Origin of the sequence: Siphonobacter sp. BAB-5405, assembly GCF_002872335.1 — a bacterium.
In the GTDB taxonomy this organism is placed as follows: Bacteria; Bacteroidota; Bacteroidia; order Cytophagales; family Spirosomataceae; genus Siphonobacter.
The window spans coordinates 1-57671 of record NZ_NJAG01000011.1 but is presented as its reverse complement, the minus strand read 5'-3'; the positions used below and the strand labels follow the sequence as shown (position 1 = coordinate 57671).

General features: G+C 50.3%; 35 protein-coding genes (1 of these 35 running past the window's edge). 9 read left to right on the top strand and 26 right to left on the bottom strand.

Annotation, left to right across the window (positions count from 1 at the left end):
- From BWI97_RS10375 to BWI97_RS10365, 3 genes are all read left to right on the top strand, one after another.
- Positions 1-3018, top strand: partial view of an efflux RND transporter permease subunit gene (locus BWI97_RS10375; RefSeq protein WP_102200966.1) — the 3' portion only. It extends 93 nt beyond the left edge of the window; only the last 3018 of its 3111 coding nucleotides appear in the window; its start codon lies beyond the left edge, outside the window; the stop codon is at positions 3016-3018.
- Positions 3019-3218: 200 nt separating this feature from the next.
- Positions 3219-4295, top strand: coding sequence for a M4 family metallopeptidase (locus BWI97_RS10370; RefSeq protein ID WP_102200965.1), 1077 nt, complete (start codon positions 3219-3221; stop codon positions 4293-4295).
- 10 nt (positions 4296-4305) lie between these two features.
- A complete protein-coding gene (locus tag BWI97_RS10365) occupies positions 4306-4605 on the top strand; it encodes a protealysin inhibitor emfourin (protein ID WP_094809562.1) in 300 nt (99 codons plus the stop codon).
- Positions 4606-4687: 82 nt separating this feature from the next.
- Here the strand turns inward: BWI97_RS10365 and BWI97_RS10360 are convergent, their stop codons facing one another.
- From BWI97_RS10360 to BWI97_RS10310, 12 genes are all read right to left on the bottom strand, one after another.
- Positions 4688-4972, bottom strand: coding sequence for a chaperone modulator CbpM (locus tag BWI97_RS10360; protein WP_102200964.1), 285 nt, complete (start codon positions 4970-4972; stop codon positions 4688-4690).
- Between the two features lies 1 nt (position 4973).
- On the bottom strand, positions 4974-5891 hold the full coding sequence (locus BWI97_RS10355) for a DnaJ C-terminal domain-containing protein (RefSeq protein WP_102200963.1): 918 nt from the start codon (positions 5889-5891) through the stop codon (positions 4974-4976).
- Between the two features lie 226 nt (positions 5892-6117).
- Positions 6118-8583, bottom strand: a complete 2466-nt coding sequence (locus BWI97_RS10350; RefSeq protein ID WP_102200962.1) for an ABC transporter permease — start codon at positions 8581-8583, stop codon at positions 6118-6120.
- Between the two features lie 56 nt (positions 8584-8639).
- A complete protein-coding gene (locus BWI97_RS10345) occupies positions 8640-11024 on the bottom strand; it encodes an ABC transporter permease (protein WP_102200961.1) in 2385 nt (794 codons plus the stop codon).
- A 42-nt stretch (positions 11025-11066) separates the two neighbouring features.
- Positions 11067-13466 (bottom strand): ABC transporter permease, encoded by a 2400-nt coding sequence (locus tag BWI97_RS10340; RefSeq protein ID WP_102200960.1) that lies wholly within the window; start codon positions 13464-13466, stop codon positions 11067-11069.
- A gap of 170 nt (positions 13467-13636) precedes the next feature.
- Complete coding sequence (locus BWI97_RS10335) at positions 13637-16012, bottom strand: ABC transporter permease (protein WP_102200959.1); 2376 nt, start codon at positions 16010-16012, stop codon at positions 13637-13639.
- A gap of 197 nt (positions 16013-16209) precedes the next feature.
- A complete protein-coding gene (locus BWI97_RS10330) occupies positions 16210-18585 on the bottom strand; it encodes an ABC transporter permease (protein ID WP_102200958.1) in 2376 nt (791 codons plus the stop codon).
- 93 nt (positions 18586-18678) lie between these two features.
- Positions 18679-21108, bottom strand: a complete 2430-nt coding sequence (locus BWI97_RS10325) for an ABC transporter permease (RefSeq protein ID WP_102200957.1) — start codon at positions 21106-21108, stop codon at positions 18679-18681.
- A gap of 222 nt (positions 21109-21330) precedes the next feature.
- Positions 21331-23733, bottom strand: coding sequence for an ABC transporter permease (locus tag BWI97_RS10320; protein WP_102200956.1), 2403 nt, complete (start codon positions 23731-23733; stop codon positions 21331-21333).
- Positions 23734-23838: 105 nt separating this feature from the next.
- Positions 23839-26232, bottom strand: coding sequence for an ABC transporter permease (locus BWI97_RS10315; protein ID WP_102200955.1), 2394 nt, complete (start codon positions 26230-26232; stop codon positions 23839-23841).
- A gap of 249 nt (positions 26233-26481) precedes the next feature.
- A complete protein-coding gene (locus BWI97_RS27655; protein ID WP_158242733.1) occupies positions 26482-26646 on the bottom strand; it encodes a hypothetical protein in 165 nt (54 codons plus the stop codon).
- Positions 26647-26666: 20 nt separating this feature from the next.
- Positions 26667-29066, bottom strand: coding sequence for an ABC transporter permease (locus BWI97_RS10310; RefSeq protein WP_102200954.1), 2400 nt, complete (start codon positions 29064-29066; stop codon positions 26667-26669).
- A 157-nt stretch (positions 29067-29223) separates the two neighbouring features.
- Here BWI97_RS10310 and BWI97_RS28900 point away from each other — a divergent pair, with 157 nt between their 5' ends.
- The gene (locus tag BWI97_RS28900) at positions 29224-29358 is read left to right on the top strand and encodes a hypothetical protein (protein WP_255402848.1); all 135 of its coding nucleotides are present in this window, start codon (positions 29224-29226) and stop codon (positions 29356-29358) included.
- Positions 29359-29569: 211 nt separating this feature from the next.
- Here BWI97_RS28900 and BWI97_RS10305 read toward each other — a convergent pair whose 3' ends face one another.
- Positions 29570-31981 (bottom strand): ABC transporter permease, encoded by a 2412-nt coding sequence (locus BWI97_RS10305; protein ID WP_102200953.1) that lies wholly within the window; start codon positions 31979-31981, stop codon positions 29570-29572.
- A gap of 265 nt (positions 31982-32246) precedes the next feature.
- On the opposite strand from BWI97_RS10305, the gene BWI97_RS10300 reads away from it, so the two are divergent.
- Positions 32247-33833 (top strand): Na+/H+ antiporter, encoded by a 1587-nt coding sequence (locus tag BWI97_RS10300; protein ID WP_369826557.1) that lies wholly within the window; start codon positions 32247-32249, stop codon positions 33831-33833.
- A gap of 79 nt (positions 33834-33912) precedes the next feature.
- Here BWI97_RS10300 and BWI97_RS10295 read toward each other — a convergent pair whose 3' ends face one another.
- Complete coding sequence (locus tag BWI97_RS10295; RefSeq protein WP_102200951.1) at positions 33913-34461, bottom strand: hypothetical protein; 549 nt, start codon at positions 34459-34461, stop codon at positions 33913-33915.
- Between the two features lie 541 nt (positions 34462-35002).
- Here BWI97_RS10295 and BWI97_RS10290 point away from each other — a divergent pair.
- On the top strand, positions 35003-36697 hold the full coding sequence (locus BWI97_RS10290; RefSeq protein ID WP_102200950.1) for a GMC oxidoreductase: 1695 nt from the start codon (positions 35003-35005) through the stop codon (positions 36695-36697).
- A gap of 39 nt (positions 36698-36736) precedes the next feature.
- On the top strand, positions 36737-37084 hold the full coding sequence (locus tag BWI97_RS10285; RefSeq protein WP_102200949.1) for a VOC family protein: 348 nt from the start codon (positions 36737-36739) through the stop codon (positions 37082-37084).
- Between the two features lie 54 nt (positions 37085-37138).
- Here BWI97_RS10285 and BWI97_RS10280 read toward each other — a convergent pair whose 3' ends face one another.
- The 7 genes from BWI97_RS10280 to BWI97_RS10250 all read right to left on the bottom strand — a co-directional run bounded on the left by BWI97_RS10280 (position 37139) and on the right by BWI97_RS10250 (position 47941).
- A complete protein-coding gene (locus BWI97_RS10280) occupies positions 37139-38257 on the bottom strand; it encodes a S41 family peptidase (RefSeq protein ID WP_102200948.1) in 1119 nt (372 codons plus the stop codon).
- 507 nt (positions 38258-38764) lie between these two features.
- Positions 38765-39331, bottom strand: a complete 567-nt coding sequence (locus tag BWI97_RS10275; protein ID WP_102200947.1) for a hypothetical protein — start codon at positions 39329-39331, stop codon at positions 38765-38767.
- Between the two features lie 40 nt (positions 39332-39371).
- On the bottom strand, positions 39372-41765 hold the full coding sequence (locus tag BWI97_RS10270; protein ID WP_102200946.1) for an ABC transporter permease: 2394 nt from the start codon (positions 41763-41765) through the stop codon (positions 39372-39374).
- Positions 41766-41792: 27 nt separating this feature from the next.
- Entirely contained in the window at positions 41793-44225 is a 2433-nt protein-coding gene (locus BWI97_RS10265) for an ABC transporter permease (protein WP_102200945.1), read from the bottom strand.
- A gap of 161 nt (positions 44226-44386) precedes the next feature.
- The gene (locus BWI97_RS10260) at positions 44387-45265 is read right to left on the bottom strand and encodes a glycosyltransferase (protein ID WP_102200944.1); all 879 of its coding nucleotides are present in this window, start codon (positions 45263-45265) and stop codon (positions 44387-44389) included.
- A 33-nt stretch (positions 45266-45298) separates the two neighbouring features.
- Positions 45299-46342 carry a formylglycine-generating enzyme family protein gene (locus tag BWI97_RS10255; protein WP_102200943.1) on the bottom strand — a complete coding sequence of 348 codons (1044 nt, stop codon included), beginning with the start codon at positions 46340-46342 and terminating at the stop codon, positions 45299-45301.
- Between the two features lie 60 nt (positions 46343-46402).
- Positions 46403-47941, bottom strand: coding sequence for a sulfatase (locus BWI97_RS10250; RefSeq protein WP_102200942.1), 1539 nt, complete (start codon positions 47939-47941; stop codon positions 46403-46405).
- A gap of 195 nt (positions 47942-48136) precedes the next feature.
- Here BWI97_RS10250 and BWI97_RS10245 point away from each other — a divergent pair, with 195 nt between their 5' ends.
- Positions 48137-49000 (top strand): DUF4240 domain-containing protein, encoded by an 864-nt coding sequence (locus tag BWI97_RS10245; RefSeq protein WP_102200941.1) that lies wholly within the window; start codon positions 48137-48139, stop codon positions 48998-49000.
- A gap of 152 nt (positions 49001-49152) precedes the next feature.
- Here the strand turns inward: BWI97_RS10245 and BWI97_RS10240 are convergent, their stop codons facing one another.
- The 3 genes from BWI97_RS10240 to BWI97_RS10230 all read right to left on the bottom strand — a co-directional run bounded on the left by BWI97_RS10240 (position 49153) and on the right by BWI97_RS10230 (position 51568).
- Positions 49153-49734, bottom strand: a complete 582-nt coding sequence (locus BWI97_RS10240; RefSeq protein WP_102200940.1) for a peptidylprolyl isomerase — start codon at positions 49732-49734, stop codon at positions 49153-49155.
- A 52-nt stretch (positions 49735-49786) separates the two neighbouring features.
- A complete protein-coding gene (locus BWI97_RS10235; protein WP_102200939.1) occupies positions 49787-50644 on the bottom strand; it encodes a dienelactone hydrolase family protein in 858 nt (285 codons plus the stop codon).
- Between the two features lie 459 nt (positions 50645-51103).
- The gene (locus tag BWI97_RS10230) at positions 51104-51568 is read right to left on the bottom strand and encodes a DinB family protein (protein ID WP_233207804.1); all 465 of its coding nucleotides are present in this window, start codon (positions 51566-51568) and stop codon (positions 51104-51106) included.
- Between the two features lie 1015 nt (positions 51569-52583).
- Here BWI97_RS10230 and BWI97_RS10225 point away from each other — a divergent pair.
- Positions 52584-56228: a cellulose binding domain-containing protein gene (locus BWI97_RS10225; RefSeq protein ID WP_102200937.1), complete on the top strand. Its 3645-nt coding sequence runs from the start codon at positions 52584-52586 to the stop codon at positions 56226-56228.
- Positions 56229-56622: 394 nt separating this feature from the next.
- Here the strand turns inward: BWI97_RS10225 and BWI97_RS27650 are convergent, their stop codons facing one another.
- Positions 56623-56778, bottom strand: a complete 156-nt coding sequence (locus tag BWI97_RS27650; protein WP_158242731.1) for a hypothetical protein — start codon at positions 56776-56778, stop codon at positions 56623-56625.
- Positions 56779-57164: 386 nt separating this feature from the next.
- The coding region (locus BWI97_RS10215) for a T9SS type A sorting domain-containing protein (RefSeq protein WP_146010906.1) at positions 57165-57671 on the bottom strand (507 nt) is incomplete at its 5' end.

The following is a 57671-nucleotide window of genomic DNA, read 5'->3' as shown; positions in this document are numbered from 1 at the left end:
ATCAGCTACATGAACACGCCCATAGAAGCCTTTCCAGACGTCACCAACACCCGGGTTCGAATCATTACCCAGTGGTCCGGTCGGAGTGCGGAGGAGGTAGAGAAATTTATTACGTTGCCCATCACCCGGGAAATGAATACGATCCCGAAGAAAACCGAAGTACGCTCGGTTTCGCTGTTTGGGCTGTCTGTGGTAACCGTACTGTTTGACGAAAAGGTTGATGACTTTTACGCCCAGCAATACGCTTCCAATCGGATCAATAACGTTACGATGCCCGAGGGTGCTGAAGCGGAAATTGAACCGCCCGCCGGTGCGACGGGGGAGATTTTCCGGTATGTACTCAAGGGTGATTTGCCCATTCGGGAATTGTCCGCTCTCCAGGAGTGGGTGGTTGAACGGGAGCTGGTAGGGGTACCCGGCGTGGCTCAGGTGGTCAGCTTTGGCGGGGAAGAAAAAATCTACGAAATACAGGTAGACCCGGTCGAACTGGCCAACTACAACCTGACATCCCTGGATGTCTTTGAAGCCGTTTCCAAAAGTAACATCAACGTCGGTGGCGATGTCATTACCAAGGGCAGCCAGGCTTATGCGGTACGCGGTGTGGGTTTACTGGAAAGTACGGCTGACATCGAAAACATCCTGATTGAGAACGTCAACGGTACCCCCGTAACCGTCGGGAACGTCGCCAAGGTAAACATCACGGCGAAACCCCGGCTGGGTCAGGTCGGTTTGCAGGACGAAGATGACCTGGTGGAAGGCATTGTGATTATGCTGCGGGGTGAAAATCCGAGTGCCGTCATTGATAACCTGAAGCTGAAAATCGAGGATCTCAATAACCGGATTCTTCCCAAGGGCGTAAAAATCGAACCGTTCCACGACCGTTCCGAACTGGTCACCACGACGGTGGATACGGTAACACACAACCTCGTGGAGGGGATTGTACTGATATCGGTATTCGTCTTTATCTTCCTGGTTAACTGGCGAACGACAGTAATCGTCGCTTCCGTGATTCCGCTGGCCTTCCTGTTTGCGATCATCATGCTACGCGTGCAGGGCGTTCCTGCCAACCTGATTTCCATCGGTGCCGTCGATTTCGGCTTGCTGCTGGAAGGGACGATGGTAATGGTGGAGACGGTCTTCGTGGGGCTTGACCGGCGGGCTCATGAACTAGGCATGGAGCGGTTTAATAAAATCTCGAAACTCGGGATCATTAAGCAGAGTGCCCGCACGGTCGCCAAATCCATCTTCTTTGCCCAGATTATCCTGATCGTGGCCCTGTTGCCCATCTTTACCTTCCAGAAAGTAGAAGGCAAGATGTTTACGCCGCTGGCCTTCACGCTCGGTTACGCCCTCATTGGCTCGGCCGTGCTGAGTCTGACGTACGTACCCGCCATGTGTAAGGTGCTGTTACGCAAAAACATCAAGGACCCTGAAAACCCGATTACCGATTTTTTCCGGAATGGTATTTACAAACTCTTCGTGGGAGCGTTCCGGATGCCGAAGGCGACCATCGCCGTATTCATCGGATTGTTCGCCGTTTGTATGCTCAGCTTCGGGCGACTAGGCTCGGAGTTTATTCCCAAGCTGAACGAAGGAGCCTTGTACATTCGGGCTACGTTGCCTAATAGCGTCAGTCTCCAAGAATCAGTAAAGCTGACGAAAGAGATGAAGGCGAAGTTTCGATCGTTTGAAGAAGTTCGTTTCGTACTCACTCAGACCGGCCGACCCAATGATGGTACCGATCCGACCGGATTCTTCAACGTGGAATTTCACGTTCAGCTCTATCCGAAAGAAGAGTGGAAGCGGAAGATTTCGAAAGATGAACTGCTGGAAGAAATGGAAAAATCACTCAGCGTCTATCCCGGAACCATCTTCAGCTTCAGTCAGCCGATTATGGATAACGTGGAGGAATACGTAGCGGGGGTGAAAAGCTCCCTGGTTGTCAAGGTATTCGGTGATGATTTATTCCAGCTCGAAAAAACCGCCGATCAGATTGCCGATGCCATTAAAGATGTGCCCGGCGTGCAGGATCTAAACGTATTCCGGAACATTGGCTCGCCCGAACTCCGGATTAAACTGGACGAAAAACGCATGGGTCGCTACGGCGTCAGTATGGACGATGCCCAGTCGGTCATCGAAATGGCGATTGGCGGGAAAGAGGCCTCGCATTTTTACGAAAACGAACGGTTGTTCGACATTCGGGTTCGGTACGCGGAACCCTTCCGGCAGTCCGAAAAAGAGATCGCCAATATTCTGGTACCCGCCAGCGGTACGTCAAAAGTACCCCTGTACGAAATCGCGGATATTTCCTTTCATACCGGTCCGGCCTTTATTTACCGGGAAGGAAGCAGCCGCTACATTGGCATTGGCTTCTCCGTGCGGGGCCGCGATTTGGGAAGTACTATCGCCGATGCTCAGCAACGGGTACAAGAGCAGGTACAGTTGCCGGATTCGTACCGGATGTCCTGGGCGGGCGAGTTTGAAAGTCAGCAGCGAGCGACGAGCCGACTGGCCGTCATCGTACCGATTTCCCTGCTGATGATTTTCTTCCTGCTGTACATCAATTTCGGTAACCTGAAGGATACGCTGATTTCGCTGGTAACGATTCCCTTTGCATTCGTCGGCGGATTTCTCTCGCTGTTCATTACCAATACGATCTTCGGTATCTCGGCCGGAATTGGTTTCATTATCCTATTTGGCGTCGGTACCATTGATGGGATCATTCTGATCGGGGTTATGAAGGATTTATTGCGGAAAGGATACCCGCTCAAGAAAGCCATCAAGGAAGGGGTTTTCTCCCGGATTCGGCCCGTCTTCATGATTGCCGTGATGGGATCGGCGGGTTTGTTACCCGCAGCCATGTCCACCGGCATGGGCTCCGAAATCCAGAAACCCTTGGCAATTATGATTGTGGGTGGACTGGTGATCTGTATGATCCTGTCGCTAATTGTCCTGCCGCAGGTCTTTTACCTGGCGTATCGGCCCGGCTTACGCAAACGCGGCTTACCCGATGAGTAAAAAATAGTCTCTTTATAGACGTAATTATTCTCCGGTCAGCGGGGTACTTCAACAATCCAACGAAAGTATCCCGCTGACCTTTTTGTGGCTTGTTTTTCCCGGATCAACGCTTCGTCCGGTCCGGTTTTTTAGGTATCTTGAAGCATCTCTTTGATGGATCATTTCCTGTGTTTCGACCAAAAAACCAGAACCTCGCTCGTATGTGTACCTGCTCGCATCGTCACTCCATTCATTGCATTGTACCGCCGTATATGACGGATCAACTGGTGCAATCGTCCAATCCAGAAGTACGGGCCAGAGCCCTGGCTACGGTGAAAATTTCTTCGGCTTTACGGGCAGAACGACAGTTTTCACAGGCCTTTCCCAGTTTGCGGGCCCACAGTTTTGCGGCCGAGCAGGGGAAGGATCGCGTGATTTACGATGCTCGTCAGACGGACCGACTGAAAAACGTCATCGTACGGCGGGAAGGGCAGGAGGCCGGAAATGATGTAGCCGTCAATGAAGCCTACGATTACTCGGGCGATACCTACGATTTTTACGAAAGCATTTTTCAGCGGAATTCCCTGGATGACCGGGGTATGACGCTGATCTCCGCCGTGCACGTAGCCGAGCCGGATTACCGGGGCGGCTTTGTGCCCATGAACAATGCCTTCTGGAACGGAGAGCTGATGGCCTATGGCGATGGGGACGGCATCATCTTTAACCGCTTTACCCAGTCGCTTGATGTGGTTGGGCATGAGCTGACGCACGGCGTTCAGTCATTCACCAGTAACCTGACCTATTACGGACAGCCGGGTGCTCTGAATGAGCACTTTTCGGATGTATTCGGCATTCTGATCCGACAGTGGAAGAAACAGGAGGAGGCTAAAACGGCGAACTGGACCATTGGTTCGGAAGTGCTGGTGCCCGCCGCGACGCGTCACGGCATCCGGGATATGCTCAATCCCGGTAAAGCCTACGTCGATGATCCGGATTTGGGTACCGATCCGCAGCCTGGTCACATGAATGACTTGTACACCGGACCGTACGATAACAATGGGGTACACATCAACTCCGGCATTCCAAACCGGGTGTTTGCTTTGGTAGCTACCGAACTAGGCGGAAATGCCTGGGACGTGGCGGGCCGCATCTGGTACGATACCATGCTGCAACTGACGTCCTCGGGTCAGTTCAAAGACTGTGCGAAATTGACCGTACAAATTGCGGGCAGTCAGTTCGGCGAAGCGGAAAAGAAGGTGGTTAGCAACGCCTGGAAAACGGTTGGACTGACTATATAAAGACCCGGTTATGAAAGTACAATTGCAACAATCGGGCGGTTTTATGGGGGCTTTGAAAGAATGTAGCCTGGACACGGATCAGCTGGAAGCCGACGAAGTGCAGGCTATCCAGGAATCCGTAACGAACACGAACTGGACGGAGGCTGAACCCAATCCTTCCGCCATGCGGGATGGCTACCAGTACCACGTGCGGGTGGAAGATCAGGAGCAAACCTATACTGCGGCGTATACCGATCAGACCTTACCGGAATCATTGAAGCCGCTGGTGGGTGTGTTGAAGAAGTACCTTAAGCCCAAATCGTTACGGTAGAAATCCTGAAAGGTAATGACTCGCCTGTTTACAGAAAAGGGTTGCTCAAACGAGCAACCCTTTTGAATGGCGGATGAACCAGCTATCGCGGAAACTGACTTCTAAGCAAGGCTATTTCGTGTTGCAATTGCTCGACTTGTTGGACCAGCTGCGTAATCACGTCAATACCTTCCAGGTTGATATTCAGGTCGTAATGGAGTCGGATGAACCGTTCCAGAGCCGGTAAGCGGTCTTCGTGAATATACTGCGACTCCTGAATACGGGTGATTTCGATGAGTCCGTAATCCTGTAACGAATCGACGAACGAAATTTCGATGTTATAATGCGTACAGCAATCGCTGATGGCAATCCATTCACTTCTTTCCATCTTATGATTGAGCTAATTCCTGAAACAATTCCTTTTGTCGATCCGTCAGATTGGTGGGGATTTTAATCGACCAGCTCAGGATCAAATCGCCAAATTCTCCGTCTTTCTTATAGACCGGGAAACCTTTGCCGCGTAACCGCACTTTCGTACCGTTCTGCGTTTCGGGTTTGATGGGCACTTTCACTTTTCCCGTCAGCGTATCAATGGTTACGTCACCGCCCAGCACCGCCGTATACAAGTCCAGATCCAGCGTGGCGTAGAGGTCATTTCCCTGACGTTTAAAGGTCGGATCTTCAGCAATCTTGAAGGTAATGTACAAATCACCATCTGGCCCGCCATTCTGGCCGGGGGCACCGTACCCTTTCAGCTTGATGACCTGTTCGTTGGCCACGCCCGCCGGAATGGTGATTCGAATATTTTTACCGTTGACCGTCAGGGTTTGTTTGTGCGTTTCGTACGCATCGCGTAGGTTCAGTTGTAGTTCAGCGTTGTAATCCTGGCCCCGGTATTGCTGCGTTCGACGGCCGCCGCTGCGTTCACCACCGAACATGGACTGGAAAAATTCCGAGAAATTATCACCCGTAAAGCCGCTGAAATCACCGCCGTCACCACTAAACCAGCTACCGGCATCGCCACCGTACGAGCCACCGCCCTGGGCCCGGCGGGCCTGTTCGTAGGCCTCGTACTGGTCCGCCTGTTGCCAGTTCTCGCCGTACTGATCGTACTTTTTACGTTTTTCCGGGTCGCTGAGTACTTCGTTGGCTTCGTTAATCTGCTGAAACTTAAGCGTAGCTTCGGCGTTGTTGGGATTTACATCCGGGTGGTATTTCCGGGCCAACTTCCGATACGCTTTTTTTATATCTTCATCGGACGCTGATTTAGTCAGGCCCAGGATTTGGTAATAATCAATGAAGGCCATGGAGGTTTTCCTGCTAGGGTTATAAAGTGTGGTACGATTCGAGACTGAATGGTCCTGTTAATCCGGAGAAAAATACATGCCAATCGGCTAAAATGTCAGAAAAGTACCCAAGGATACAATTAAAAACTGCCATTTTGTATCAGGATACAAAGCTTGAAACCACTCAGACTCACGGGGCCCATAGGCAATAAGTCTGAGTGGTTTCAAGCTTTGTACTGGAAATGGACTACTCGGTTTTCAGGGCTTTCACCGGGTCCGCATTCGCCGCCCGGATCGCCTGCGTACTCACCGTTAGCAAGGCCACCAGCAGAGCCAGTATACCCGCCGTTGCAAACAGCCACCAGCTTAGCTCCGTACGGTAAGCAAAGCCATTCAGCCATTCCCGCAGAAAATACCACGCCGCCGGAGCCGCCAGCAGGAAAGCCAGTCCGACCAGAATCAGAAATTCTTTGGAGAGTAACGCCACCAGTTGGGAAACCGAAGCTCCCAATACTTTCCGGATACCGATTTCTTTGGTACGTCGCTCGGCAGTAAAGGTGACTAACCCAAACAGGCCCAGACAACTGATAAAAATGGCCACTCCCGTAGCTAAATTGGTAAGCTTTACCAGATTCCGCTCTTTGTCATAGAGCCTGGCAATTTCATCGTCGAAGAAGGCATACGAGAAATCCTCGCCACGGTACGTTTCATTCCAGAGCTGTTTGATCTGAGCCAGCGTAGCATCGAACGCCTGAGCACTGCCCGTCTGTAATCGCACGTTGAATTGGTATAGGCTACTAGGGCTGTTGGTCATCAAGGCTGTGGGCTGAATGGATTCGTGCAATGAACGACCGTGAAAATCCTGTACAACCCCCACCACCGGAATCTGGGCACCATTCCCGTATTGCAGGAATTGGCCAATGGCTTCCGCGGGTTGTCTGAAACCCATCTGTCGGGCCAGGGTTTCGTTGATAACCAGTTCGTTCGTGGTATCGCTTTCGGCGAAATTTCTCCCCGCCAACAGATGAAACCCGAAGAGATTCAGGTATTGCGTATCGCCGTCCTTGCGGTACACATTAATCGATACTTTCTGTTTGTTGCGAACGGCGTTCATCATGGATGAACTGTACCCTGAAGAAATCGGCGACTGATTCGCCAGACTGACCTGTTTAACGCCCGAAAGTTTTCGGATACGATCGGCCAGCGTCATGCGTTGATTCTGATCACCGGTCCAGAAATATTTACTCGGTACCTGAAAAGTAACGATGGCCTCCCGGTTAAAACCCAGGTCTTTCTGAATCATGTACTGCAATTGCCGACTGACGAATAAAGCTCCAATAATGAACAGTTGGGCAATCACAAACTGCGAAATGATGAGTACCCGACGAAGCCCAATTTTCCCGGCCTGCACAGAAAGGTTCGAACCGCGGAGCGTAAGAACAGGCGAAAAACGGGAGATCAGCCAGCCCGGATAAATGCCAGAAAGCAGAGACGTAAGCAGTGCCATTACCAGCAGGAACAGCCAGAAAGTAGGCTGGCTTAAGTCAAGCTCCACGCCCGACGGTATCAGTTCACTCAGGTAGATCAGACCCAACTCAGCCAGAGCCACCGAGAGCAGAACGGCTACGACGGTTACCAGCAGCGTCTCGCCGAGCAACTGCGAAATAAGATGACTGCGGCGGCTGCCCAGGGTTTTGCGAATACCGATTTCCTTGCCACGTTGACTGGCCTGGGCCGTAGACAGATTCACAAAATTGATGGACGCCAGCAGCAGCAGAAACACACCCACGGCAGCCAGGCCATACAGGGTAGGCTTGTGGGCTACCCGAATGCCATTGGCGTAGGTTTGATTAAAATGAACGTCGGACAGAGGCTGTAAATTAAACCAGCGTTTCCACTCGATGGATAAATCTCCGGAGTGGCTGTCGGCCAGTTTTGTAATCTTTTGAGCCAGTTGATCAGGGTTGGTACCGGGCTTGATTTTTACCAGGCATTGGGACGAACCATTGGTGTTCGTCCAGGCATCAAAACCGTAGTTTTCGCGACGTTTTTTGCTGGCCGTAAGGGTACTCAGCGATAAGTAGGCCGGATATGAGAAGTCACTTCGCTCAACGGCATTTTTGACAAGGCCCGATACCGTCAGTTCCAGCGTATCCCGGTAGGAAACAGCCCGTAGGGTACGACCCAGTAAGGCCGCCGATGCCGCTCCGAAATAACGTTCAGCCAGGCGTTGCGTCAGGACGATCTGATTAGGTTTGGCGAGCGAAGTCTGAGGCGAGCCTGCAATCCATTCAGTCGGTAGAATCTTAAAGAATTGAGCATCCGTAAAGATGAGCTCGGAAGACGATTCCTTCGTTGCTGGAAAGAGTACGGGAGTTTGCCGCGAACGTGGTACTTCGATCTGCTCAAAACTTTCCAGGTGAACGTGTGCTACGGTTTCCAAACCCGTTACCTCCCGACGAATGCTTTCGGGGATAGGAGCTGAAACGCCAGCATTATGCCCCGGATCGTCGCCAAATTTGAATTCTGTCACGAGCCGGTAAATCCGATCGGCATCGGGCGGGTGCCGATCAAAGCTAAATTCAAAATTAACTAATAGGAAAATGACAATACAGGCCGAAATCCCTACCGCCAGACCCAGGATATTGATACTGGTCGTCAGTCGGTTTCGCCAGAGCGTGCGGAGAGCAATTTTAAGGTAATTTTTGAACATGATATAAAGGTTGGAAAGGGGGCTCTTAGACCCCCTGATCAATAAATCTGAACGAGTTACTCATTTTTTAAACTCTTCACCGGGTCGGCATTGGCTGCCCGAACAGCCTGCGTAGAAACGGTCAGAATGGCTACGGTCAGAGCAATCAGTCCGCCGATTCCAAACGTAAGCCCGCTGATGTGGGCCTTGTAAGCAAAGTCTTCCAGCCAGCGATTGAGGGCATACCAGGCCAGGGGGGAGGCAATAGCGAACGCAATGAGAATCAGGGCGACGAAATCTTTGGAAATGAGGCTGGTAATATGGAACACGCTGGCTCCCAATACTTTTCTAATCCCGATTTCTTTCGTTCGAACTTCTACAGTGTACGTAGCTAACCCAAAAAGACCCAGGCAGGAAATAAGAATAGCGATCATGGCGAACAGGTTGAAAAGTGTTCCGGTCCGCCGTTCCAGCTCGTGTAGCCGCTGAAAGCTCTCTTCGACAAAATGATACTCAAAGGGCTGGTTTGGATACAGGCGTTTCCACACTTTCTCCGTTTCCGCCAGGGCTCGCGAGGTACTCGCCAGGGAGGCTTTCACGTAAAACGTACGCTGCCAGGAGTGATCGTAGAACAAAATGGCCGGAGCGATGGCTTCGTGAAAATTGCGGAAATGAAAATCTTTCGCAATTCCAATAATTTGCCCGGTTCTCCCCCGAAACGTAATGGCTTGTCCGAGATAGGGCGGCTTCAACCCCAGGGTTTTGATCGCTTTTTCGTTGAGAATAACGTGAGCCGTATCCATGCGTACGGCATGACTGAACCAACGGCCTTCTACCAGTTTGAGGTTGAAGATAGGCTGGAACTCAGGTTCAACCGACAACGCCGAAACGGTAGGGTTGAAGTCTTCCGCCTTGCCTTTCCACTCCAGATTACCCGCCATACTGTTGGGGTTGTTTTCAAGCGGAAGACTGGTCGCGGTTACGCCCTCAAGGACAGTCAGGGAACGAAGCTGGGTTTTGAACGCTTCCCGCTCCGTACGGTTTCTGACCTCATCGGAAGGGAGTTCGAAGCTGAAAATTCCTTCCCGGGCATACCCCGGATCGTGCGTCTGGATGAAACGGAGTTGTTTGAAAATACCCAGCGTGCCAATGATCAGGGTAATGGAAATGGTAAACTGCAGAATCACCAGTGCTTTTCGGAAGTGCGTTGTTTTCGTTCCCAGGAGCTGGTTGCCTTTCAGAACCTGCATGGGCTGAAAGGAAGAAAGCAGCAGGGCCGGATAAAGGCCCGATAGAAAAATGGTCACCAGCCCTGTTCCCAGCAGGATGCCCGCTACACCGGGATCGCTGAGGGTAAACACAAACTGTTTTCTCGTAAAGTCATTAAAAAAGGGTAACAGCAGTTCGACCAAAGCCAGTGTGAGGCACAGGGCTAGAAGCGTGAAAACCAGCGATTCCGTCAGAAACTGCCCAAATAAGCGGCCCCGTTCGGCTCCAATCAGCTTCTTGATGCCCACTTCCTTGGACCGGGTACTTGCTCGGGCGGTGGACAGGTTTACGTAGTTGATGCAGGCAATGATGAGAATCAGTAAGCCAACGATACCCAGAATCTGCGTGGTACGTTCATTGCCGATGGCTAACTCATCCCGCTGAAACCCTTTGGCAAAGTGGATGTCGGTCAGTGGCAAAAGGCTGGCAATAGTGTGCGTGTCTTTTTTGTAGGTACGAAAGAGGTTTGTCAGTTTCGCTCCGATGGCTTTGGTACTGGATCCAGGCACCAGTTGCAGGAACAGTTGATAATTAAAGTTTCCCCACTGGCGATCGTTGGCGGCGTCTTCCGGATTTTTCAGGAGTGCCGCAATGGGCAACATCAGATCGAACTGAAAGCTGGACTGGGCCGGATTATCCCTGACGATGGCTTTGACAACATAGTCCGTGGAATCGAGGCGAATGGTCTGACCAATAGCCGCAGCAGCATCCCCGAAAAACGTTTTTGCTTTGGACTGGGTCAGAACAATGCTGTTGTAGTCCTTGAAAACAACTTTGGGACTACCCATGACGAAGGCGTAATCGAAAACCTCAAACCAGGTTGAATCAATATACGCGACGTTCGACTCTTTGAAAAGCTCATCGTTTACCCGAAATACGAGGGGGCTCCAGGGCTTCTGAAAACGGGTTATTTTTTCAATTTCCGGAATTTGCTTCTGGGCGAAATCCCCCATGATCAGGGGTGAGTTGGACCACGTCCATGTATCCTGCGGACTGATTTTAAGCGTATTGGTAACCCGATAGATCTGACTCGCCCGTTGATGATAGGTATCAAAACGCAGTTCATTCTGCACCCACAACAAAAGCAGAATCGAAGCGGTCATCCCGAGGGCCAGGCCCCCGATATTGAGTCCCGAATACATTTTGTTTCGCCACAAATTGCGGAAGGTGATTTTGATATGGTTTTTCAGCATAAGGATAAGGGATTAGCAAAAGCAAACAGGAATACGGAGCATTTATTCACTTTTCAGACTCTTCACCGGGTCCGCATTCGCCGCCCGGATGGCCTGGCTGCTGACGGTGACAAACGCAATCACCAGAGCGATGAACCCCGACACAGCAAACGCTACCCAGCCCATTTGAATACGAATGGCGTAGGCCTGCAACCAGTCCTGCATGAAATACCAGGCCAGCGGAAACGCGATGACATTGGCAATCAGTACCAGTCTTAAAAATTCTTTCGACAAGAGTATCGTAATGCTGGATAAGCTGGCCCCCAGGACTTTACGGATGCCAATTTCCTTGCGGCGGGTTTCCACGGCAAAGGTAGCCAGCCCAAACAGGCCAAGGCAGGCAATCAGAATGGCCAGACCGGTAAAGGCCGTCAGCATCGTGCCCAGTTTACTTTCGGCTTTGTACAGAGCGTCGTAGGCTTCGTCGAGGAAGTAGTACTCGAAGGGATATTCCGTCTCGTATTTTTTGAATACCGATTCCACGGCGGCCAGTCGGGTGGTTACGTTGCCGCCAGCGGCCAGCTTCAGGTACAGGCAGCCGCCGTAGGTCATCAGTTCTCGTGTTGTATCGGCTACTACCGAAATGCCCAGTCCGCCCTGTGGGTGCTTGCTGGAAAAAAGGTTGAAATCTTTGACGACTCCCACCACTTCGGCAGGCTGGATGCCCAGCTTGATTTTTTCGCCAATCGGGCTTTCCGAAAATCCGAACTCTTTCACCGCTGATTCATTCAGAATCAATGAAGGAGGATTGGCCGAATAAGGCCGGGAGGGCTTGATTTTCCAGGGTACATTCATGGTCTGGAAAAAGGAATTATCCACGGCCGTAATCTGGAAAGAAATCTCCTTTTTGGTAATCGGCGACTCCGTAAAGAACATGCTCACGCCACCCTTGAACAGCGGCCAGCTCGCCGCCGCTACGTTCTGAATCCCCGCCTGTTGCCGGAGTTCCTGCTTGAATGCGGCGTAATGAGGAATCATCGTCTGAGGAACGGTAATTACCACAATCCCGTCGCGATCCAGTCCGATATTCTGATGCCGGAGAAAATCAAGCTGGTTCTTGACAATCAGACTGCACACAATCAAACCAATGGAAACCGAAAACTGAAAGATGGTCAGGACGCGGCGAATGTTGATCCCATTTGCTTTTGAAAAACGTCCTTTCAATACTTCGGCCGGAGCAAACCGGGAGAGCAGCAGAGCCGGATAACTGCCCGCCAACAGCGTACAGGCCACCAGCAGACCCGCCAGTAAGCCAATAAAGAGCGGCGTACTCAGGAAGGTATCGCTGATGTGAAGATCCAGCCACTGAAAAAAGAAAGGCCGTAAGGCTTCAACCAGCAACAGACTCAGCCCAAAGGAAATCAGGGTAATCAATACGGATTCGGTATAAAACTGAGCGGCCAGATTACTCCGTAAGCCACCAAGTACTTTCCGTACGCCTACTTCTTTGGCTCGCTGGGTAGCCCGGGCCGTAGTCAGGTTCATGTAGTTGATCAGGGCCAGTAGCAAAATACCCAGGGCAATGCCTGTAAACAACCCGTGGTACTGCTGGGAATGATCCACCATGATGCCGTGCAGATGAAGATCGGTGAAAGGTTCTAAAATAAACTCTTCCGTTTTTTCACCCTTTTTAACGGGATGATCTTTCAGGTGCAACTGACGAATCAGCCGTTCTACTTTCGATCGGTGTTCGGCTTTCGTCAGCAGAAAATACGTCTGAAAAGCCCCGCCGCCAACGTGACTGTATTCCAGTTGCTGGCGTAATCCACCGTCGTAAGAAACCAGATTTTTTTGCGTGGCGAAGGAAATGAGTGCGGAGAAGGAAAGCGTACTGTGCGAAGGCAGGCTTTCCAGCACGCCGGTTACTTCCAGCGGTAGTTTGTTATCGTAGACCAGCGTTTTACCCAGTGGATTAGCCGCTCCAAAGTACTTCCGGGCTAATTCCGGGGAAAGCACAATCGTATTGGGCCTGGTCAGGGCCGTGGCCGCATTTCCTTTTTGTAGGGGGTACGTAAAGACAGTCAGAAAGGAAGGGTCGGCAAAGAGAAGCTGATCCTCGAAAGAGTGGAAGTTCGTGGCCGTTTTCAGGACCGTTCGCATGGAAGGTCGCGTACGAACCGTTGCTTCCACCAGATCCGGTCGGGCCGCCTGCGTACGCGGTCCCAGTTGCACCGACAGGGACTGGGTCTGAATGTGCGTTTCACCGTAAGGCATCCGGTCCATCGTCTGGAAAATCCGATCACCGTTCTGATGAAACGTATCGTAACTGTATTCATGAACGACGTACAGCAGAATCAGAATACTGACGGCCAGCCCAGTGGCGAGTCCGCCAATGTTGAGCAGACTATATAGGGGATTCCGTCGGAGATTACGCAGGGCTATTTGCAAATAGTTCTTCAGCATAGGTTCTGGGATCAAGGGTAGTGAAACAGTACCTAGAAAGTCATGCCTTAGGGATCGATAAGTGAATAAGTATATGATTATCAGGAGTTTGTGTAAATAAAGATGTCCATTTACGAACAGTCAACTGTTCGTAAATGGACATGAGTACCGGTTTCGGAATCGATAATGGACTACTCGCTTTTCAAACTCCGTACCGGATTCATCAGAGCGGCATTAATCGCCTGGTAACTGACCGTGGCCAGCGTAATCAGCAGGGCTCCGATGCCAGCGGCGGCGAACACCCACCAGCTTAACTCGGAATGGTATTCATAACGAGCCAGCCAGTTATTCATGAAGAAATAGGCAATGGGTACGGAGAGGCCGAATGAAATCAAAACTAGCCAGACAAAGTCTTTTGAAAGCATACCCCAGAGATTGAATACCGAGGCCCCGAGTACTTTCCGAACGCCAATTTCCTTAATCCGCTGCTCCGCGACGAACGAGGCCAGGCCGAATAAGCCCAGGCAGGAAATGAAGATGGCCAAACAGGCAAAGAACGTGGCTAGTTTTCCAACCCTTTCTTCGGAAGCAAATTTCCGGGCGTACTCTTCGCTCGAAAACTTATAATCGAAGGGAGCATTCCGATCGTGCTTTTTGTAGATTTCTTCGATCTGGCTCAGGGCCTGGGTCGTACTGACCGTTGGGCTAATTTTAATGGTAATGATGCCCGCCCAGCCGGGATTAAAGGTAAAAATGGTTGGCATCGCGGCGTGATACGGCGAAGTCATCATGACGTTTTTGATAATCCCGACTACAGTATAGTCTTTGCCGTTCCATTTGATGGTTTCACCAACCAGGTTTTTCTTGCCTACGTAAGCCGCCGCCGCTTCATTGAGCAGAAGGGCGGAGGAGTCCGTAGCGAAGGCATCCGAGAAATCACGGCCCGCAGAAAACTGCAAACCCATCGTTTTTCCATACCCTGAGCTGACGGCTACGACGCCAAACAAGGCCTGTTTATTGGGGTCCTTGCCCTTCCAGTCAAACCCAATCTGGTTGGAATACAAATCCGTGATGGGGCTGGATGATTTAGTAACGCTGGCTACGACCCCGCTGCCCAGTAATTCGGTACGGAAGGGTTCGTAGTTTTTGCGAATATCTTCGGTATTCATGGTCAGGGTAATAAGCCCGTCCCGCGAGAAGCCAATGGGTCGATTTTTGGCAAACTGAATCTGCCGGAACACGATGATCGTTCCGATGATGAGCGTTACCGAAACGGTAAACTGAATGACGACCAGCACTTTACGGGGTAGCGAAGCGTAGCGTCCCACTCGAAACGTACCCTTGAGTACCTTGACGGGCTCAAAGGAGGATAAATAAAAGGCCGGATAACTTCCCGCAATGAAACCCGTGAAGAAGGTAAAACTTAGCCCAATGAGCCAAAAGATCGGATTGTTCCAGGGGATCGATAAATGCTTGCTGGCCAGATCGTTAAAAAGGGGTAGCGAACTCTCCACCAGAAAAATAGACAGAATAAAGGCCAGTAGGGCGACCAGCAGGGATTCGCTCAGAAACTGACCAATCAGTTGCGGACGTAGGGAGCCAATGGCTTTCCGGATGCCCACTTCTTTAGCTCGTTTTTCACTGCGGGCGGTACTCAGGTTCATGAAATTGATACAGGCCAGCAGGAGTACAAACGCCCCGATGATCCCAAACAGCCAGACAAACTCAATACGGCCCCCCTTGATGACACCATCCTTAAATTCGGAGTACAGGTGCCACTTCGCCATGGGGTGCAGGAAGATTTCCGGCTTGGCGGCATCCTTGGGATTGTGACGTAACTTGATGTACTTGATTTTAGCCGATACCTGATCGAAATCGGCATTGGGCTGTAGCATGGCGTAGGTTTGGAAGGAATTATTATCCCATTGCTCTTCGCCCCGTTTTACCCAGGGCTCTACGGTCAAGTACAGTTCCCAGGGCAGTAAATAGGAAACATCGGCCAGTTCCGTATTGGCGGGCAGGTCTTCGTAAACGCCGGTTACTTTTACTTCCGTCTGATTATCGCACTTGACGATTTTATTGATCGGATCTTCCGCTCCAAACAACGCTTTCGCTACGGATTCGTTGAGGAGAATCGAATGCGGATCCCGCAGTCCCTGCAAGGACCCTTTCACCATGTGCAAGGAAAACATCGTCGGGGCATCGGCTCCGATGTAATTTCCTTTTTTCGTGAACTTGTTGTCTTTGTAAGCCAGAATGTGATCGAAGGTCCAGGAGCTGGGAACCACATATTTGAAGTCGGGATACTTGGCTCGCAGTTCCAGGTGCAGGGGTACCGGCACGGCGGTCTGCGTTCCCTTGCGGCCATCCCAGGTCTGGTGCTGCATCACCTGAGCAATGCGATCGTAATTTTTGTGGTAACGGTCGAACGTCAGTTCATCCCAGATCCAAAGCCCAATCAACAGCGTAACCGCCATGCCCGTAGCCAGTCCGACGATGTTGATGAGCGAGTAGGCCTTATTCTTCAGTAAGGCACGAATAGCGACTTTAAAGTAGTTACGAAGCATAGGATAGGGAGCAGGAATGAAGAAGAAAATCCGGTTATTCCTACCAAGGATGATAAAGTCGCCTTTGGCGTTGCATACCCTTTCAAATACTGTATCCTTTTTGGGATCGTATAACTAATTACTCTGATTTTAGGCTTGGTTGTTGCCGCCTGAGAGGGCTGACGGAGTATAAACCATCCCGTCAGCCTTGACGTACTTCATTCCGATTTCAGACTCTTTACCGGATTAATCAAAGCCGCCGATAAGGCCTGATAACTTACTGTCAGTACGGTAATCACCAGAGCCCCCAGACCCGCGGCGAAGAAAATCCAACCGGAGATGGTCGTCCGATATTCATAGTGATCCAGCCAATTGTTCATGAAATAATACGCAAGCGGCACGGAAAGAAGGCAGGAAAGCAAAACCAGTGTTACGAATTCTTTCGACAAGAGTTGCCACAGATTTAGCACGGAGGCCCCGAGTACTTTCCGAATGCCGATTTCCTTGGTTCGCTGTTCGGCTACGTAGGAAGCCAGTCCAAATAAACCCAGGCAGGAAATGAAAATGGTGAGTCCGGCGAAGAAGGAAGTAAGCTGACTAATGCGATCTTCCGTGGCAAACTTCCGGGCGTATTCTTCGCTGACAAATCGATAATCGAACGGACTTTCTGGATTATATTTTCGAAATACCTGCTCGATGGCGGCCAGCGACGTACGCATGGGTAGCTTCGGATTAATCCGGATGTTGATGTAATTGACCCAGCCGTAATCCAGCGTATACAGGGTGGGGCGGGCGGTACTAAAGGGCGAATCCATCACCATATCCTTGATGACGCCGATGATTTGATAGGTTTTTCCACCCTTTTGAAGCATTTCTCCGACGGGATGCTGAAAGCCGATTTGTTGAACGGCCGCCTCGTTGATCACTAGTCCGAGCGTATCCGTCGAATGGCTTCGGGAGAAATTACGGCCCTGTACAAACTGCCAGCCCACGGTAGAGCCAAAATCGTGGGTAACGGCAATGTAGGCAAACAGCGGTTTCGTATTAGGGTCTTTACCTTTCCAGGTAAAATCAAAATTGACGGACTGTACCCGCGTGGGTGCACTGGAAGATTCGGACATCTCCAAAACGGCTCCGGTCTGCAACAGGTCATTCCGGATGGCGTCGTAGTGTCCGTACAGATCCGGCGTATTCATGGGCACGGCAATCAGTCCTTCCCGCGTATACCCCACGGGCCGCTCTTTGGCAAATTCAATTTGCCGGTACACGATGATGGTGCCAATAATCAGCGTAATGGATATGGTGAACTGTACCATCACCAAGGCCTTACGGGGCAAGGCCGAAAAACGTCCGGCCTGAAAGGTACCTTTGAGCACTTTGACCGGTTGGAAGGAAGATAAATAGAAGGCCGGATAACTACCCGCCAACAAAGCCGTAATCAGGCAAAAGCCGAGCGTAGTGGACCAGAAAACGGGATTGTTCCAGAGAATGGATACATGCTTATTCGCCAGTGCATTAAACCAGGGGAGAGCCAGTTCAACCAGCCCCAGACTCAGTACTAAAGCAATGAAAACCACCAGGAATGATTCGCTGAGAAACTGGCTGATCAGCTGCGTACGTACCGAGCCGATGGCTTTTCGAATGCCCACTTCCTTGGCTCGTTTCTCGCTGCGGGCTGTACTCAGGTTCATAAAATTGATACAGGCCAGTAGTAGGATGAAGAAGCCAATCAATCCAAACAGCCAGACGTACTGAATGCTGCCACCCGTGTTGACGCCGTTCTTGAATTCTTCGTACAAGTGCCATTTTGCCATCGGATGCAGAAAAACTTCCGGGCGAGAAGTTTGCCGGGTTTTTACGGCCAACAGGGGTTTGAGTTTAGCCGAAACCTGATCCAGCTGAGCCTGGGGGCTGAGTTGTACAAACACCTGGAAGGAGTATTCCTGCCAGTCAGTTAGATTTCGTTTCACCCATTCTTCGCTGGAAACGTATAAATCCCAGGGTAAAAGGAAGGTCAGGTTATGGAAGGAAGTATTGGAAGGCAGATCTTCGTAGACCCCGCTCACCTGTACCGATAGTTGGTTATCAATCTTAATCACCTGTTCCATCGGATCCCTGGTACCGAAAAGGGCCTTGGCGAGCGATGCAGAAAGCAGGATGGAAGAAGGGTTCTCCAATCCCTTCCGGCTGCCCGCCAGCATGCGTAGACTCAGCAAGTCCGGGGCATTGGGCTCCATAAAACTACCGTCGGACTTCAGTTTTTTCGTCCCCGATGAAAGGACGTGATCATCATTCCAGGAAGAAAGAACCACGTGTTTGAAGTCCGATCCGTAGGTGTTACGCAGCTCCGCCGCCACGGGAATCGATACGGCAGGCCAGGTCTCTTTCTGTTGTTGAAGGGTCTGGTGCTGCATGACCTGAGCAATGCGGTCGTACTGCTCGAAGGAGCGATTAAACGAAAGTTCGTCCCAGACCCAAAGTCCAATCAACAGCGTTACCGCCATACCAATGGCCAGTCCCAGGATATTGACTACGGAGTATAATTTGTGCTTGAACAGATTTCGTAAAGCGACTTTGATGTAGTTGCGTAGCATAGCTTGTTGATTGCGGTGGAGCGAACCCACCCGTCTGTCAAACGTGAACGAACCTCTTCTTTAGGAACCGTAGAACGGAACAAAACCGCCCTGCTATTCGGATTTCAAACTCTTTACCGGATTAACCAAAGCGGCTTTTATACTCTGGACACTCACCGTAAGCAGAGCAATGCTCAGAGCTAATACACCCGCCATAACAAAGACCCACCATTCCAGCGAAATACGGTAGGCAAACTGCTGCAACCATTCGTGCGTAACGTACCCGGCCAGCGGAATCGCCAGTATAAAGGCCAGGCCTACCAGTTGGAGGAACTCTTTGGAAAGCAGGGCAAGGATACTGCCTACCGAAGCTCCAAGTACTTTCCGTACGCCAATCTCTTTGGTACGTTGTTGCGTGGTAAACGTAACCAGACCAAACAGACCGAGACAGGCCACAAAAATGGTCAGCCCCGCAAAGACGCTCAGGAGCGTCCCCGTTTTTTGTTCGATTTGATAAGTGTTCGAGAAACGATCATTTAAAAACGAATAGCTGAAGGGTACATCAACGTGGTACTGGCTCCAAACCTGCTGCATGGTTCGCAGTAACCCGGCCACATCGCCCGCTTTGGCTTTGACGATCAGGGTACCACCCGATTGGGCCTGAACCATTACCAGAGGCGTGATGAGTTCGTGCAGGGACCGGAAGTGAAAATCTTTTACTACGCCAATGACGTGGTAGGTGGTACGGTGGCCGTTGTTGCTATGGGTGGCTAAGGTTCTGCCCAGTACATTCCCGGTCCAGCCCATCGAGCGAACGGCCGTTTCGTTGAGAAGAATACCCGTAGAATCGGTAGCAAACCGAGGGGAAAAATTGCGTCCGGCGGCGATCCGGATGTTTAACGTGGGAATGTAGGCTTCATCTACGTCGTAACGAAGGGTTTTGACGAGTAGACTGGGATTCGTCTCCGGCGAAAGGAAAAAATTATTGTTACTACTTGGCCCAGCGGGTAAATATACCGAGGCACTTACCGACTGTACCCTGGAATCCTGTAGTAACCGTTGTCGAAACGCGGCCTCGTTCGGACCTAAGGCCCAGGTTTCGGGCAGTACAATCACCTGCTCTTTGTTATACCCCAGCTCCTTATGCTGAATGTAGGAAAGCTGGCGATAGACTACGGTCGTAGCGATGATTAAGGCAATGGAAACGAAAAACTGAAACACGACCAGACTACTCCGGAAATGAATACTGCCCTTCGAAGTTTTGATCTGGAACCCGCCACCTTTCAGTACTGCCATCGGCTGGAAAGAAGACAGAAAGAAAGCGGGATAACTCCCTGCCGCTACACCCACCAGTAAACCCAGCACCAGTAAACCCACGAACAGCAGCGGATGCGTGAAGAAGGGGAAACTCAGGTGTTTGCCGGCTAGTTCGTTGAAAGCGGGTAGAGTCAGATCAACCAGTAAAAGTGAAAGAAACAGGGCCAGTCCCGTGAGCAGAATGGATTCGAACAGAAACTGTTTCATGAGTTCAGACTGCCCCGAACCCAGTACTTTCCGAATGCCCACCTCGCGGCCCCGACGGGAAGCTCCCGCCGACGAGAGGTTCATGAAATTGATGCAGGCTACCAGTAACATGAGTCCGGCAATGATACTGGAAATGTACACCGTCTGAAGATTACCGGGGGCGGAGAGATCGTACGCAAAATCGGAACGAAGGTGTATGTCCGTTAACGGCTGTAGAAAGAGCCCAAGGGCATTTCCTTTGTTGCGGAATGTTTCGTAGGGCATGCCAAAAGCCTGTTCCAGTTGCGGGCCCATGTACCGGGAAACGATCGGCGGTAATTTCCGCTCCAGTTGGGTTACATCCGTGCCGGGCGTTAGGAGGAGGTAGGTGAAAAATTCGGAAGTTAGCCAGGTCGTAGACTGAGCTTCCGCAAGCCCCGACATGGAGGCCAGTATATCGACGTGGAAATGCGAATTCGTGGGCATATCCTGCATAACGCCCGTTACCTGATACGAAGATTTCCAGGCTTTAATTTCCAGTATCTTACCTATGGGATCGGCTTCGCCGAAGTAGTTGCGGGCTACCGTTTCAGAAATAACCAGGGAGGAAGGTTTAATCAGGGCCGTTTTTGAATCGCCTTTGAGCAGCGGTAGCGTAAAGACCCGGAAAATGTTGGAATCGGCGAAGGCCATCACACTTTCCCGTAAGGACTTGGTTCCGTAGGAGATCAGCGGCGAACCCGCCAGACGAAGACGCGTAGCTTCGGCTACTTCCGGAAAGCTGGACTGAAGCGTACGGGCTACTGGAGGCATAACATGAGCCTCGTTGATACTGCCGCCTTCCGTTTTCCCTTTGAAAACTACCCGCACGATCCGGTCGGCACGCTCGTGAAAGCGGTCATAACTCCATTCATCTACCACGTATAGCATGATTAGTATACAGGTAGCCAGACCTAGAGCCAGTCCGGTAACATTGATAAGGGTGAAGGTCCGGTTCCGCAACAGGTTCCGCCAGGCAACCAAAAAGTAGTTTCTAAGCATAAGACAGGACGCTTTCAGTAGATCCGGTTACGTTCAATAGTTGTGCCGTTGGAAACTGTGTTTAAGTAACTGTCTGGTATAGAATGGAATGCAATAGTAAGAGTGTTCGTTTTTGAACAGAGTATAGTTCGGAAACGAACAATGGAGTAAAGATTCAAAAGGAAAGGATGGCTTCGGAACGGGTCGAACACGAATCCTAACCCGTTCCAAAAAGGAGCTAGCTTACTCTGATTTCAACGACTTGACCGGATTCGTGGTCGCGGCTCGGTAGGATTGCCAGCTTACCGTGCATAGAGTAACCAGTAGCGTGAGTAGCATGGCCCCAGCGTACGTTTGCCAGCCCAAGTGAATTTTGTAGGTGTAACCTTCCAGCCAGTTCGTCATGATCCAGCCACCCAGTGGGGCCGCTACGACAAACGCCAGCAGGATGAGTCGTCCGAATTCGGTACCGAAGAGCGTCAGAATTTGGCCGACGCTGGCACCGAGTACCTTGCGTACCCCGATTTCCTTGGTTTTCTGAGCGGCCATAAAGCTGACCAGTCCGTACAAACCCAGACAGCCGATGAAGATGGCAATGAAGGAAAAGACGCGAACCAGTTGCAGCATCAGCTGTTCGGTTTCGTAGGCTTTGGCAATGCGTTGGTCCAGGAACGATTGCTTGTAGAGGTAGTCCGGAAAGGTTTCGTTCCAAACGCCTTCAATGCCGCCCAGGGTTTGGGGCAAATGAGAGCTGCGGACCTTCAGACCGACGTACTGATACGCCTTCGGAAACGGGAAAATGGTGACGGGTTCAATCCGGTTTTGTAAGGAAAGGTTATTCCAGTTTTTCACTACGCCCACAATCGGAGCCTTGAAGCCCCAGAGTTCCAGCGATCGCCCGACGATCTCCTGCGGCAGCCGACCAAGCTTCTCGGCGTAAGCTTCGTTGACGAGAAAGCCCCGAATGGAATCGCTTTCGGGCAAATTTGTACCAGCCACGAGTTTAAGTCCGTACGTTTGTAAGTATTGAGCATCGCCGCCTTTGGTATTGACGTCCCAGATTTCTTCCTTCTGTCGATTGTCAAAATGATGGTTGGAGCGATTGTTGTTCCCGCTCGTTGGTGGAGTGGAACTAAAGCTCAGCTGCTCTACGCCGCTTACCTGCAAGAGGCGATTGCGTAGCGTTTGCAGGTTGATCTGATCGGTCGTGGGAAGGTTGACCAGTACAATCGAAGTGGGATCGTAGCCAATGTCTTTTCCCCGGAAAAAATCCATTTGTTGCGTAACCACCAGCGTTCCAATGAGTAGCAGTTGGGTCAGCGTAAACTGAACTACCACCAATCCTCGGCGAATGGACATGCCGCCCACTTGTTGCGTACTGATTTTTCCCTTTAAGGCCGCGACGGGCTGAAAACCCGCCAGAATGAGTCCCGGATACGAACCCGCTAATAGCGTTACGACGATCAGTAATACAGCCAGAAAAATCAGCAGTAGGGGATCGGAAAAAAGATCGAACGTACCGAGCAGATTCAGGTCCGAAGCCTGATGTACCCATTGACTCAGCACCGGAGCCAGCAATTCTACGAGCAATACGGCAAAGGCAATGGCGGTCAGGGTAATGAGTCCGGTCTCGGCGATGAATTGCCAGAATAACTGCCCGTTCGTTCCACCCATCACTTTGCGGACGCCTACTTCTTTGGAGCGTTTGAGGGCCTGGGCCGTCGCCAGATTCACGAAATTGATACAGGCCGTCAGTAACAAAAAGAGGCCAACCGAAGCCAATGCGTACAGTTGCGTGACGGTAAGCTGCTCGTTGTATTCCGCTGAAAAGTGAAAGTCAGTCAGGGAAATAAGCGGATGCCGAATTTCCTTGTAATCGTCCGGATGATACTTTTTCACGAAACCCTTGAGTGCCTGCTCAACGCTGGCTGGCGAAGTGCCTTTGCGTAGTAACACCAGACAGTGGGTACGTGAACTGACGCCACCCCAGTCGTCGAGTTTATACGCCACGTTGTTTTTATAACCCGGTAGCGTAGCCCAGGAAATAAACAATTCCTGCCGCTGATCCGTATTCTCGGGAATGTCGGCCAGGATACCGCTGACTTTCAGATCCAGGTCATTATTGATCCGCAGACGTAGACCTATCGGGTTCGCCAGGCCAAAGTATTTTTCCGCCATTCGCCGCGTCATCACCACGGTATTGGGCTGATCCAACGCGTGCTTCGGGTTTCCTGCCAGCCATTGGTAATCCAGAATGTCGAAGTACGAAGGCTCGGCGTAGGTGAGCGTTTCTTCTTCCTCGAATTTCTTAAAAGGCCGGGAGTTGGGGACACTGACCAAGGTATTGTACTGGAGGTAGGTCATCGCAACTTTTTCCAAAAAGGAATAGTCATTTCGCAGGGCCTGCCCGAGGGGGAGCGGTACGCCCGACTGATACTCCGTGCTTTCTCCGCTAAATTCCGTTACCACCCGGTACGTGCGATCTTTCTTCGTATGGTAGGTATCAAAGCTGAACTGAAACTTCAGGACCTGAAAAATCAGCACGGTACAGGTAAGGCCCAGACCCAGTCCCAGGATATTCAGCAAGGCGTATCCCTTGTAGCGAAGCAACGTTCGGTAGGCGACGAGGAAATAATTCTTTAGCATCTTTGGATAGATAAGGATGAAGCAATGATCGCTTTGCTGAAGCTTTTCTAACAATTACTAAGGAGACAAAGAGTTCGGTACAAGCGTAGATCAGGCATTCCCTCACTATTCCGACTTTAACGAACGTACCGGATTCGCCGTAGCGGCTCGGATCGCCTGCGTACTGACGGTCAGCAGGGCGATGAGTAGTGCCATCAGTCCGGCTCCGGCAAAGACCCACCAGTGCATTTCGATGCGGTAGGCAAAGTCTTCGAGCCAGCGGTGCATGGCGTACCAGGCCAGCGGAAAAGCAACCAGAGCTGCAACGCCGACCAGTAGCAGAAAATCTTTCGAGAGCATGCCGACGATATTCGGTACGCTGGCTCCCAGTACTTTCCGAATGCCGATTTCCTTGGTACGCTGTTCGGCGGTGAAGGTAACCAGCCCAAACAAGCCTAAACAGGCAATGAAAATGGTGAGGATCGTAAACGTGAGTAAGAGTTGGCCCTGCTTTTGCTCGCTTTCGTACTGGTGAGCGAAGTTCTGATCAAGAAAACTATATTCGAAATCACTGGCTGGATCGAATTGTCGATACACTGTTTGGATATAGGCCAGAGCCGCTTCCGTTTGTTCGGGACGAATGCGTACGTATAAGTTATCCTGCTGCGTACCCAAAGCCCGTTGAATCACCAGCGGCTCAATCGTATGCTGGAGGGAGTAGGTGTGGAAATCTTTGACGACGCCAATCACCTGAAAATGGAGTCGGGGACTCTCCGTATCCTCCGTATTGGCTTCCACGATTTTACCGATGGGATCTTTCCAGCCCAGTTTCTTCACCAGTGTTTCATTCACCAGTACCGCTTGGGTTACATCGGTTTCCCGGTTTTTATCAAAGTTTCGACCCGCGACGAGTGGAGTTTCCATCGTTGTCAGAAAATCTTCATCCGCGTCGAGCCGCTGCATCATCATGCTGGCATCCGAAACTTTTCCGTTGGTTTCAAAGTGGTATCCCCGCGAGCCGATATTGTTATTGCCAATGGGGTTGCCAACCGCAGCCGCAGCCGTAATGAGTGGACTTTTCAACAGTTGTTCCTTGAAGGCGGAAATGTGCTTGCGTACCTCCATCTTATCAATGTGAAAGGACAGGGTCTGCTCGCGGTTGAAACCCAGATCTTTCGTTGCGGTATAGTGCATTTGCTGGTAGATGACGGCCGAACCGACCAGCATACTAATTGTAATCACAAACTGGAACGTAACCAGCGACTGCCGGAATCGTTTGTTAGTGGCTGAACTCCCTAACTGGCCTTTCAACGCCGGAATAGTCCGGAAACCCGAGAGGAATAAGGCTGGGTACGTACCGCTGAGCAGACCCGTCAACAGACAAAAGAACACCAGAAAGCCTAGGCTGGGCAGGACGCCAAATTGCCAGAGGGAAAGCTCTTTTCCCGAAAACGTATTGAAAAAGGGCAGTAGCAATTCCGTTAGCAGAATACCCAGAATTGCCGCGAACAAGCTCAGTAGCAGGGACTCAGCCAGAAACAAGCTTACCAATTGGTTACGCTCCGAGCCAATGGCTTTCCGTACCCCCACCTCGCGTACCCGCAGCGAGGAACGGGCCGTACTTAAGTTCATGTAATTGATGGCCGCAATGAGCAGGACCAGTACGGCTACGATACTGAAGACCAGGACGTAGGTAGCGTCCCCATTCGCACTCATTTCAAAACTCAGATGCGAATGTAAATGAATGTCCACCAGCGGTTGAAGATTAAGCTGGTAATTGACTTTCCCCATTTCCTGGAGTAAATGATCCGGGAAGAAACGTTGGATTTTTTTTTCGAAAGCTACGGCATCCGTATTCGGGCGAAGCAGTACGTAGGTGTACAGGTTAAAGTTTTGCCAGCCGTCGGTAAAGTTAGCGGGCATGGAACGCAGGGCACTGAATTGCAGGTGGGAGTTCGTGGGAAGATCCTGCAGAACGCCCGTGATGACGTTGCCCAGATTATTCTCCAGGTATACCGTTTGGTTCAGGGCTTTTGCTGGACTACCGAAAAGTTTCGTCGCCAGCTGTTCCGTGATGACCAATGAGTTGGGCTTGCTTAAGGCCGTCTTCGGATCGCCGTACAAAAAAGGAAATTGAAAGACCTGGAATACGTTTCCATCCGTGAATATCATGTCATTGACTCTCAATTGAGTCTTGCCCCATTGGATCAAACCACCTCCTTCGGGAGCGAAGCGTACGGCCTGCTCGATTTCGGGATAATCTTTCTTCAGCGTCGGTGCATAGGGAGCGGAAGTTAGGGCGGTCTTAAACTGACCCGTCTCCCAGTTGGCCTCGTGTGTTACGCGATAAATCCGATCCGAATTTTCGTGAAAACGATCATAGCTCAGCTCATCCGCTACGTACAACCCAATCATCCAGAAAGCGGCCAACCCTACGGCCAGACCGAGCAGATTAATCACCGAAAAAACCTTGTTTTTCAGTAGATTACGAAAGGCGATTTTAAAATGATTTTTTAACATCGGTCGCAAGGGTTGCAGGTATGGGTTAACGTGTGCTGGAAAGCTGCGTAGTTCGTTTCGTTTACTCGGTAATGGCGTACTAGAATGACTGGTAAGTGAAAGTTAATCTACCGGTTAGAAAAGTCGTGCCGATGAAAGGTAAGAAGGGTTAAGGTGTTGGTATTCAGTAATTAATATAAAAACAAGTGTTCGGAAGCGTACAATGTGTCGTACGCTTCCGAACAGCTTTCTTTAGTGCTTTTGATTGAATTATTCCGATTTCAGCGATTGAACCGGATTCATCAACGCCGCCCGGATGGCCTGATAGCTAACGGTGAGTAGGGTTACCGGTAGGGTAGCCAGAGCCGCCCCGGCAAAAATCCAGCCCGAACCGAATCCGCAGGAAGTTCCAGCAACCCGAATCCTTGACAACAAACAACCCAAAACTTTAAACCCTACTCGCTTTTTAAACTCTTGGCCGGATTGGCCAGAGCGGCCCGGAAGGATTGCCAGCCCACAGTCAGGGCGGCAATAGCGGTGGTGAGCAGAATGGCCAGAGCAAACGTCTCCCAGCCGATCGAAATCCGGTACGTGTATTCTTTCAGCCACTGCGACATCAGCCACCAACCCAGGGGTGCCGCGATGGCAAAGGCTACGAGAATCAGGCGGGCAAATTCTCTTCCAAACAGTCCCAAGATTTGAATCAAACTGGCACCGAGTACTTTCCGAACGCCGATCTCCTTGGTTTTCTGAGCCGCCAGGAAACTGACCAGTCCGTACAGGCCCAGGCAGCCGATGAAAATGGCGATGAACGAAAAGATCCGTATGGTTTGCAGCATCAGGGATTCACTCTTGTACATTTTCGCAATACGCTCGTCCATGAATGATTGCTCGTAGAGGTGATTGGGATAGGTATCATTCCAAACGCTCTCCACGCCCGCCAAAGTGCCGGGCAAATCACGCGTGCTGACGCGGACGGCCCCGAATTTTTGAAAATCCCGGGCGGAGAATATCGCAATCGGACTGATTTCTTCCCGCAGGGACAAATTATTAAAGTCTTTGATCACGCCTACGATGGGAGCCGATACGCCCCAGACATCTAAATTCTGGCCAAGTACATCCTGAATTTTTAATCCTAATTTCTTAACGTAGGCTTCGTTGACCAGGTATTCCCGAGCCGTATCACTTTCGATAATGTTCCGACCGGCCAGTAATTTCAGGCCAAATGTGTTGGCATAGGTATAGTCAGCTGGCTTGATTACCAGACTCCAGGGTTCAACCTCCGTGTGGGAACCAAACCGATGGTTGGTGGAGAAATTAGTGGTAGACGTAGGCGGAGCCGCAAAAAAGGATACGGCTTCGACGCCGGGTACCTGTCCAAGCCGATGCCGGAAGGTTTGAAGATTGGTCTGTTCGGGTGTCGGGTTGGGAATGACAATGATCGCCGAAGGGTCGTAACCAATGTCCTGGTTGCGGTAAAAACCCATTTGCTGGGTAATCACGATCGTACTGATAATCAATACCTGAGTGATAATGAATTGGACGATCACCAGACTGCGGCGTACGGATAAACCACCGACCTGCTGCGTATTGATTTTGCCCTTCAGAGCGGCTACGGGTTGAAAACCCGACAGGATCATACCCGGATAAAAGCCCGCCAGAAGTGTCACCACTAGTAATAAACCCAGTAAAAAAGCCCACAGGAGTGGTTCCTGAAAGAAGGAAAACGTACCCGTAAAATTGATACTCGTCTGATTTTTGATGGCTGCGTTCGCCAGGGGAATCAGTACTTCGCTGAGGCCCACGGCTACCACGATGGCGATGAACGTAATAAGTCCAGTTTCAGTGAGGAACTGACCAAAAAGCTGGGCTTTCGTACCGCCGATGACCTTGCGTACGCCTACTTCTTTCGAACGTTTAAGAGCCTGAGCCGTCGCCAGATTCACGAAATTGATGCAGGCCGTCAGCAGTAGAAACAAACCGATCGCCGCCAGTACGTAAAACATCGTATCCTTTGCTCCGCCGTAATTCGAATCAAAATGCAGTCTTTTCAAAGGTACCAGCGGGTAGGAGCCCTCTTTCGCATCCTCGCCCAGGTATTTTTGACGAAATGCGGGCATCAGCTTATTCAAACGTTCAATGTCAGCCTCCTTTTTAAAAAGGATCAGACAGTTCGTGCTGGAATTGGTCCAACCCCAGTTATCTACCTCAATACCGTCCCATTGCTTGGGCATGGAGGCCCAGGAAATGAATACTTCCAGGCGGCGGTCCGTATTCTCGGGAATATCCGCTACGATGCCCGTTACCTTTAAATCCATGGTATTTTCCAGACGAATTATCTTCCCAACCGCCTGCTCCGTGCCAAAGTATTTTTCGGCCATTTTTCGGGTAAGTACGACGGTGTTGGGGGCCGTCAGTTCCTTTGGTGAGCCCGCCAGCCACTGATAATCCAGAATATGGAAATAATCGGGTTCAACAAAACCGATGGTTTTTTCTTCTTTGAATTTTTTCTGAACCGTACCCTTGCTGTCCGGAATGGTGATGAGGCGATTGCCTACGGCCATGAGAACCGACACGCGTTCCAGAAAGGCAAAATCGTTTCGCAGAGCCTTGGCGACGGGGGCGGGGACGCCGGACGAATGACTCACCCCATTTTCGTCCTTATTTTCCGTAGTCACCTGCACAATCCGATCTGCGTTCGCGTGATAGCGATCGAAGCTGGTCTGGAATTTAATCACCTGAAAAATCAGGATGCTACAGGCAATGCCCAACGTTAGGCCCAATACATTAAGCAGCGTATAGCCTTTGTATCGAAGCAGGGTGCGATAGGCGACCAGGAAGTAGTTACGTAGCATGGGATGGATGGTTTGTCCGTTGATGGTTGGAAAGAGTTCGTATTGGTTTCTTCAAAAACTCCTAACGAGTGAAGCGGCTGACAACTCAATAATGATGGATTAATGTATTTCGCTTTGAACAGACCGAATTTGTTCCCGTAAGCACGCCTGACATTCCATGGGGGCCATCCCATGGCAGCAACCGCCCGCTCTGGGCCACCGCATTGCGGCTGTCGTAGGTCGTTCAGTGGCCGTTATGGAATGGCTTACGGGCGGGAGAAGTTTGCTTCTTCTGACAGAAGTTGTTAGTTAATAGTCGGAGGTTGTTAAAATACAGCCTAAAATTTGCATGGGCGACATAAACCCGGGCCCCGTCCTATCGCGATAAGCCGCCTACCATTCAATGGTGGCTCCCTCAGCAATGCGGTGGCTCTGAGCAAGAGGAAGTGAGTGGCGTTCGCGATATGGACTAAAAAATCAGCCACCTCTACAGGATGAAAAACAGTCCTATTGCTAATCATCCTCTACTCACTCTTCAAACTCTTCGCCGGGTTAGCCGTAGCGGCCCGGAAGGATTGCCAGCCAACGGTCAGGGTAGCAATGAAGGCCGTGGTGAAAATGGCTACCAGGAAGGTCGTCCAGCCAATACTGATGCGGTAAGTATAATCTTCCAGCCAGCCCGACATCACCCACCAGCCCAGCGGAGCGGCTACGACGAAGGCCAGTACCACCAGTTTGGCGAACTCTTTTCCAAACAAAGCCAGAATCTGGGCTACGCTGGCACCGAGTACTTTCCGAACGCCGATTTCCTTGGTTTTTTGAGCCGCCATGAAGCTGACCAGTCCGTACAGACCCAGGCAACCAATGATGATGGCGATGAAGGAAAAGACGCGAATCAGATTCAGAATCAGGTTTTCGGTTTGATACGACTGAGCAATACGTTGATCCAGGAAGGTCTGATCGTACAGGTGATCGGGATACACTTCATTCCAAAGCTGTTCGATCCCGGCCAGCGTCTGGGGGAGGTGAGCCGTACTGACTTTTAACGCTCCCGTGTAGTAGAGGTTATGATCGGAGAACAAGACCACGGGTTGAATCTGATTGTGAAAAGAAAGGTTATTCCAGTCTTTCACTACCCCAGCGATGGGAGCAGTCCGGCCCCAAACGGTCATATTACGCCCGACGACATCGGCGGGTTTCAGATTTCCACCCAGCCGTTTTACGTACGTTTCATTCACCATAAACGCACGCGTGGTATCACTTTCGGGAATGTTTTTACCGGCTACTAGCTTCAGACCAAAGGTTTGCAGGTAATGTGAGTCAATGGGTTTCGTATTAACGGACCATTTCTCGTCTTCCTGCCGGGTATCGAACCGGTGGTTGGTATTGTTGTTGGAATTGCTGGTGGGAGCCTGGGACACAAACGAAACTTTCTCTACGCCGGGTATCTGCATAAACCGATGGCGAAGGGACTCGGTGACTTTGTCCGGCGTAGGTAAATTCACCATGACAATCGCGGTAGGATCATAGCCAATGTCTTTTCCCCGGAAAAAATCCATTTGCTGGGTGATCACGATGGTTCCGATGATGAGCAGTTGCGTCAACACAAACTGTACCATCACCAGACCCCGGCGTACGGATAAGCCGCCCACCTGTTGCGTACTGATTTTGCCTTTCAACGCTGCTACGGGCTGGAAACCCGCCAGTACCAGTCCAGGGTACGAACCCGAAAAGAAGGTAACCACTACGACCAGTACCAACAGGAACAAGAGCATGGGCAAGTCGGTAAACAGCTGAAGGTTGCCGAAGAGATTGAGCCCCGCCGTTTCATACACCCAGTGGTTGACGCTGGGTAAAACCAGCTCGGTCAGCAGTACGGCCATAATAACGGAGCACAAGGTAATGAGTCCGGTTTCGGAAAGAAACTGAGCAAAAAGCTGTCCTTTCGTACCCCCGATGACTTTGCGTACGCCTACTTCTTTGGAACGTTTAAGGGCCTGAGCCGTTGCCAGATTCACGAAATTGATGCAGGCCGTCAGTACCAAAAACAAGCCAATGATCGCCAGGGCGTACAACTGACTTTTACTGATCTGAGCATCGAAATCGAAGGCAAAGTGAGCGTCCTGAACGGAAATGAAGGGATGAAACCACTCGTTGCCATCTTTGGGGTGATACTTGTTAATAAACTTCCGCATGGGCTGCTCCAACGTTTTGGGATCGACACCCGGACGCATCAAAACAAAACAATGCGTACTGGAATTGACACCGCCCCAATTATCGAGTCCTGCCCCTCCCGCATTTTTATAGTTTTTGAGCGTTTCCCAGGAAATAAACATTTCCTGACGTACGTCCGTATTTTCCGGAATATCCGCTAAAAGACCGCTTACTTTTAAATCCAGTTCATTGTCAACTTTGAGGCGTTTCCCAATCGGGTCTTCCGTACCAAAAAATTTGGTCGCCAGCTTTTTCGTAAGTACGACGCTGTTGGGTTGGGTCAGCGACAGGCGTGCGTTGCCGTTGAGCCATTGGTAATCCATGATGCTGAAAAACTCGGGTTCTACGTAGGCAATAGAATGGTCTTCCTTAAATTTCTTGAGCGGACGTCCCTTGGCATCGGGTACGGAAACCAGGATGTCATGCTGATCGAAGATCATGGCCGTACGCTCGAAGAAAGACAGGTCATTTCGAAGGGCTTTCGCCATGGGCGTAGGAACGCCACTCGAACGGCCTACCCCATCGGAATGCCACTCGGTCATTACCCGATAAATGCGGTCTTTCTGGGTGTGATACGCATCGAAACTGGTTTGAAACTTAAGGACCTGAAAGATCAGAATACCACAGGTAAGGCCCAGGGTAAGGCCAATAACATTGAGTAGCGTATAGCCTTTATAACGCAGGAGGGTCCGGTAAGCGACGAGGAAGTAATTACGTAGCATAGCAAATCAGCGATCGGTTGGTAAGGCTGGTCTAAAGTTGTGCCGTTACGAAAGGCAAAGAGGTAAGTATTTGAAAATCAATAGTTGTAAAAAATAAAATTGTCCGAAAGCGAACGATCTCTGTTCGCTTTCGGACAATTTTACAAAATTGGACCAAAGTCATCGCTTTTCAATCAGCCTTCTCAGGCTAGACTACGCTTTATTTTTCCCCGACTGCGTGTGCGTAAAAACCGGGCTTCCTTTTATTTTAGCACGGACCTATCCCTTGCGTAACACTTCCATGTTTGACGTTTTCCCCTATTATCTGGCTCTCATTGTTGCGATTGTCTTGCTCATTATGCTGGCCCAGCGAATTCGGGTAGCCTATCCCATTGTACTGGTGTTGGCGGGACTGGCCTTCAGTTTTCTGCCGGGATTGCCCTCCATCCAGATCGATCCGGAACTGATTTTCATCATTTTCCTGCCGCCGCTCCTGTACGAAGCCGCCTGGAATACCTCCTGGAAAGAACTATGGCGGTGGCGACGGATCATTACCAGCTTCGCCTTTCTGATTGTCTTTGTCTCGGCTTTTTCGGTGGCTCTGGTCGCCGCCCATTTTATTCCCGGCTTCACGCTAGCCCTGGGCTTTTTGCTGGGCGGGATCGTATCGCCGCCCGACGCCGTAAGTGCCGGAGCCATTCTGAAATTCGTGAAAGTACCCAAACGGATGGCGTCGATTCTGGAAGGAGAAAGTCTGCTCAACGACGCGTCCAGTTTGATCATCTTCCGTTTTGCCCTGATTGCCGTCAGTACAGGCCATTTTCTGGCGGGAAATGCGGCTTTGAATTTTGTGTGGATGGTAGTGGGCGGGATCGGCGTGGGTGTATTGATTGCCTTACTGTTTTTCAAAACGCACCGACTCTTACCCACCGATGCCAATACGGATCTGGTCTTCACGCTGGTTGCTCCGTATATCATGTACATCACGGCGGAAGAAATCCACTGTTCGGGCGTATTAAGCGTGGTGAGTGGGGGACTGTTTCTGTCGCAGCGGCGGCATTTGTTCCTGAGCAGTACGAGTCGCCTGCGAACGAGCAACGTCTGGGAATCGCTAGTTTTTATCCTGAACGGACTGGTCTTCATGCTGATTGGGCTGGACTTGCCGGAAATCACTGCGAACCTCGACGGCGTCAGCATTTATACCGCCATTGGTTACGGTGTGCTGATTACGGGTACGCTGATGATCAGTCGCATGATCTCGACGTATTCGGCCATCTTCGTTACGCTGTTTGCCAGACGATACATCACTGTAGCAGACAGTCGGCATCCGGGGTATAAAGCTCCTTTTCTGATGGGCTGGGCCGGGATGCGGGGCGTTGTGTCGCTGGCGGCGGCATTATCCATTCCCGTATACCTAGATAACGGCACGGAATTTCCGCAACGGAACCTGATCCTGTTCATCACCTTTATTGTGATTTTGCTGACGTTAGTGGTACAGGGCCTGACCCTGCCGTACCTGATTCGAGCCTTCCGGATTTCCGATATGGACCACTTTCTGCCGGAAGAAGATGATTACCATGCCATGCACAAGCAATTGGTCGAGCAGAGTCTAAAACGATTGCGAGACCAGTATCCAATGGGCTTAAATGATCAGCCCGTGCTAAAAGAGCTGGTACAGAAATGGGAGAACAGTACGCTGGTACTGGAAGATCAGTTGCTCAGTACGCAATCGCGGGAAGTCTATCTGGAGATGTTAGATCAGCAGCGAAAATGGCTCCGCGAGTGGAACAAGGATCCCCTGGTGAACGAAGAAGTCATTCGCAAACACCTGTTACGGCTGGATCTGGAGGAAGAGAAAATTCACTATTTGTAAAAGACTTTTACACGGTCCAAAGTAACTGGAGGCGAGGCATTAGCAAGTCCGTTATCTTCTAATCAGACTTGCTAATGCCTTATTTCAGAACTCTAAACATCTCCTGAACCTCCTCCTGTCGATGGAGTGGTACTATGGTAAATACGTAACTATCTGAATCGATATCCAGAATTTCCAGAGCATAACCCAAGGGCTTTAATTCGTTTTGATTAATCAAGTCTAGGACCTCGCCGGTATGAACATTACGACCGTATTTCTCTTCGTTCGACAGTGAGCCCGGGTAGTTTTTTGCTACCAGTAAAGCGATGATCCAATAGCGAACTCCCTGCTCTGTTTCTTTCCAGTCCACTTCCGCCATTTCGTTATGATTCAGTAAGATATCGACGAATGCGATTTTGGGTAATAAGGCCTTGTGGGCCTTAAGCGAGAGCCCACGAGCCGCCAGTAGGTACTCACCTTTTTCGTCAAAAAACGATTCCGGACGATCGAAGGCTTGTCGGACCTTGCGTAGTAATTTATCCTTTAGCGTTTCAGAGACGGCAATAGTATGAATGACGTTTTCGTAAAACGCGAAGTCGGGCTGGTCCTTTTTCTTTTTTGGACCAAACCAGTTGGAGAAGAAGCTCATGGATGCGGGTAAATGAATGAAAATTCCTTAGTAAAGCTCAGCTTCGTAACCCGGTCGGCGGCGAGCCAGGTAAAAGCCTATAAAACGTAGGCTGATACATGCGGAATACATAGGCAGGGGACCTATTCGGAATCTGCACTGCTACAAAAATAGCTTCTTCATGGCTACAATTCCTACCGATTCGATCATATTATATTTCAATAAAATATCAACAAGTTGCTAGTTTAGCCGCTCGCTCCGATTTTTAAATCGGGGCGGTCCTGGTTTGGCGTCTGCGAGGTCCAGCTACCTATCACCCCAACTCAGCTTACTAAAAAAATGAATATTTTGCTTGGCACGATTTGAAACCGTCATGTAATGATCGGGTGATTGGTTGAGCATTGCAGACGGCCGACCAATCACCCGAAACCAGCCTACCAGGAAAATACCAATAATTACCCATATGCCAGGAAACGACATCGGTATTCCTAGTTTATCACTATAAAAAATAAATAAATTTTTATTTTAGTGTTAGATTACACGAATACTGTACGTTGCTGAAATGAAAGAAGAACGTTCCTACGATGCCATTGTCATCGGTTCGGGTATTAGTGGCGGCTGGGCGGCCAAAGAACTCTGCGAAAAGGGCTTAAAAACCCTGGTACTGGAACGCGGTCGCCCGATCGAGCACCTCAAAGATTACCCGACCGCCCCCCTGCATCCCTGGCAGGTACCACACCGGGGCCGGATGAGTAAAGCGTTTCTGGATGAAAATCCCTTAATTAGCAAAGCCGCCGGGTTTGGCTCGGATACGGCTCATTTCTTCATTCGTGATCAGGATCATCCCTACATTCAGGAGCAACCGTTCGACTGGATTCGTGGCTATCAGGTAGGTGGCAAATCATTGACCTGGGGCCGGGCCTGTCAGCGGTGGAGCGATTTCGAATTTACCGCTCCCCAGCGGTTTGGGTACGGCATCGACTGGCCCATTCGTTACGCCGATATTGCTCCCTGGTACACACACGTGGAGAAATTCATCGGGGTTTGTGGCCATGCGGATGGGATCGAAGCCATGCCCGACGGTGAATTTCTCCCGCCTTTTCAGCTCAACTGCGTAGAAACGGCTCTTCAGGAATCTATCCGGAAGCATTACCCGGATCGTCATCTGGTACAGGCCCGCTGGGCTCATCTGACGCAACCCAAAGACATTCACCTGCAACAGGGGCGGGGAAAGTGTCAGGCTCGTAACCTGTGCATGCGAGGCTGTCCGTATGGGGGCTATTTTAGCTCCGTATCTTCCACCTTGCCCTGGGCTCAGAAAACGGGAAAACTTACCATTCGGCCGCATTCCGTTGTGCACTCCATTCGCTACGACGAAGCCACGCAGAAAGCGTCGGGCGTTCGGGTGATTGATGCGGAGAGCAACGAGGTCATTGACTTTTCGGCCCGTGTCATTTTTGTGAATGCCTCGGCTCTAAACAGCAATTTGATTTTGCTCAATTCCCGCTCGAACCGTTTCCCGAATGGACTAGGCAACGACTCCGGACTGCTGGGTAAGTACGTGGCCTTTCATAATTACCGGGCCAGTTTGCACGCGGAAATGCCGGGATTTACCGACCGCTACTATTTCGGCCGTAATCCGACGGATGCCATCATCGCCAACTACCGTAATCTGGCGAAGCAGGATACTGATTACCTGGGCGGATTTACGACCTTTCTGGGAGCTTACCGGAAGAAAGGAACGTTGACGGCCAAGAGGCCGGGCTTTGGGACGGAATTTAAAAAAGCCATGACCGAACCCGGTACTTGGCAGATTTACATGTACATGCAGGGTGAAACCATTCCGAAGGATAGCAATCACGTGCGATTGAGTACAGATCAGACGGATGCCTGGGGTATTCCGAGTCTGATTACCTCGGTAGGGTACGACGAAAACGATGAGAAAATGACTGAGGACTTTATTCGGGAAAGTAAGACCATGCTTGAAAAGGCGGGATGCACGAATATCGAAACACACGATAACAGGCAGGCTCCGGGTCTCGACATTCACGAAATGGGAGGAGTACGCATGGGCCGTGATCCGAAGACGTCCCTGCTCAACGCTCACAATCAGATGCACGCCGTACCCAATGTGTTCGTGACCGACGGAGCCTGTATGACCAGCACGGGCAACCAAAGTCCCTCGCTGCTGTACATGGCTCTGACGGCCCGGGCCGCCGCATACGCTGCTAAAGAGTTAAAAGCCCGACGTTTATAATTTTAAAATAGGTGTACTTAATCCAAATCTTCAAGCCCCATGCTCACGCACATTCACCCCAAATTACCCATGCGGGATAAGGCCGCTACCCGGGATTTTTATTTGCATCAATTGCAATTCGCGGAGCTGGGAACGGTGGATTACGAAGGGTATCTGATGGTGAAAAAGGATGCCATCGAAATTCACTTTTTTGAGTTTAAAGAACTTGATCCGGCTGAGAATTATGGACAGGTCTACATTCGTACCGATGCCATCCGGGAGTGGTACCAGTTTATACAGGATCAGGGACTGAAGTCAACCGAACTGGATTACAAACCCTGGGGCGTAATGGAATTTTCCATGCTCGATCCGGATTCTAATCTGCTCACGTTCGGGCAGAATGTCTAGTCCATTGTATATTCCAATCTAAAAACCTGTGTAAATCGTTCAGAATAGAAAAGGCTACTTAGTCTTACTCTGCTTCAAATGAGCCAGAGCGGCCGATAAAACCGTATCCTGCATTTGTTCGGCTTCTTTCCGGGTATTCTTTACGACCACATCTACGGGCGTACCTTTTCCTTCGTAGCAAACGCCATTCGCCGCGTAATAGCGTTGATTGGATAGTGAAATCTGCCATTGGTTGGGCAATTCAAAGCCGTACATATCGGAATAAATGCCCCTGGTATTTTCACCGATAAGCGTGGTCTGGGGTAAGGCTTTCAAAATCATCGCCAGTACATCGCCGGCACTTGCGGTCTGGTCATTGGTGAGTACGATGACGGGTCGGGTAAAAGGCTTTTTCGACTCGGGTTGGATGTACCATTTTTCCAGCGGTGTAAAGTCTTCATAACCGCCTTTTCGGGTCTGTTTGCTGTGGCCCAGTACTTTCTTCGACGTAAACCGTCCCGCAAACGCGTACGAAAATTCATCATTGCCTCCAATATTCATCCGGGCGTCTACCAGGAGGGCCTGTACACCATCCATCTGCCGTAAAACCGAATCCAGAATAGTTCCTGCCAGGGAGGCATCCTGTGGGGCGTCATCCGACGTATCTTCGGAAGCAAAGCACCGACCCGTTCGGATGTAGCCGTAGTTTTTCGAACGCGTATACGAGAAAAGCGGCGTGTTCCGAAATAAGGGTCCACTTGTTTTTACGGGTTGAAACCCGTTTCGTTCCAGCGTGGCATCCGTAGCTTTCCAGAATAAAGCTTTGGCTTCTTTATCCGGAAAATCCGCCAGAAATGTCGAAGGTTTTCGGGCCTTGTACTGTCGTTTGCCGGGAATGATGAGGTTGATGTGATCATCCTGAAACGGAGCTACCAGTTGGGATAACACCGAGAAAAGAGAATCATCCGAAGTAGTCGCCGTGATGCGGGGCCGGTATTGTTTATAGCTAGCCTGCCAGTCGATATTCCGCAAACGAAAAAAAGCGTAATGATCTTCAAAGGTTTGCCAAAACGTCTCAAAGCACTTTTCGGGCATCGAGAGCATAGTGTCTGTGGGCGTAGACGCAGGATTTTGCTGAGCAACCGTGAGGGTTGCCCAGCTTAGTAAGAGTAGTAGGAAAGATGCTTTTCGCATGAAGTAGGTATTGTTTGATTCTTTCGCCTTAAAAAGACCGGATCTGGTCCTTCAAGCAGAGTTGGTACTTTAGTCCGTATGCATCCCATGCCGCTGACTTCCTCTTACTCAGACCCACCGCATTGCAGAGGAAGTCAGCGGCTTTTCGCAATAGGACGGGGATCGGATTTATGTCGCCTGTGGAGGTTCTAGGTTACATTTTAACAACTAGTAACTAATAACTTTCAAAAGATGTCGGAAGAAGAAAACCTCTCCCGCACGTGAGCAACGGAACGACCTACGACAGCCGCAATGCGGTGGCCTAAAGCGGGCTGTCGTCAGGCGTGGAGAGGTCCAGCCTGGAAGGCTCACGGGGCTATCGAACAGCCATGCTAACGGGACCAAACCTAGTCTAGGTGAATAACGAGGCCATACGTTGAAAGGTAAATAACCAATCAAGGCCCACAACACTAAACAAAAACCCCGGCCTGCCAAGTTAGCAGGTCGGGGCCATTCATACGCTCAAATTTATTGTTTTTCAAACTCCTTCGTTGCAGCTTCGACTAGCTCACGCTTTTCAGCCTCGCTTTTGCCTTTGATGTTATAGGACTTTTGCAGCACGGTTCGCTTGCCGTTATGCGTACGTTCAAGTTTAACCGACATTGTTTCATCCGTCTCATCAATGGTAAGGGAAGCATCTTTGGGAATCCGGTACTGCGATTCTGCGGGAGTCGGTGGACCAGGGGGGGTAGGTGGTGAGGCCGGACTGGGTGGGGTCGGCGGCGTAGGAGGCGTATTCGGTGAGGAAGGAGCACTCGGAGCCGAAGGTGCACTCGGAGAGGAGGGCGGAGTCGGTGGCTTGGGAGGCTGTAGACCGACGGAGCGATACGCCTGATTGATCAGCTCTTTTCGCTCCTCTTTGCTCATTTGACTCACATCGTACGAATTCTCGAAATCAAACGCTTTTCCATTCACCGTCCCGTGAATGTCGATGTGCAACTTCTTACCATCGTCGTGAATCGATGAATGAATGGATTGCTGGGCTAACGCAGGTATACTAAAGAGCATAGCTGCCAGAATCAGAACTTTTTGCATGGCTGTGTTTGTAAAAGGTCAAACAGCGTTTAGAAACGATTTACTCTGATTTTAAAGATTTTATCGGATTAGCCAGGGCCGTACGAATGGTATTGAAACTCACCGTAACCAGGGCGATACTACTCGTCAGCAGGGCGGCTACGGCGAAGGTTTGCCAGGTAATGTCAATGCGGTAGGCGAAGTTTTCCAGCCAGCGTTGGGTCACGTACCAGGCCGCCGGAATGGCTACCACAAAAGCAATCAGTACCAGAGTCAGGAAGTTTTTCGCCAGCAGATTCGAAAGTTGCAATACGGAAGCTCCCAGTACTTTCCGGATGCCGATTTCCTTGGTCCGCTGTTGCATGGATAAACTCGCCAGACCGAACAGGCCGATGCAGGAAATAAAAATGGTCAGTATCGCTCCGAACGTGATAATCTGCTTCCACTTGGCTTCGGCTTCGTAATTCTTATAATTCAGCTCATCCATAAAATCATACGAAAAAGGACGGTACGGAACCATTTTGCGGTACGTAGCCTCGATCGACTGGATGGCCCGGGGGAGTTTGTCGGGCTGTACCCGAATCAGAAAACGGCCAAAGGGCAGGTGTGGATTCGAACTGAACAATTGCGGACTAATTTTGGCTTTAAGCGAAGCGAAATGATAGTCTTTCACGACGCCTACAATCGTCAGTTTAGTATCATTGCCGTTCAAAAAATCGACGGTTTTACCGATGGCTGAACCTTTCCAGCCCACTTTCTGAACAAAGGCTTCATTGACGAGCACCGAGTGCGTAGAATCGGCGGGGTAAGCCGCGGAAAAATTTCGACCCTCAACCATCGGTATCTGCATGGCCGGTAAAAAGTGTTCGTCGACGTGCTCGTACTTCACATCCAGCTCCACGCCATTGGCTTTTGCAGTAGTGGTCCAGGAGCCATCCATGACGGGTGCTACCTGTTGTACGCCTGGGGCATGACTTAACTCATGTTCAAAGGTTTGTTGCCGGGTGGAGGTAGGGCTATCCGTCCTATTCCAGCCGACCGTAACGGACAGCAGGTTCTTTTCATTATAACCCAGATCCTTGTTCGTCAGGTAATTAAACTGGGCATAAATGAACAGCGTTGTAATAATCAGGAACGTGGCCAGTGAAAACTGCAAGACGACCAGCCCCTTCGATAGATAGTTTTTACCCGAAAACCGGAAGCGATTGTACAACGTTTGCAGCGGATCAAAGCCCGATAAAACCAAAGCCGGATAGAAGCCAGCCGCAAAACCCGTAACCAAGAACAAGCCCACTACACCCAGGACTAGCTGATAATCCAGCAGATAAGTCAGGCTTAATTCCTTATTAGCCAGCTCGTTGAAGAACGGCAGGCTCGCTTCGGCCAGCAAAATAGCCAGCGTAAAGGCCAGAAAACACAGAATGAACGATTCACCCAGGAACTGCCCCATCAACTGACTTCGCTGACCACCCACTACTTTTCGAATACCGATTTCCCGGCTGCGGCGTAAGGATTGAGCCACGGTCAGGTTCACGAAATTAATGCAGGCAATTAGCAATACAAAGAGAGCAATGCCCAGCAGAATATACGAATACATGGGATTACTAGCCTGCGGCGTATACTGGGTATCGGTGGCCAGGTGCATTTGCAGGAACGGCTGTAATCCCCAGTTAAAACGGTCCTTGAAGCCGTGCTTGCTCGCCTCCGCCCGTTGCTCCTTTGAACGGGTGAGGTAGACCTGATTCATCTTTTTCTCAACTGTGGCTACATTAGCCGAAGGATGCAGTAGCAGGTAGGTGGGGAACGAAAGCCAGAGCCAGTTATCGTCTTTTTCGTGAGCCTCCTGGTACGCAAAGGGCAAGAGCATTTTAAACTGAATGGTCGAGTTCTGCGGAGCATTTTTGGCAATGCCCGATACGACGAAAGTTTCGAACTTATTATTGATTTCGAATTCCAGCTTTTTGCCCAGAGCCTGCGTAGTACCGAAATATTTTTCGGCCATTTCTTCCGTCAAAACCAGCGAATGAATATCCGAGAGTACCGTTTTCGCATTGCCCGCGACCAATGGAAAAGAGAACAGCGTAAAAAAGTTTTTGTCGGCCCAAACGGCTTTTTCAGTGAAAACCTCACGGCCCGAACGCACGAACATATTCCGATCCTGTACCCGCGAAAATTCCAGTACTTCCGGAATGTCCTCTTTAAACGAAGGTCCCTGCGTTAGGGCTGCAATTCCTAGCTTCTGCTTCTCCCCGTTCATATCCTGAATGGTACAGGTCACCCGATACAGCTGATCCTTACGAGCCTGGAAGGCGTCGAAACTCACCTCATCTTTGGTGTACAGAATAATCAGCATACAGCAGGCCAGCCCAATGCTCAGGCCCAGAATATTAATGATGGAGAACCCTTTGTTTCGCAGCAGGTTTCGCAGGGCAATTTTGATGTAGTTACGGAGCATAATAGTCGGAAGTTGAAGTAAACGCGATTACTCGGTTTTTAAACTTTTAACCGGATTGGCCGAAGCCGCCCGAATGGCCTGGTAACTAACCGTGAGCAGTGTAATGCCCAATGCGATACAACCCGAAACGGCAAAGACCAGCCAGCCAATCTCAATGCGGATGGCGTACTTGTTGAGCCAGTCGCTCATGAAGTAGTACGCCAGGGGTGAGGCAATGAGAAAGGAAAGTCCGACCAGTACGACGAAATCTTTGGAAAGTAAACCCCAGAGGTTCAGTACGCTGGCTCCCAGTACTTTGCGTACGCCAATTTCCTTACGTCGTTGCTCAGCCATGAACGAAGCCAGTCCGAACAGGCCCAGGCAGGAGATAAAAACCGCCAGGCTGCCAAAGACGAAAGCCAGACTTCCCAGCAGGCGTTCGGCCTGAAAGCGTTTCTCAAAATCGGAATCGATGAAGTGGTAATCGAAGGGAACGTTGCGGGCATACTTCTGGTAAAGGCTCTGGATTTTTTCAATACCGACCGAGCTAGCCCCGCGTAGCCGGACGACCATATAACTCAGGTTACCGCCATTGACGGATACATTGATCATCATGGGTGACATCGTTTCGTAGGGCGAACCGTACGCGAAATTTTTGACAACGCCCACGACCGTATATTTTTCAGCGTAGGGTTCGTTCGGTTCGCCGCGACTGATGGTTTCGCCCAGTGGATTCCTGAATCCCAAGACTTTCACCGCCGATTCGTTCAGAATGACGGCCCGGGATGTATCACCGGGAAAAGCCGGTGAGAAATCGCGACCCGCCAATACCTGTACGCCCGACGTTTTGACGAAATCATAGCTGACCCGCATAAACTCGAAGACCTGATTGTACTGTTCGGGTTTGCGGCCCCGCCAGTTGAAGCCCCAGCCGTTGGAACCGCCTTCTGCCGCGGGTACTGAACTGGAAGCATAGGCGTTTTCGGCCAGTCCTGTGGCCATGATTTCACTCCGCAAGGCCTGCCAGTGATTCGAGGCATCGCCTTCCATGGCGAAATACATCAGGTTTTCCTGATCGTAACCCAGGGGCTGGTTTTTGGCGTGCTGAATCTGCTGGTACACCAGAATGGTGCTGATAATGAGAGCAATGGAGAAAGAGAATTGCAGAATGACCAGTACCTTACGCGGAAGCGAAGCCGCCCGACCCGTTTGCATGGTGCCTTTAAGTACGGTAACCGGATTGAAAGACGACAGGTAAAACGCCGGATAACTGCCCGCCAAAATGCCCGTAAGAGCTACGATTGACAGAGCCGCCAGCCAGTACAAGGGGTGCAGAAAGTCAATGGATAACTGTTTTTCAACCAGTTCATTAAACCAGGGCAGGCTTACTTCTACCAGACCAATGGCCAGAAGAAATCCCAGGAGTGCCAGCAACAACGATTCGCCCAGAAACTGTCCGATCAGACCGCCTCGCATGGCTCCGGAGGTCTTGCGGATGCCTACTTCGCGGGCCCGCTTTTCACTACGGGCCGTACTCAGGTTCATGAAATTGATACAGGCAATGAGCAGTACAAATCCGGCGATGATCCCAAACAACTGAACGTTTTCGATGCGACCACCCACGGATACACCGTTTTCGAAGCGGCTGTGCAGACGGGAACGGGTCAGGGCGTGCAGAAAAATATCACCGTTGCTGGAGCCTTTATCCTGTTGGGCATAAATGTTTCGAATCTTCGCATTAACCGCCTCCAGATTCGCATTGGGGTCCAGCTCGACGTACAACTGAAAGTTGTTGTTACTCCAGCCGTACGAACTCCAGCCCAGAGCATCATAGAGTTTTACGGGGATTAAAGCCTCAAAAGCAAATCGCGAGTTTTTCGGGTAATCTTTCAGTACGGCGGTGACTTTCAGGTCCACCTGACCGTAGTAGCGAATTACTTTATTAATTGGATCTTCGTCGCCAAAAAGAGCTTTGGCCGTTGATTCCGTTAAGACAATGGAATTAGGATTTTTGAAGGCCGTCTGAAGTGAACCTTTAACGGGTTCGAAGGAAAACATGCGGAAAAAATCCGGCTCCACCGTCATCGTGGTTTTCTTCATCACCTTGTCCTGGTACGCCAGTGCCATCGGCGATTCCCAGCCAGTCATCGTGACGTTTTTCATCTCCGGAATGTTCTTGCGGAGGTAATCGCCCAGTAAGCCCCCCTGCGAAGACGAAGTCCAGGTATTAGTTTCCGACTCCCTGAAATTCCGCATGACGCGGTAAATCCGGTCTTTTTTCGTATGAAATGTATCGTAACTAAACTCATCCAGAATCCAGAGCATGATGAGCATGCTGGCAGCCATTCCTACGGCCAGTCCCATGATATTGATGAAGCTGTACCCCGGATTTTTAAAGAGGTTACGAACGGCGATTTTCAGGTAGTTACGCAGCATAGGCAGACGAGATGAAAGGAGCAAAAGTGCTTTGTAGAAAGCCATGCCATTCGGAACTTGTAATTTAAATTATATTGATAATCAGTATATTAAATAAAATAAATGTCCGCAAATGAACAGTGTTTGTTCGTTTGCGGACATTTACTTTCGGAGGATAAAACGTCCGGGCAGCCGGTAAAATTCTAGCCTTTGACCATCCGTATACCTTACTCCTCCAGCTTGCCGAGCTTTCCAGCCCGGGCATCTATTATGGCTTTCCGGATGAGGGAGAAAAAGCGGCCCTTATTGGGTTCGGCCAGTAAAATCTGATACAGATTACGGCGGAGTTCCTTGTGAAAACGGCGTTTAAACCGGGCCGGAATCACATCCTGATCCCGGCGGAGCAGGTATAAACTGTTCCGGAATTTGTAGTACAGCCGGACGGGATTATGCGACCGCCACTGATAGGGAATAAACCCCAACAGCCGTATCTTTTTCTTAATGCCAATGCGGTGCAACAGTCGGACGTGGCCATCGGCCAGAATCGGGAATCCGTGTCGTTTCAGGCGAAAGCTGTACTCCAGATCCACCCAGTCGATGAATAAATCTTCCTGAAAAGGTCCGGCTACCTGATACGCGGCCAGATTCAGCAAACTACCCGCCGTAATAGCCGTGAGGACCGGATCGATGGTAGGAGGTTTCGTCGATCGATCCGTCTGGCGTGCCGACTGATCGACCATTACGGCCGAAACAATGCCCGCTTCCGGTCTGGCAACCGCCGTTTGGTACAACTGCTCGACGGCTCCGGCGGGAAGGGAGGAGTCATCATCCATCATCAGCAGATGCGAGAAACCGTCGGCCAACGCCTGTTCAGCGGCCCGGTTCAACGCCACGCCCAGTCCTTCATTGCCACGCGGAGTAAGGGACAGCAAACGAGGCGATCGTAGCTGTAAGGCTTCCCGCAAACGTTCGTCTGGTTGTTCGGAATTGTCAATGACGTAAAGCTTCCCCACCTGATCGAGGTACGAATCAACATTCGTCAGGACGGTAGATTCGGAGTGATACAGCGTTACCATGGCGGCAACCTGCGTAGTAGCCAGGGGCATGCAGTTTCGGGGATTACCTTAAGGAATGCAAACTTAGCGAACATCCTTCACGCAGCGAAAACCCAGGTTACTACTGCCGCTCGTCACTTCGCCCTTACCCCGACTGCCCGTTTTGTAACGAATGCAGTATTGATCGCTGCACAGAAACGAACCGCCGCGTTGCACGCGTTTGACCGCCCCCGGTTCCTGTGGATCGTAACTGTCGGTAGGACCTTTCGGGTTGTCTTTCGGACTCGATGCGTAGTAATCCGGACGGTAATAATCGGAACACCATTCCCAGACATTCCCGTCCATGTCGTACAGGCCGTAGGCATTGGCCGGGTACGAGCGTACCGGAGCTACGTCCGCAAAGCCATCTTCTTTCGTATTGTGATCGGGAAAGTGGCCCTGGTGAATATTGGCTACCCAGCGACCGCCGGGTTTGAGTTCTGAACCCCAGTAGTAAGGCAATGCCTGCGTTTGTCCACCCCGAGCGGCAAATTCCCACTCCGCTTCGGTGGGCAGGCGTTTGCCCGCCCATTGAGCGTAGGCAAAGGCATCTTCGTAGGCGATATGGACGACGGGTTCGTTGGGTACGGCTTTCGAGTGCGGACCTTTCGGATGCTGCCAGTTGGCACCGGCTACGTACTCCCACCAAGCTAAGGGGTTTTCAAGCGGAACGGGCTGGGCTGGTGGCGTAAATACGGCCGAACCCGGAACGAGCTTGTCCGCCGGAACGCCCGGATAATCCGCGGGATTGAGCGGACGCTCGGCAATGGTTTTATACTGGGTGGCTTTCACGAAGGCCGCAAATTCGGCATTGGTAACCTCGTGCGTATCCATCAGAAAGGGGTTGACATGCACCGGGTGTACCGGTCGCGTGTCCTCAAAGTCATGGGAGCCCATCTGGAAATCGCCACCGGTAATACGTACCATACGGGTAGTATCGGCAGTGGTTGAGGGAGCATCTGTCGGTTGCCCCGCCAAAGCCACCGCCCGTGTCGGCACTTTACAAACCGCAATGTCGGACTGCGTCTTGTTTTGTTCCTGGCAGGAAAACAAAAGCCCGATCCATGCCCAAAGGAGTAAATTCTTCATTCGAAAACTAAAAATCAGAAAGCCCCGCGAAGATACCTTGTCAGCGGGGCTTCCGGTTCGTTACGGATTGGTTTGTTGCAGCAGGCTCAGGGCTTCGTCGTCTTTGTACGTAACCATCAGCTCTTTCAGTTGGGCTTTCAGATCAGCGGTGATTTTCTCGGTACCTTTCTGACCGTACAGGTTTTTTAATTGCTGGGGATCTTTCTGTAAATCATACAGCTCCCAGGTATTGATGTCGCCGTAAAAGTGCACCAGCGTATAACGCTCCGTACGTACGCCAAAGTGCGGGTACACGTGGTGCGGTTCCGGAAATTCGTAGTAGTGGTAATACGCCGCCGTCCGCCAGGCTGGTTTTTCGTCTTTCAGCAGGGGCAGAAAGGATTTTCCCTGAATTTCTTTAGGAACCTTCGTACCCGTCAGCTCAAGCAGGGTAGGAGCCCAGTCGATATTCGACACCAGTTGCGGTACTTTTTTGCCCGGTTGGATGACGCCCGGGTACCGAATGACGAAGGGCGTTTTCAGGGATTCTTCGTAAATGAATCGTTTGTCAAACCAGCCATGTTCCCCCATGTAAAAGCCCTGATCGGACGCATAAATCACCACGGTATTTTTAGCCAGACCCTTTTGATCCAGGTAGTCCAGCAATCGGCCAATGTTGCGGTCCAGGGATTTGGCCGTAGCGAGGTAATCTTTTAAATACCGCTGGTATTTCCATTCCACCAGAGCTTTGCCCGTCAGTTTCTTTTCATCAAACTCCTTACTGATTTTCTTTTCGTAATACTCGTAGAAAGCCTTTTTCTGCTCGGGTGAAAAGCGGTTGTAGCCATTGAATCGGTTCTTCGCGTCGTAGTTCAGGTGTACTTTCAGGTCTTCCTTCAAACGCATCGTTTGGTCGATGGTCATGTCCTGTTTTTCGGCAGCTTCCCGGCCTTCGTAGGCATCATAAAACGAAGCAGGAAGAGGGAAGTTCACGTCGTCATACGCTCCCAAATCCTGAATGTCGGGCAGCCATTCGCGGTGCGTAGCCTTGTGTCCCACAACCAGAAAAAAGGGCTTGGAGGCATCCCGTTTATTGAGCCAGTCGAGCGAAAGTTCCGTAATGACATTGCTCACATACTTGCCTTCATGCCGCACGGTATCTTTCTTCCCGTTCACGAAGTCCGGACTGTAATAATGTCCCTGGCCGGGCAGTACATCCAGATAATCGAACCCGTGGGGCAAACTGCCCAGGTGCATTTTCCCAATCCAGGCCGTCTGATAGCCGTTTTTCTGCAATTCTTCGGGAAAGACGGGCTGGTTGATGTTGAATTTCCGTTCGTTGAGCTTGTACCCGTTCAGGTGACTGTACTTGCCCGTGAGTAAGGTGGCCCGGCTCGGTCCGCAAATGGAATTGGTGACTACGTTGTTGAGTAACAGGGCACCCTCATTGGCGATCCGGTCGATGTTGGGCGTTTGGGCGAGTTTGCTCCCGTAGGCACTGATGGCCTGGTAGGCGTGGTCGTCCGAGAAAATGAAAATGACGTTCGGACGATTAGGCTGCTGGGCTCGCAGGGAACCCAGGGTCAGCAGAGCCACCCCGAGGTAGAGAAAGCGTTTCATAGGTTTAAAAATCAAAGTCGGATACAAGATAGGCGATTCTTGTGGGAAGGCCACGGGCAAGCGTTCACTTCGGTCGGTAAGGGATTCCTCGTAAACGTGTTTCTGCCTCCGTTTAAGCTGTCATCCTGAAAAGAGTGAAGAAATCAACTATCATTGCATGTTGTCTTACCGTTACCCCCTGTACTCCTAAATCCTATGACTAAGTTTTTCATTAATCAGAATGAGCTTTCGGATAAATTCTGGAAAGTTGAAGTGGACAAAAACGTTCAGAAAGTAACCTACGGTAAAATTGGTTCTGCCGGAAAAGTATCCGAAAAGGAGTTTCCAACGGAAGAAATCTGTTTACAGGAGACTGAAAAACTGATTAAACAGAAACAAAGCAAAGGATATATAGCCTGGGAAGAATCCCAACCTATTCCAGTAAAAGCAGACGTTTCAGAAGAAGAAAAAGCCGAAGTTTATTTTTGGCAGAGTATCGAAAAGGCGAATAAATGGAAACACGTGAATTGGCAGGAATATGATGCAGAAGAACATATAGATAATTTGATTGAGCTACTTTCAAAAGTCGGTAAACCCAGACTTATTCTGTTTGAGAAAGTACTACAGGAAAAGCTGAATCAATTGTATACGGCTGAAATTGCAGCGTTATCTTTCATTCTGGACGGACCATACTCGTACGAAAATGGCGTGGCAAACTTTGATGACTATCTGTCGGATGATGGGTTTATTTATTTCCGTTGCTGGCTTCTGCTACAGGGGAAAGCGTTTTTCGAAGCTATTACCGAGGATATTAATTCCTGTTTAAGTGGAAAATATAAAGTTGTTTTGGGAGAATGCTGGGCTGAAAGACTACTGAAAGCAAGCGAAGAAGCGTACGGCGTAACTCATGACAATGAAGAATTGTGTAAAATTGACGAGGCGATGTCTGCCTTATATCCACATGTGATTCATTACGATTCCCTTCAAAACGAAATGGCAACCGAACCCGTAACGGGAACCGAGCTTCAGGAAAAATACCCTGAATTAGTAGCGAAAGCTTTAGCCCTACGGGAGTCCTGACGAAGTAAGGTTTAATAACTACGAATGACGACTGGCTCTGAATGCTCTACTTCAGATCAGTCGTCACTCGTACCTGATCAAGTGTACTACTAGGAATGATACTAGCAATAAATAGCCTGTGTTAGTGAGGATAATGTTTATCATCATTCAAACTATTTTACTACATACCCTAACTTCTTCAATTCCGAACCGCTCAACTGTATCACATTTACATCCAGCGTAATGGGCGTTAGGGGCGTGTCGGTACTGTCGCGTTTGACGGCTACAATGGCATCTACTACATCCATCCCTTTAAAAACCTGTCCGTATACAGTGTACTTGTCATCCAGTCGGGGCAGTCCCTGTTTGTTTTGTACAATATAAAACTGACAACCCGCCGAAAGCATACCCGGATTATCGTCACGACCCGCACCTACGGCTCCGTACACGTGGCGGATGCTCTTGACAAATTCCGGCTTCAGTAAATAAGGCGAACCGGCAAACCCTTCCGGCGTATCGGGGCAACCGCCCTGAGCTACGAAATTCGGAATGACCCGGTTGAAGGTGTACGAATCCCAGTAGCCCTGTTTGGCCAGTTTGATAAAGCTGGCCTTATGATTGGGCGTTTCGTCGTACAACCAGAAAAGAATCTCACCCTGGGGCGTTTTAATCTGCCCCACCGGATACGTTTTTTCGGGCTTGGAAGCGAGTAAAAGGATGGCTAACAGGGGGAGAAGGAAGTAGCGTTTGTTCATGAAAAAAGAGAGATGAGACGTCAGAGAAGTGGCTTGATTCAGACCCGGCTATCTAACTTAAACGGGCCTTGAAAAATGTGAGGGTACGCTCCCAGGCCAGTTTGGCGGCGGCTTCGTTGTATCGCGTCGGGGCCGTATCGTTGTTGAAGGCGTGCTGAGCCCCTTCGTACACGTATAATTCGTAGGTGATGTGATTCGCTTTCAGAGCTTCTTCGTAGGCGGGGATGCCTTTGTTGACGCCTTCGTCAAGCCCTCCGTAATGTAATTGCACGGCCGATTTGATGTTAGCGACATCCGCGGCTTCGGGTTGGCGACCGTAAAAAGCAACGGCGGCATCCAGCGTGGCATCGTGGATGGCGAGCTGATTCGCCAAGGCTCCGCCCCAGCAAAAACCAACGCAACCCGTTTTGCCATTCGCCGTCTGCAAGCTTTTGGCGTACGCAAAGCTTTTGAGAAAGTTCTGGAGATTTTGCTCCTTATTGAGCTTGCCGATGAGCGTGCGAGCCTCGTCCTCATTGCTGGGCGTACCTCCAAACGGGGAAAGAGCATCGGGAGCCAAAGCGACGTATCCGGCTTTCGCCACGCGACGGGTTACATCGCGAATGTGCGGATTGAGGCCCCGGTTTTCGTGAATGACCAGGACAATACCGCGTTTTCCGCTGGCTTTGGGCTGGGCCAGATACCCTTTCATGGTCGTCCCTTCACCCGGATACGAAACATCTTCGAGGAGCAGATCGGGGTCATCTTCGGGAATGGTCGTGGCGTGGGCGTAGTTGACTTCCAGCAGGGGTAACACGGCCATGGCCGCCGTCACACTACCGGTAAGTTTGGCCAGTCGGCTCAGGAAATCCTGCCGGGTTAGGGGCTTGTGGGTGTATTCGTCAAAGAGGTTAATAATTCGCTGATCCATAGTAAACCGGGTGTTAGTAGAAGCGAAATGAGTGTCTACGAAAGATGCTATTTTTTTGAAGACGCTCCGCCGATCACCCTATGTTTTTTAGGGTACCAAGCAAAGAGAAGCAAGGGTATCGCGTCTCTGAGAAGCAGAAAAGGTAACTAGTACTTAATTCGAAGCCGGTTGCAACTGCGTGGTAATGGCAATCCGGTTTCAGGCATTGATGGCGACTATGACTCTAATCAGCTGCGACTTTTGGCTATTTAACGGATAAAATCCCTGGTCCCGGTGAACAGGCATTTCTGAGCAAGAAGATGAACTAATTGATACAGTGATGTGAGATCAAACGATTTCCCCCAAGCACCTTTCTGCCAAGCAAACCGCATAAAAAAAAGAACAAAGGCTGATAGCTATGAATCCCCCAAAGCTGTCAAGGCAACAATTTTGGGGGATTCATGTAGGGTAGGCGAGGCATTAGAATAGCTTTTCCTGAGGTGGCGTTACCCCTGCCAGTCGCAGGTAAATCGTCGTTTGCCCCCGGTGATGCGTTTGGTGTTCAAAATCCTTGGCTAAAGCCATAGCCCGCGTCATCTCGAATCGGTCAAAGAGTTTGATCTTTTCACTGAGTTGAGCGGGTTTCATCTGCTTAATCCCTTCAATCACAAAATCATAGCCTGCCAGAACCAGTTTGGTTACGTTTGCTTTGGATAGATCCGTTGTTGATTTTTCTAATTCTGCTATCCCATACGGACTTTTCTCACCCGTGGCGGCTGAACTAAATAAGTAATTGGCATCCGTTAAATGAAGCATTTGCTGGGCAAACGAGCGGATTTCAGCCGTAGGCTTGAGGCTATAACCCGATTCGGGCATGGCATCCAGGTATTCTTTGGTATAAGCTTTGGCCCGTTCCCACTCGTTGACGTTTTCTTGCAGAGTCATTTGAGCCTGTGAAAATTGAACTAGCCCAAGAAGCAAACAGAGGGTAGCAAATACGTTCATCTTTGTCATCGTTTGATCAGTAGAATTGGTTTGCAGGTATAGACTTATTTAAACAACTAGAACATTAAGCTGAGTACAACTACGATCCTCGAATATCATGCACTAACAGAGCAGTACAGAACCACTTCCTCTGTACAACTCTACGTATCGCACCACCTGGCGTTTAATTTATACCGTTAAGTTTTATAGAAGTTATACGGGCTGAATCAAATCCGTCAGTTCCAGGTACAAAAATAACACTAGCAATTCAAAAATATATAAGGTTGTTGGGAATAACTAGAGTCACATAGTATGTACTAATTATAAGTATAAATGATTAAATTAATGTTTTGATTAGGAGGTTATTCATTTAAGTATTTTTAAAAATATACGTGTTTAAAGGATTGTAGTTAATAATAGTTATACTCTTTTTCAAACCTGCATTAAGGGTTAAGTATTAAATGATTTTTAGAGAATTCTCTAAAAAATAACATAATGCATTGACTTACTAAAATCAGTCGTTCACTTCGACAGAGAAGTTATCTACATCATTTTACCTTTTTTTTATTGGACATTGCTTAAGTTAGCTGGAACTCGACCAGGTGATTTCTACGAAGAAGCCTAATTTATTTTACTTTGAATTAACGATTGCTAATAGCTTCCCTGAGTTTTCAATTCATTTTCAATTATTCTCAAAGGAGACCTTTTTGAGTATTGTCTATTTAGAAGTATTTGCCGCCGGAATACTTATAAACTTGTAAAATCTGACAAAAAATCATCGTCAAAAACATGTTTTTTTAGCTGGCTGCCCGCACTAGTAGACGTACTGTAGTTCTTCGTAGTCAAACGCCTACGCCTGAAGCCGCATGGCCTGACGATGGTACGCTACCCAAAGCTTCTTTGCCTTTCGCTTACTTTTCGATACCTCTGCTTATTTTCTGATTGTCAAACAGTTAAATTTTAAACAAAAGGCCGTATGATTAAAAAATTTACTTCTTTCACTGGGTTGAGGATTTGCCTGCTCCTGATGAGCTGGATCACCTCTACTGCTTTGCTGGCCCAAACAAAGTATTCAGAAGGTCCGGATTTTCCCAATGCAGTTTCTGCCGCTACGTATACGCTTAATCAGGCGGGAGAGTATACCTTTTCAGGTAGGGTTGAAACTCCAGGCGATCCGCAGGATGCCTTTAAGGTAATCATACCCACGGGTTTCAAGATTACTCGTGCGGTACTTAATGCATCGGGTGGTAATACTCAACAACAGCCTACTGGATTTGTCTCCTTTGCTGATGGTACGAGTCCTGATTATCAGGCTGCTTCGTTCAGCAACAGCAGTGGTGTAAACGTCACGAGGTCGGGTGATTTAGGACCTAATACTGCGAACAATCCTTACACTGGTCTGGCTTCCGTGGATTTCAGCGTTGGTACGACTTGGTCGATTAAACTGACCGTTGTTTCTACGGGAACCAACGTTTGTACCGCTCCAAATGTACCTACCATTTCGGCTACGCAAACGTCTATTTGTGCTGGGTCAAGTACTTCGCTGTCGATTCAAAGTGGAAACCTGAACGATGCCACGGCCTGGAAATGGTATACGGGCAGTTGCGGCGGCACACCGGTTGGTACTGGTACATCCATACAGGTAAGCCCCACATCAACGACGACTTATTACGTACGGGGCGAGGGTGGTTGCGTAACCGCTGGTTCCTGTGCCTCCCAACAGATCACGGTTAACCCGCAACCTAACGCCCCCGGTGTTCAGAATGTAGCGTACTGTCAAGGTGTTCCAGCTAGCCCATTGACGGCTACGGGTATCAACCTCAAGTACTACACAACCGCCAGTGGTGGCACCCCTTCTACGTCAGTCACCCCGTCAACGTCTAACGTAGGCATGACCAATTACTACGTGAGTCAAACAAACGCTAATGGTTGCGAAAGCCCACGGGCGGCAATCAGCGTCACTGTCAATGCTTTACCCAACGCCCCCGGTGTTCAGAATGTAGCGTACTGTCAAGGTGTTCCGGCTAGCCCATTGACGGCTAGCGGTACGAACCTCAAGTACTATACCGCTGCTACGGGTGGAACCGGTTCAGTCGCAGCACCTACGCCACCTACTTCCACGCCAGGCACGACCACTTATTACGTGAGTCAAACCAATGTTAATGGTTGTGAAAGCCCGCGAGCGGCAATCAATTTCACGGTTAACCCGCAACCTAATGCTCCCGGTGTACAAGATGTGGCTTACTGTCAAGCTACTATTCCCAGCCCATTAATGGCTAGTGGTACGAATCTCAAGTACTATACCTCTGCTTCTGGTGGGGCCGCTTTTACGACCATTACCCCGTCAACGTCTAATGTAGGTATGACCACTTACTACGTGAGTCAAACCAATGCTACTGGTTGCGAAAGCCCACGGGCGGCAATCAGCGTTACGATTAACTCGCTACCCGAGGCTCCCGGTATTCAGAATGTAGCGTATTGTCAGGGTGCTACGCCTGGTGCATTAACCGCTACGGGTACGAACCTCAAGTACTATACCTCTTCTACGGGTGGGACCAGTTCAACCGTAGCACCTACGCCACCTACTTCCACGCCAGGCACGACTACTTACTATGTGAGTCAGACCAATGCTAATGGTTGCGAAAGCCTACGGGCAGCAATTAACGTCACGATTAACTCGCTACCCGAGGCTCCCGGTATTCAGAATGTAGCGTACTGTCAGGGGGCTACGCCTGGTGCATTAACGGCTACGGGTACGAACCTCAAGTACTACACAACCGCCAGTGGTGGCACTCCTTCTACGTCAGTCACCCCTTCAACGTCTAATGTAGGTATGACCACTTACTACGTAAGTCAAACCAACGATAATGGTTGTGAAAGCTCACGAGCGGCAATTATTGTCACGGTTAATGCTTTACCCGTCGTTGCCATTACTGGTTTAGCATCGGCTTACTGCCAGGATGCGGGACTCATTACCCTTAGCGGTACGCCTGCGAATGGAAGCTTTACGGTAGATGGTACGGAGGCTTCCAGTTTCGAAACCGCCAATTTAACGGTAGGGTCACACACCGTAGTGTATAGCTATACGAACAGCAATGGCTGTTCCAAATCGACCAGTCAGACGTTCATTATCAAAGCTACGCCCACCGCTCCTACGCTGGTAACCGCCGGTGGACAGCCTTTTCCCGAAGGCGTTAGTAGCCTGACGGCGAGCCAGAATACGGGCTCGGTTATCCTGAGCGTTTCAGGATGCAGTGATGGGACCATTACCTGGGGCGGCGGGGACAGCAAAACCTTAGCGGTTTCTACCAGCAATCTAGGTACCCAAACTTTCACTGCCACCTGCACCCAGAATGGCTGTACCAGTCCCGCTGCCAGCTTCTCGCTGACGATCGTACCGACTACCCTTTCGGTGCTGCACCTGGATGTGGATAACGGACAAACTCAGGACCAGATCATCAAGCCTTTTTTAAAGCTGTCTAATGCGGGCGGGCAGGCCATACCCTACGGCGAGCTAACGGTTCGGTACTGGTTCACCTCCGAGGGAAATGCTCCTCCTACCGATTTTCAGGTTTATTACGCTCAACTGGGAGCCGTTTCCATGAAGTATGTTCCTTTGGCCCAACCCCGGCAGGGAGCCTTCGGGTACGTAGAATACAGCTTCCCCGGAGGAGGTAGTCTGCCTGCCAACGGTAACTCAGGGCCCATTGAGACAGGAATTTTGAAAAGCGACCGTAGTAATTTCAATGAAACCGATGATTACTCTTACCAGCTCAACCGCAGCTACCTGGCCAACGCACGCATAACGGCGTATCGAAACGGCGTTATTTTCTGGGGACAGGAGCCCGCAGCAGTTGCCCCGCAAACGGCAGTACAGGTGTACGCAGCAACCAAGGACGCAGCCATAACTTCCCAGATTCAAACTCGTCTGGAGCTTCGCAATACGGGCAACGTGAGCGTACCCGTGAGCAGTCTCAAGCTACGCTACTATTTCACTTCTGATAATGGACAACCCACGAACGTCTTCGTTGATTATGCCGACATGGGTGCGAGTATGGTAAGGGCACAGGTCGTTCGGCTCAGTTCACCCGTTAACGGGGCCGATAGCTACGTGGAGCTTAGTTTCCCCGAAAGCACCCGACGTCTGTCACCTTTGAGCAGCTTAGGGTTCATCGACTTCCGGTTGGTACGCTCAGACTTTGGCTTGTTGAATCAAAACAATGACTACTCGTTCGCTCCCGTTTACGGGTCAGTAAGGCTCAACTCCCGAATAACGGCCTATCTCGAAAACCAGTTAATTTTTGGTATGGTACCTTCAGATGCGTCGGCCCGGGTGGCTGCGGGTCCCGTGCAGGAAGTAGGGGTTACTGGCCTGCAGGTACAAGTACTGGGCAATCCGGTAGTAGGTAATAACGTCGAAGTGGCCATTTCGGGCGTGGCCAGACAATCCCTCCGCCTGACGCTGGTGGACCTACAGGGCCGGGTTATTGGCGAGCAGCGAATTGGGCAAGCCGGTGAAAACGAACGGGTGAGCATACCGCTGGGTACTAGCCGGGGGCATCTGCTACTGAAGGTAAATACGGATACGCAACAACAGAGCCTCAGGCTGGTACGGCCTTAAGGGTTCTCAGACTAGCCTTGCAATGATAGACGCCATAAAACGCTCCCTTCAGAAGAAGGGGGCGTTTTTGCGTAATGGGAAGTAAGTGAATTTTCATTAGGTAAATAACTGCCGAAAAAGCTATGGTCCCGACGCTCTGAATCGATACTTGCCGTAAATCGTGCATTGGGTTAAGGATCTCCATTCGCTTAGAGGCGATAGTAAAGAGAAATTTATAGCATCGTTCCATTCTGGTCTTTTCTCAGGTATTGCGAACTACGTTGCGTAAAGCCGGGAAAACAGACTACGAAGTGGCGATAACTATAATCGTGTCTAAACTTGAAGCGGCATTGCGAGTTGACGAGAACCCGCTGAAACAGGAGCCGAAATACCGTTCGAGCTGGGAAAATTTGTGTTACAACTGGTTCTGAAAATCGGCCGGAATGACATAAACCTCGGTAGGTTCCAGGGTTTGAATGTAGAATTCGGAGGGTTGCTGGGTAATCGGCCTGCCATCCGTTTTCAAGGGCAGACTGCGTAATCGGTTCCGTCCCTTTTTCCGTGAGGTCAAACAGCCGCAGACCGCCTTTTTCTACGAAATAATTAGCCCGGCAGATTTGCTTCTCTGCCAGGAGCTTTTTCCGGGACGGAAATGGGTTTCAGATACGCAAACAGTCGCTGAACTCATTCTTCCGTAAGCTCCACGTATTTTCGAATATGCTGAATGAAATAAGGGTGTATAGGCACTAGGCAACAACCATGCTGCGAAGGGAAGCGAAAATTTAATTTTGCTGTATTCGGAAAATCCTGTTAGGCACCCGCATGAAAGGTAATCGACGGGAAACAAAATATCCGTAGCAAAGGGGCAGCTAAAATACAACAGCGGGATGCGGTAAAGCACAAAAAAAAGCAGTGGTGGCGGCCCTGCTTTTTTGAGAAAATGGAATTAGTAAAGCGTTAACGTACTACTAATTTATGATGTTGAATGGGGCCGTCTTTTTCCTGAACGCGGACGAGATAAAAGCCTGGTGCAAGTACCTGTTTCGGATTAAGCGTGCAGGTATGTTCGTCCGTAACGCTCACGTCGTAGGCTAGTTCAAGGCCATTCGTAGTGAGCAGGGTAATCTTCGTTTGAGCCGGATTAGCTACCTGCATGGAAATTGAACGGCCGGAATTAGGATTCGGATACGCCAGAGCGGACCAGGCACCCTCCTGACGATTAATGCTGGCAGCCCGGAATATTTCGTTTTTACCATTGAAATCTACCTGTCTGAGGCGATAGTAACTAGTACCCGTAAGCGGCTTCTCGTCCACAAAGCGGTACGAATGAGCTTCGGTAGTGGTTCCAGCGGCTCGTACGGTAGCAATGGCTTCGAAGGTTGTATGCTCGCTGCGACGCTCTACCTCGAAGTGACTGGCGTTCAATTCCTGCGAGGTACCCCAGGTTACGAGTACTTGCTGGTC

Bases quoted from the DNA above. Each gene is read 5' to 3' on its own strand.
- BWI97_RS10370 (WP_102200965.1), top strand. From the start codon at position 3,219: ATGTGTACCTGCTCGCATCGTCACTCCATTCATTGCATTGTACCGCCG.
- BWI97_RS10365 (WP_094809562.1), top strand. From the start codon at position 4,306: ATGAAAGTACAATTGCAACAATCGGGCGGTTTTATGGGGGCTTTGAAA.
- BWI97_RS10360 (WP_102200964.1), bottom strand. From the start codon at position 4,972: ATGGAAAGAAGTGAATGGATTGCCATCAGCGATTGCTGTACGCATTAT.
- BWI97_RS10355 (WP_102200963.1), bottom strand. From the start codon at position 5,891: ATGGCCTTCATTGATTATTACCAAATCCTGGGCCTGACTAAATCAGCG.
- BWI97_RS10350 (WP_102200962.1), bottom strand. From the start codon at position 8,583: ATGTTCAAAAATTACCTTAAAATTGCTCTCCGCACGCTCTGGCGAAAC.
- BWI97_RS10345 (WP_102200961.1), bottom strand. From the start codon at position 11,024: ATGCTGAAAAACCATATCAAAATCACCTTCCGCAATTTGTGGCGAAAC.
- BWI97_RS10340 (WP_102200960.1), bottom strand. From the start codon at position 13,466: ATGCTGAAGAACTATTTGCAAATAGCCCTGCGTAATCTCCGACGGAAT.
- BWI97_RS10335 (WP_102200959.1), bottom strand. From the start codon at position 16,012: ATGCTTCGTAACTACTTTAAAGTCGCTATTCGTGCCTTACTGAAGAAT.
- BWI97_RS10330 (WP_102200958.1), bottom strand. From the start codon at position 18,585: ATGCTACGCAACTACATCAAAGTCGCTTTACGAAATCTGTTCAAGCAC.
- BWI97_RS10325 (WP_102200957.1), bottom strand. From the start codon at position 21,108: ATGCTTAGAAACTACTTTTTGGTTGCCTGGCGGAACCTGTTGCGGAAC.
- BWI97_RS10320 (WP_102200956.1), bottom strand. From the start codon at position 23,733: ATGCTAAAGAATTATTTCCTCGTCGCCTACCGAACGTTGCTTCGCTAC.
- BWI97_RS10315 (WP_102200955.1), bottom strand. From the start codon at position 26,232: ATGTTAAAAAATCATTTTAAAATCGCCTTTCGTAATCTACTGAAAAAC.
- BWI97_RS10310 (WP_102200954.1), bottom strand. From the start codon at position 29,066: ATGCTACGTAACTACTTCCTGGTCGCCTATCGCACCCTGCTTCGATAC.
- BWI97_RS28900 (WP_255402848.1), top strand. From the start codon at position 29,224: ATGGGGGCCATCCCATGGCAGCAACCGCCCGCTCTGGGCCACCGCATT.
- BWI97_RS10305 (WP_102200953.1), bottom strand. From the start codon at position 31,981: ATGCTACGTAATTACTTCCTCGTCGCTTACCGGACCCTCCTGCGTTAT.
- BWI97_RS10295 (WP_102200951.1), bottom strand. From the start codon at position 34,461: ATGAGCTTCTTCTCCAACTGGTTTGGTCCAAAAAAGAAAAAGGACCAG.
- BWI97_RS10290 (WP_102200950.1), top strand. From the start codon at position 35,003: ATGAAAGAAGAACGTTCCTACGATGCCATTGTCATCGGTTCGGGTATT.
- BWI97_RS10285 (WP_102200949.1), top strand. From the start codon at position 36,737: ATGCTCACGCACATTCACCCCAAATTACCCATGCGGGATAAGGCCGCT.
- BWI97_RS10280 (WP_102200948.1), bottom strand. From the start codon at position 38,257: ATGCGAAAAGCATCTTTCCTACTACTCTTACTAAGCTGGGCAACCCTC.
- BWI97_RS10275 (WP_102200947.1), bottom strand. From the start codon at position 39,331: ATGCAAAAAGTTCTGATTCTGGCAGCTATGCTCTTTAGTATACCTGCG.
- BWI97_RS10270 (WP_102200946.1), bottom strand. From the start codon at position 41,765: ATGCTCCGTAACTACATCAAAATTGCCCTGCGAAACCTGCTGCGAAAC.
- BWI97_RS10265 (WP_102200945.1), bottom strand. From the start codon at position 44,225: ATGGCTTTCTACAAAGCACTTTTGCTCCTTTCATCTCGTCTGCCTATG.
- BWI97_RS10260 (WP_102200944.1), bottom strand. From the start codon at position 45,265: ATGCCCCTGGCTACTACGCAGGTTGCCGCCATGGTAACGCTGTATCAC.
- BWI97_RS10255 (WP_102200943.1), bottom strand. From the start codon at position 46,342: ATGAAGAATTTACTCCTTTGGGCATGGATCGGGCTTTTGTTTTCCTGC.
- BWI97_RS10250 (WP_102200942.1), bottom strand. From the start codon at position 47,941: ATGAAACGCTTTCTCTACCTCGGGGTGGCTCTGCTGACCCTGGGTTCC.
- BWI97_RS10245 (WP_102200941.1), top strand. From the start codon at position 48,137: ATGACTAAGTTTTTCATTAATCAGAATGAGCTTTCGGATAAATTCTGG.
- BWI97_RS10240 (WP_102200940.1), bottom strand. From the start codon at position 49,734: ATGAACAAACGCTACTTCCTTCTCCCCCTGTTAGCCATCCTTTTACTC.
- BWI97_RS10235 (WP_102200939.1), bottom strand. From the start codon at position 50,644: ATGGATCAGCGAATTATTAACCTCTTTGACGAATACACCCACAAGCCC.
- BWI97_RS10230 (WP_233207804.1), bottom strand. From the start codon at position 51,568: ATGACTCTGCAAGAAAACGTCAACGAGTGGGAACGGGCCAAAGCTTAT.
- BWI97_RS10225 (WP_102200937.1), top strand. From the start codon at position 52,584: ATGATTAAAAAATTTACTTCTTTCACTGGGTTGAGGATTTGCCTGCTC.